Consider the following 55243-nt stretch of genomic DNA (forward strand, 5'->3'; position numbering starts at 1 on the left):
AGCACCTGAAGGAAGGCGACGAGATCATCATCAGCAAGAAGCCTACCGGCACCCTGGTGCTGGATGACCTGAACCCGGGCAAGCACCTGTACCTGCTGAGCACCGGCACTGGCCTAGCACCGTTCATGAGCGTCATCCAGGACCCGGAAACCTACGAGCGCTTCGAGAAAGTGATCCTGGTCCACGGTGTGCGCTACGTCAACGAAGTGGCCTATCGCGAGTTCATCACCGAGCACCTGCCGCAGAACGAGTTCTTCGGTGAGGCGCTGCGTGAAAAACTGATCTACTACCCCACCGTCACCCGCGAGCCGTTCGAGAATCAGGGTCGCCTGACTGACCTGATGCGCAGCGGCAAACTGTTCAGCGACATCGGCCTGCCGCCGATCAACCCGCAGGACGATCGTGCGATGATCTGCGGTAGCCCGAGCATGCTGGATGAAACCAGCGAAGTCCTGAACAGCTTCGGCCTGAAAGTCTCCGCGCGCATGCGCGAGCCAGGTGACTATCTGATCGAGCGTGCGTTCGTCGAGAAGTAAGCAGGCAGTACCAATAAAAAACGCAGACCGTGGTCTGCGTTTTTTTTTGCCCTGGATTTGTGGTGCGGCATTCGCCGGCGCGGCGTTCCTGCGACCTTGCGGGCGCCGGCCCTACGCCTCGCGCACCACCTCCAGCACCCGGATCGTATCCAGCTGAGGGTAGTGCCAGCGTACCTGCACATCCCAGAACCCGACCCCGTACACGCGCTCGACCGGGGGCACCTGATAAGCCGGGCGTGGATCCTGTGCCAGGCATTGTTCTATCAGCTCCACCAACGGCTCTGCGAGACGCAGCGCATGCGCATGGGCCTGCTGCAGTGCCGAGTCGCTCCATTGCACCGTGATCGGCGCAGGCGGGGCGCTGGCCATGTGATTGACCGCCCCGGCTACGCTGTCGGCATAGGGTACATAGGGCTTGATATCGATGACCGGCGTGCCGTCCAGCAGGTCGATGCCCGACAGCAGCAGTCGCCCGGCCTCGACGCCCTCCAGCTTCACCACCGACTGCCCGATGCCGTTTGGCCGGTGGGTGGCGCGGGTGGCGAACACGCCCATCGACGTGTTGCCGCCCAGGCGCGGCGGGCGCACCTTCAGGCGCGGCTTCTCTTCCAGGGCCTGATGAAACAGGAACAGCAGCCACACGTGGCTGACCTGCTCTAGCCCGGCAACCGCTTCCCCCTGATCGAAAGGCGATACCAGCTCCAGCACCCCGCGCGCAGCCGGAGCCAGCTGCGGTTGGCGCGGGATGGCGAACTTCTCCTTGAAGCAGGAGCGCACGTAGCCGACCGGCTCGACACTGTAGGCCATGATCGAATCAGCCACGCACTCGCAGGGTCAGGCCCTTGAGGAAGTTGCGCAGCAACTGGTCGCCACAGGGGCGGTAGTTGCTGTTGCCGACCTTGCGGAACAGGGCGCTGAGTTCAGGCTTGGACACCGAAAAATCCGCCGCCTTGAGAATGGCATGCAGGTCGTCTTCCTTGAGCTCGAAGGCCACCCGCAGTTTTTTCAGGATGATGTTGTTGGTGACCGGCAGTTCGACCGGCAGAGGCGGGCGGCTCTCGTCACGACCACGCTTGAACACCACCAGGCCATCGAGAAAATGCGCGATGACCTCGTCCGGGCAGCGCACGAAGCCTTCTTCCTCGTCTTTTTTCAGGTAGCTGGCAATGTCGGCATCGCTGACGTCAAAACCGTTGATGCGGGTGATCTCTGCCAGTTTGGCATCGCTGATATCCAGCATGTAGCGCAGGCTGCGCAGCACATCGTTGTGAATCATTGGACAATCCTGATCAAGTGGCAACGCCCGAGTGGCGAGGCCTAGAATTTTTCTTTGCTGGACAGGTAGCGCCACTGGCCCAGCGGCAGCTTGCTCATGGCCACGCCGCCCAGGCGAATACGGCGCATGCTGACCACGCTGACACCGACACTGCGGCACAGCAGTTCGATCAGCCCCGGCGTCGGGTTTTTCAGCACCATGCGCAGGCGCGTCTCGTTCTGCCAGCTGGCCTTGATGCGGGGCAGTTCCTGGCCCTTCCAGGTGAAACCGCGGTTAAGGCGTTCGAGACCATGGGCAACCATCTCGCCGCTGACCTCGACCACATACTCCTGCTCCAGCTTGGCCAGGTCCGAGGTGACCTTGCGCACGGCACGCCAGTCCTGGCTGTACACCTGCAGGCCGCTGGCGCCCTGTTGCAGCTCGGCGACGCAGGTCAGCCGGGCAAAGTGGCCCTTGAGCGGGCGATGCCCTTCGGCGTGGGCCTCGGACAAGGTGGCCGGGGTCATGCTCAGGCGAGCGCTTTCGCTGTCCTGGTCGGCGGCCTGGTGCAGCAGCAGGGTTACCGGTTCCAGGGCTTCGGCCTTGGCGCCCGGCAGCAGGGCGACGACCTGGCCGTCGACCTTGAGCTGTGGCTCGTCGACGACGTTGCCGTCAACGGTCACCCAACCGCCTTCGATATAGAGTTCGGCCTCCCGTCGGGAGCAGCCGACCAGTTCGATAAGGCGTTTGGAAAGACGAATGGGTTCAGACATGACGGCGGCCGTGGCACAGGGAAAGGCGCCCATTGTAACCGCCCGGGCGGGCGAAGGCCCGGCTACATTCGTGCCGGGCGGCTATTAATGCCGTGAGGGGATGATTTTCGGATCGGCCTTACAGCGTCCTTCAGCCCGTGCTCGCAGACTGTGTACGACCTAGCCTGAGGTGAAGCAGGGGGTAGGGTTTGCCCATGCCGTCCTTTTCCGAGCGCCCGATGACTTCGAAGCCTTGGCTGGCATAGAAGCCGATGGCCTGGGGATTCTGCTCGTTGACGTCGAGCTCATCGGCGTTCAGCTCATTGATGGCATGCCGCAGCAACTGCTTGCCGATGCCCTGACCGCGATACTGCGGGTCGACGAACAGCATTTCGACACGCCCGGCCGCTACACCGGCAAAGCCGGTGATGCGTTGCTGGCTGTCCTTGCAGCAGATCAGCATCACTGCATCCAGGTACTTGGGCACCAGTTCACGCAGCAGCACGATGTAGCTGTCGGGGAGAAAATCGTGGGTGGCACGTACCGAGGCTTCCCATACCTGCAGCAGGCGAGGGTAGTCGTGGGGGCTAGGGGTTTGCACGGTGGAATGCGCGCGCATCTCAGGGTCTCCTGGGGTGTCCGTACTGGACACGATAGTCCAATAAAAAGCCCCGCCATGATGGCAGGGCTTTTCCAGGCCGCAAAGCGTCAGACAGGCTCGGCCCACAGGTCGTATTCGTCGGCATCGGTGACGACGCACCAGACCTTGTCCCCCGGCTTGAAGCCGTGGTCGCCGTCGATGAACACATTGCCGTCGATCTCCGGGGCGTCGAAGAAGCTGCGGCCCACCGAGCCCTGCTCCTCCACTTCGTCGATCAGCACTTCGATGCGCTTGCCGATGCGCAGTTGCAGGCGTGCGCTGCTGATGGCCTGCTGGTGGGCCATGAAGCGATCCCAGCGGTCCTGCTTGACGTCATCAGGAACCACGGGCAGGTCCAGGTCGTTGGCCGGTGCGCCTTCGACGGGCGAGTACTGGAAGCAGCCGACGCGGTCGAGCTGAGCTTCGGTGAGCCAGTCGAGCAGGTACTGGAAGTCTTCCTCGGTCTCGCCGGGGAAGCCGACGATGAAGGTGGAGCGGATGATCAGCTCCGGGCACTGTTCGCGCCATTTCTTGATGCGTGCCAGGGTCTTGTCTTCGAAGGCAGGACGCTTCATCGACTTGAGCACCTTGGGGCTGGCGTGCTGGAACGGGATGTCCAGGTACGGCAGCAGCTTGCCGGCGGCCATCAGCGGGATCACGTCATCGACGTTCGGGTACGGGTACACATAGTGCAGGCGCACCCACACGCCCAGGCTGCCGAGCGCTTCGCACAGCTCGAGCATGCGCGTCTTGACCGGCCGGCCGTTCCAGAAGTCGGTCTTGTACTTGACGTCGACGCCGTAGGCGCTGGTGTCCTGGGAGATCACCAGCAGCTCCTTGACGCCGGCCTTGACCAGGCGCTCGGCCTCGCTCAGCACCTCGCCCACCGGGCGGCTGACCAGCTTGCCACGCATCGACGGAATGATGCAGAAGCTGCAGGTGTGGTTGCAGCCTTCGGAAATCTTCAGGTAGGCGTAGTGACGCGGGGTCAGCTTGACACCCTGGGGCGGCACCAGATCGATCAGCGGATTGTGGTCCTGACGTGGTGGCACCACTTCGTGCACGGCGTTGACCACCTGCTCGTACTGCTGCGGCCCGGACACCGACAACACGCTGGGGTGCACGTCGCGAATGTTGTTGGCGTCGACACCCATGCAGCCGGTAACGATGACCTTGCCGTTTTCCTTGATGGCCTCGCCGATCACTTCCAGCGATTCGGCCTTGGCCGAGTCGATGAAGCCACAGGTGTTGACCACCACCACGTCGGCATCCTCGTAGGTGGGCACGACTTCATAGCCTTCCATGCGCAGCTGGGTCAGGATGCGCTCGGAATCGACCAGGGCTTTGGGGCAACCCAGGGAAACGAAGCCGACCTTTGGCGTGGTGGGCGTGGCGGTGGTGGACATGGTTAACCTCGGTGTAGAGGGGCTGCTTGGCACGCGAAGGTGGCAGCCCTGACGGGCGCTTTGGGGCGCCTCTGATCAAAAAGTGCGCAATTCTAGCGAGGCACAACGCGCTTGACTAGCAGAAATGCGACGAACGCTGCGCTATGCTTCGCGCCATCGCTCCCGCGTCGTTCAGCGCTGCGTTCGGCACGCTGCGACGGGTTGCAAAAATGATAGCGCCTGGCGCGAATTTCGCCGGCCTCTGGGTCTTGGTTGCGGGAGTGGTTGATGGTTCAGGCAAGCAGTCAGGCCAATGCCGGGCATACGGCGGCAAAGCCGCTGAGCCTGCTGGTGGCGGCAGTCGGGGTGGTATACGGCGATATCGGTACCAGCCCCTTGTATACCCTCAAGGAAGTCTTCTCCGGCGGCTATGGGGTGCCGGTCAACCATGATGGTGTGCTGGGCATCCTGGCGTTGATCCTGTGGTCGCTGATCTGGGTGGTGTCGATCAAGTACGTGCTGTTCATCCTGCGCGCGGACAACCAGGGGGAGGGTGGCATCATGGCCCTGACCGCGCTGGCCCGACGAGCGGCTGCACCTTATCCCAGGTTGCGTGCGCTGCTGGTGGTGTTCGGCTTGTTCGGTGCGGCGCTGTTCTATGGCGACAGCATGATCACCCCGGCGATTTCGGTGCTGTCGGCGGTCGAAGGCATGCAACTGGCGTTCGATGGCATCGATCACTGGGTGATACCGGTGGCGCTGGTCGTGCTGGTGGCGCTGTTTCTGATCCAGAAGCACGGTACCGCGCGCATCGGCATTCTGTTCGGGCCGGTGATGGTGGCCTGGTTCGTGGTGCTGGCGGCCCTGGGCGTGCACGGCATCATCCAGCGCCCCGAAGTGCTGCAGGCGCTCAACCCGATCTGGGCCGTGCGCTTCTTCATCGTCCACCCCGGCATGGGCGTGGCGATTCTGGGCGCCGTGGTGCTGGCGCTGACCGGGGCCGAGGCCTTGTACGCCGACATGGGGCATTTTGGCCGCAAGCCGATCGCGCGGGCCTGGTTCGCGCTGGTGCTGCCGGCGCTGGTGCTCAACTATTTCGGTCAGGGCGCATTGCTGCTGGAGAACCCCGAAGCGGCACGCAACCCGTTCTACCTGCTGGCCCCCGGCTGGGCGCTGGTGCCGCTGGTCGGGCTGGCCACCCTGGCCACCGTGATCGCTTCCCAGGCGGTGATTTCCGGGGCCTTCTCCCTCACCCGCCAGGCCATCCAGCTTGGTTATGTGCCGCGCATGCAGATCCAGCACACCTCCAGCGACGAGCAGGGGCAGATCTACATCGGGGCGGTCAACTGGTCGCTGATGGTCGGGGTGATCCTGCTGGTGCTGGGCTTCGAGTCCTCCGGCGCGCTGGCGTCGGCCTATGGCGTTGCGGTAACCGGGACCATGCTGATCACCACCATCCTGGTGTCGGCGGTGATGTTGCTGCTGTGGAAGTGGCCACCGCTGCTGGCGGTACCGGTACTGCTGGGCTTTCTGTTCGTCGACGGGCTGTTCTTTGCCGCCAACGTGCCCAAGGTGCTGCAGGGTGGGGCATTTCCGGTGCTGGCAGGGATTGCGCTGTTCATCCTGATGACCACCTGGAAGCGCGGCAAGCAGATCCTGGTGGAGCGCCTGGATGAGGGCGCGTTGCCATTGCCGGTGTTCATCGCCAGCATCCGCGTGCAGCCGCCGCACCGTGTGGAAGGTACGGCGGTGTTCCTGACCGCGCGTTCGGACGCGGTGCCCCATGCGCTGCTGCACAACATGCTGCACAACCAGGTGCTGCACCGCCAGGTGGTGTTGCTCACCGTGGTCAACGAGGATTCACCGCGGGTACCGCCACAGCGGCGTTTCGAGGTGGAGGGGTATGGCGAGGGGTTCTACCGGGTGATCCTGCATTTCGGCTTCATGGACGAGCCGGACGTGCCGGCGGCGTTGAAGCTGTGTCACCTGGACGAGCTGGATTTCAGCCCCATGCGCACCACCTACTTCCTCAGCCGCGAGACGGTGATCGCATCCAAGCTGGTGGGCATGTCGCGCTGGCGTGGGGTGCTGTTTGCCTTCCTGCTGAAGAATGCCAACGGCAACCTGAGGTTCTTCAACCTGCCATTGAACCGGGTGATCGAGCTGGGTACGCAGGTGGAGATCTAGCGGGGCCTTTCGCCGCCAAGGCGGCTCCTGCAGGATGCGATCCGTTGCAGGAGCCGGCCTTGCCGGCGAGGCTTCTACTGTTCAGCGACGCTGGACTTTCCCTGGCGCGTTTCGATCTCGCTGATCAGGCGCTTGGCCAGGGCCGGGTAGTTTTCGTCGAAGTGGTGCCCGCCGGGCAGCTTCACGCGCTCACCCACGGCGGTATGGTCGGTGCAGCCGCTTTCATCGGCCTCTTCTTCACCATAGATGCACAGCACCTTGCTCGGCGGCATCCTGGCCATCTCAGGCCCGGTTGGCGCCTCTTTGCCGGCATTGCCCAGCCAGCCCTCGACCTCGATCTCGAAACTGCCACTGCGCGCGAACGCCAGCAGAATCACCGCATCGATGCGCTTCTGGTCTTCGGGTGGCAAGCGGTTGTAGATCGCCGGCAGCACGTCGGCACCGAATGAATAGCCGGTCAGTACGAAGCGTTTGGTGCCCCACTTCTGGCGGTAGTGCTGCATCAGCTCGGACAGGTCGACTGCGCTCTGCTCCGGTGTCTTGTGCTGCCAGTAGTAGCGCAGGGTATCGATGCCCACCACCGGGTAGCCCAGCTTGGCCATCTCGCCCGCCACGTCGCGGTCAAGGTCGCGCCAGCCGCCATCGCCGGACAGGAACAGCGTCACGGTGTCGGTGGTCTGGCCGGCCGGCACTTCCACCACCGGAATGCTCAGTGCATTGCCATCCACGCCCAGCAGGGCCTGGGTCAGCTGGGCCTTGAGCACCTGGGGCAGGTGGATGTCGTAATCGCTGATGCTGGTCTGTGCATTGGCCTGGTCGCGCACGAAGGCGGCGCTGGCGTCATCCGGGTTGTCGTTCCAGGCCACGTTCCAGTGACCATGGGCGGCCGACTTGGGCAGCGCGGCGCTGCAGCCGGGCTGCTCGATGCTGAACCCCACGGAGATGGCCTGGGCCTTGTCGTTGGTCTGCCCGGCCAGCCAGCTCCAGGCCAGCCCGGCTCCCGGGCCGATGCCGGCAACCAGCGTCGGCGTGCCCTGCAACTGTTGCAAGGCCTGCTGCAGCGCCTGCTGCTGCAGGTTGCAGTCGCTCGGCGGCAGGATCACCTGTACCAGCTGGGCGCGGGCACTCTGGCTCAGGTCGATCAGTTGCTTGTCGCTCAGGGCCTGGTCCTGCGGCACGGCCACGGCCACCAGGTCCTTGCCTCGCGTGCTTGGGGTAACCCGCACCAGGCTGCTGCCATCGGCCAGGGTCAAATGTTCAAGGTGCGGTTGCGGGGCAGGGCGGGCCCACAGCCAGAAGCCCAGGGCCGCCGCGAGCAGGGCCAGCACCAGGGCGGCCAGTACATGAAGCCAGTAGCGTCGAATCATCAGCGTTTCACCAATCCGGTCAGGCCGCCTGCAATCAGGGCGGCGGTATCGGCCAGGGCCACCAGGGGATCGAGCCCGGCGGGTACGGCCATGTAACGGGGTTCCCAGTCAGGCTGGAACTTGTCTTTGAAGCGGCGCAGGCCCTGGAAGTTGTACAGTTGCTCGCCGCGCTGGAACACCATCGAGCCCAGGCGCTGAGTCAGAGGTGCGCCGCGACGCGGCTGCAGCCCGGACAACGGCACCATACCGAGGCTGAAGCGCGCATATCCATGCGTCTTGTAGTGTTGGATCAGGCCGATCATCAGAAACTCCATGGTCAGCTTCGGTGCTTGCGGGTGCGCGCGCATCAGGTCCAGGCTGGCCAGCTCGCGGCTGTGGGTTTCGAGCAGGTTGGCAAAGGCCACCGGCTGGCCCTGGAAGCGAATCAGCGCGATGCGGAAGTGCTGCAGGTACTCTGCGCTGAAGCGGCCCAGCGAAAAGCCTTTTTCGCGCACGTTCTTGCCTTCGAGCCAGGCATCGGAAATCACCTTCAATTCCTCGAGCGGGGCTTGCCCGGGCTCGTGGATCTCCAGGCTCAGGCCGTCGCGCCCGCCGCGGTTCCAGGTATAGCGCAGGTCTTTCATCTCCTTGCCCTTGGCGTCGAGGTCGAAGCGCAGCAGGTCCACGCGGGCCTCTTCGCCCAGCTTGATTGCGGTCAGGCCGATGTCCATGTAGAAGGGCAGGTTCTCGGCACGCACCTGGTAGAACACCGGTCGAGCGTGATGGATATCGCACAGGTCGCGAAACTGCCAGATCATCTCGGCGCGGCGCTGGGCCGGGCCGATCGGGTCGTACAGCGCCACCAGGCTGCGCCCGCGGCGGGCGTACATCAGGAAGGCGTCATCCTGAGGGTGGAACAGCAAAGCCTTGTCGCCGGTCAGCGCCAGGCCGCCATCGGGCTGGTCGGAGCTCTGCAGGATGCGGTTGGCCCGTTGCAGCTCGTCACCTGTAGGCAGGTGGATGGTCGGGCGTGCGGTACGCAGCAGCCAGGTCAGTGCAACGATCACCAGCAGTACCGCGCTACCGAGCAATGAGCGCAGCCCACGCGGGGCATCGGCGTCCAGGGTGAACTGCCACCACAGCTGGTGGCTGTAGGGCACGTCCTGGTAGGCGAACAGCAGCAGCCACACCGACGCGCCGATCACGCAAGCACTGGCCACCACGTAGACCGGCGAGAAGGGCAGCTCGAGCAGTCGGCTGGGCCGGTAGAACGAACCGCGGAACACTGCCAGCAGGCAGGCGGTAAACGTCAGCAGGCTGGCCTCTTCCCAGTCGAAGCCCTTTAGCAGCGACAGCAGGGCGCCGACCAGCAGCAGCACGGTGGTGAGTATCCAGGCTGCCGACAGGCGCCGCCGCAGGCCCTGGGCCAGCAGCAGGCACAGCACGCCGATCAGGCTGGCGCCGAAGTGCGAGGCATCGATCAAGCGGTGCGGCACCAGGAAACCCAGGTGCTCCAGGCGCGTGTCGATTTCAGGCGTGGCCCCGGAGAACAACAGCACCACGCCCGACAGGAACACCAGAATCGCCAGTACCGGTGCGGCAAGCCCGGAGGCCACCTTCATGGCCTGGCGCGCGAACAGAAAGCGCTTGGCTTCGCTGGCCAGCAGGACCACGCAGGCCACCAGCAGCGGCAGCACGACATAGATCAGGCGGTACAGCAGCAGCGCAGCGGCAAGTGGCGCTGCCCCCAGCTGGTCGGCGAAGGCGGCCAGCAGGATGGCCTCAAAGACCCCGACCCCGCCGGGCACGTGGCTGAGCACACCGGCAGCCAGGGCCAGCAGGTACACCAGCAGGAACGCACCGAAGGGCGGAGCCTCGGGCAGCAGCAGGTACAGCACCGTGGCGGCGGCAGCCACGTCCAGTGCGGTGATCAGCAACTGCAGCAAGGTCAGGCGCGCGCCCGGCAGGCGCAGTGTGCGTCGGCGTATGCGTACCAGCAGGTTGTCGGCCAGCGGCTGTTCCGGCAGTCGACGCCGGTACAGCCCGTAGGCCAGGGCCATGCTCAGGCCCAGTACCGCGACGGCGATGGCTGCCAGTACCGGGGCCGGCGTGCGCAGCGCCATGGCCGCGGCGGGCAGGTTGCTCAGGGTGGCCAGCGCTGCCAGCGGCGGCAGCGCGCAGCCCAGCGACAGGCTGGCAAACAGCGTCATGCGGGCCACTTCGGCACCGCCTATGCCGTGGCGGGCGTACAACCGGTAACGCACCGAGCCGCCGGACAGCAGCGACAACCCGATCGCGTTGCCGATGGCGAATGCACAGAAGCCGCCCATGGCCAGGGTGGCTGAAGGCAGCCGGACCCCGGCATAACGGCTGGCTGACCATTCATAGCCCAGCAGGATGACAAAGCCTGCGACCGTGGCCAGCAGTGCACCGGCCAGGGCGGGCTTGGGCACACTCAGCAGCGAGTCGTGCAGGGCATAGATATCCAGCTCGCTGAGCAGATGGCGACAGGCAATCAGGGCGATGCCGAACAGTAGCAGGGTGACCGCCAGGCCGATCGGCTGACGATACCGGCTGAGCAGTTCCAGCCAGCGCAGGCGATGCGGGGCGATGGGCTGGGCGGCGCTAACGGGGGTTTCTGCTTCGGGCGTTTGTGGGCGCATCAATCACCTTTTTGGATTGCGCGCGACTGGACGATGTATCCGACCAAGTTACCAATCCCTATGGAAAAATAATGTCTGAATCTTACTCGCGATCATGCCGATCCGCGCCCATCAGGATAGTTAAAGAAGTTTCATGCTGCCGCAAGGGCATGGAGAGGAGGGGAAGGTACTTTTCGCCAGACGCAAAAAAGGCCACTTTTTTCAAAGTGGCCTTTTCTGTTGTTTGGTTGCGGGAGCCGGATTTGAACCGACGACCTTCGGGTTATGAGCCCGACGAGCTACCAGACTGCTCCATCCCGCGTCTGTGGGGCGGATTCTACAGCGTATGGAGATGCTGTCAATGCTTAATTGTTGATTTACAACAAAAACCTGCTATGGGCCAAACAGCGCCCAACAAAAAAGGCCACTTTTTCAAGTGGCCTTCTCTGATGTTTGGTTGCGGGAGCCGGATTTGAACCGACGACCTTCGGGTTATGAGCCCGACGAGCTACCAGACTGCTCCATCCCGCGTCTGTGGAGTGGATTCTACAGATATCTCAGAACGTGTCAACCGCTAAAATCCAGAAATCCTTTTTTGTTCAATTGCTTAGCGTTTGTGATCTGGCTGCGGGCGCGCTAAGGCGGGGGCTGCAGGGCATTTGCCCGGGGTGACGGGTGCAGGGTGCAGCCGGTGGTGACGAGTGAGATACTGCGCGTACGAATCAACGGTGTTAACGGTCATCCATGTCCCAACGCAAGATCATCCACATCGATTGCGACTGTTTCTACGCAGCCATCGAGATGCGCGACGACCCGCGGCTGGCCGGCAAGCCTCTGGCCGTGGGGGGCTCGGCCGACCGGCGCGGGGTGATCGCTACCTGCAACTACGAAGCGCGGGCCTTTGGCGTGCGCTCTGCGATGTCGTCGCACCACGCGTTGAAGCTGTGCCCCGACCTGACCATCGTCAAGCCGCGCATGGATGCCTATAAGGAAGCCTCGCGGGAGATTCACAACATCTTTCGCGAGTACACCGAGCTGATCGAGCCATTGTCGCTGGATGAAGCCTATCTGGACGTATCCGACAGCCCGAAGTTTTCCGGCAGTGCCACGCGCATTGCCGACGACATTCGCCGGCGGGTGTCCCAGCGCCTGCACATCACGGTATCGGCGGGGGTGGCGCCCAACAAGTTCCTGGCCAAGATTGCCAGTGACTGGCGCAAACCCAACGGCTTGTTCGTGATTACCCCGGCACAGGTGCAAGACTTCGTCGCCTGCTTGCCAGTGACCAAGCTGCATGGGGTTGGCAAGGTCACGGCTGACAAGCTGGGGCGCCTGGGCATTGTCGATTGCAAGGATCTGCGCGAGTGGGACCGCCTGGCCCTGGTCCGCGAGTTCGGCAGTTTCGGCGAGCGTCTTTACGGGCTGGCGCGTGGCATTGACGAGCGGGTGGTGCACAACGACAGCCGGCGCCAGTCGGTGAGCGTTGAGAACACCTACGACAGCGACCTGCCGGACCTGGCCAGCTGCCTTGAAAAACTGCCTGAACTGCTGGAATCGCTGGGCGGTCGCATGGCCCGGATCGACGACAGTTACCGGCCGGGCAAGCCGTTCGTCAAGGTCAAGTTCCATGACTTCACCCAGACCACCCTGGAGCAGGCGGGGGCGGGGCGTGATCTTGAAAGCTACCGGCAACTGCTCAGCCAGGCTTTCGCGCGCGGCGCCAAGCCGGTCAGGTTGCTGGGAATTGGCGTGCGGTTGCACGACTTGCGCGGGGCGCATGTTCAGCTGGAGCTGTTCACGCCCGAGTGAAACGCCAGGCATCGTGGTCGATGCCTGGCGTTCATGGTGCTGGAGCTACTTCGCGCCGGGGTCTGCCACCAGGCGGCCGGCATCCCTGGTCAGCGCCTTGAGAAACTCCTGTTGCAGCTCCGGATCATTGCGGGTCAGCTCGATCAGGCTCTGTTCCAGCTCGCTGGCTTCCTCTTCCAGGCCCAGTTCGGACAAGCGCTTGACCCGGTGCACCCACTCGCTCACCTCGTCGTCTTCAAGGTCGTCGTAGATCAGCTCATGGGCTTCGACCAGTTTGCCGCGCAGCGTTGGGCTGAGCAGCAGGCTGGCGTCGGCACGCACGTTGTTTTCTTCATCGGCCACGGCCAGGTGCAAGGTGCCCACCTGGGTCAGGTTCTGTTCGGTGAACGGGCTGTCGAGCAGGTTCAGGCGCAACACACCATTGCGGTCGGTGGTCAGCTCGTGGGTGAGCTTGCCAGCCTTGACCTCGACCGGGCGTTCGCCCCACGGCAGGCTGGTGTACTCCTGGCGTTTGTCCTTCTGCACTTCGCTGATACTGGCCAGGTTCTGTTGTGCGCGGCCGTTGGACTGCACGTTCATGAACGGGTTGAGCCCGGCCACGCCATAGCTGAGCCAGTCATGGGTCACGCTGTCGGGCAGGTTGCCCAGTGCGAACACATTGACCACATTGGCGCCGATACCGGCAACCACGGCCACTGCGCCCAGCGGGATCTCGTAGATTTCGCGCCAGGGTTGGTAGGGCGTGTAGCGATCATAACGACGGGTCACTTCGAATTCGGTGACTTCGAAGTTCTTCTGTTCGTGAACGCGCACGCGCCGTTGCGGCAGCTCGAGTACCTTGGGCTCTCCGACATCGATCTGCAGGCTGTGCTCGAGCAGCTTGCGCTCGATCCGCTCCTCATGCTCGCTGCGCTGGGACATCTGGTTGGCGCAGCCGCTGAGCAGCACGGCGCCGCACAGGGCGGCGCCTCCGAAGGTGATTCGCTTGAACATGGCTACTCTTGTGTTGGCTATCAGCGACGAATACGGGCTTGCAGGAACGACAGCACCTCGGCCACGGGCAAGGCCTGGGCCTCGCTGTCCTTGCGGTACTTGTATTCCAGGTTGCCTTCGGCCAGGCCCCGGTCGCTGACCACGATGCGGTGCGGGATGCCGATCAGTTCCATGTCGGCGAACTTGATCCCCGGGCTGGTTTTCTTGTCACGGTCGTCCAGCAGCACTTCGAAACCGGCGGCGGTCAGCTCGGCGTAGAGCTTGTCGGTGGCTTCGCGCACTTCGGCGGTTTCGTAGCGCAGCGGTACCAGAGCGATCTGGAATGGCGCGAGGCTATCGCTCCAGATGATGCCCTTGTCGTCGTAGTTCTGCTCGATGGCAGCGGCGACCACGCGCGAAACACCAATGCCGTAGCAGCCCATGGCCAGGGTCACCGGCTTGCCGTTCTCGCCCAGCACCTGGCACTTGAGTGCTTCGCTGTACTTGGTGCCCAGCTGGAAGATGTGCCCGACTTCGATACCGCGCTTGATCATCAGCGTACCCTTGCCGTCCGGGCTCGGGTCGCCGGCTACCACGTTGCGCAGGTCGGCGATTTCCGGTACAGGCAGGTCGCGCTCCCAGTTCACGCCGAAGTAGTGCTTGTCGTCGATGTTGGCACCGATGCCGAAGTCGCTCATGAAGGCCACGGAACGGTCGATGATGCACGGCAGCGGCAGGTTCAGCGGGCCCAGGGAACCGGCGCCGGCGCCGATGGCGTCGCGCAGTTCGGCGTCGCTGGCCATCACCAGCGGGCTGGCCACCTGTGGCAGGTTGGCAGCCTTGATTTCGTTGAGCTCGTGGTCGCCACGGACGATCAGGGCAATCAGCTTGCCTTCTTCGGCGGCATGCACGATCAGGGTCTTGACGGTGCGCTCGATCGGCACGCCGTAGTTTTCGACCAGGGCGGCGATGGTTTTCGCGTCCGGGGTATCGACCAGGCGCAGCTCCTCGGTGGGGGCAGGGCGCACGGTTTCCCGCGGGATCGCTTCGGCCTTCTCGATGTTGGCGGCGTAGTCGGAGCTGTCGCTGAAGATCACGTCGTCTTCACCGGACTCGGCCAGCACGTGGAATTCGTGGGACCAGCTGCCACCGATCGAGCCGGTGTCGGCCTGCACGGGGCGGAAATCCAGGCCCAGGCGGGTGAACACATTGCAGTACGCCTGGTGCATGCGGTCGTAGGTTTGCTGCAGGGACGCCTGGTCGGCATGGAAGGAGTAGGCATCCTTCATGATGAACTCGCGACCGCGCATCAGGCCGAAGCGCGGACGGATCTCGTCGCGGAACTTGGTCTGGATCTGGTACATGTTCAGTGGCAGCTGTTTATAGCTGCTCAGCTCGTTGCGCGCGAGGTCGGTGATGACCTCTTCGTGGGTAGGCCCCACGCAGAACTCGCGACCATGACGGTCCTTCAGGCGCAGCAGCTCGGGGCCGTACTGCTCCCAGCGGCCGGACTCCTGCCACAGTTCAGCGGGCTGAATGGCCGGCATCAGCACTTCCAGGGCGCCTGCGGCGTTCATTTCCTCGCGTACCACGGCTTCGACCTTGCGCATCACGCGAAGGCCCATCGGCAGCCAGGTATAAAGGCCGGATGCGAGCTTGCGGATCATGCCGGCACGCAGCATGAGCTGGTGGCTGATGACGACCGCGTCGGAAGGGGTTTCTTTCTGTGTGGCGAGCAAATATTGACTGGTGCGCATGGTAGGCCGTTGTCGGTTGCTTAACTGAAATGACCCCGCATTGTACGGGGGCGATTCGGTGACGTATAGGATGGTGGCGCGGGAAACTGCGCCAAGTGCATCAACACAAAAGAAAAAGCCCGGCAGGGCCGGGCTTTTTCGAGCTGGGGTCCGTGAGCCGGAAGGCTTACAGGATGCTCAGCGGGTACTCGACGATCAGGCGCAGTTCGTCGATCGAAGGCGACGAGTTGTTGTACACCGCATCGCTGGAGCGGTAGGTGGCCTGGCGAACGCGGAAGCTCAGGTCTTTGGCCGGGCCTTCCTGCAGTACGTACTTGGCTTCGATGTCGCGTTCCCACTCTTTGCCGTTGTTGCCGGAGGAAACGTTGGCATCGGTACCACGGATGTAGCGGGTCATGAAGCTCAGGCCCGGTACGCCGAAGGTGGCCATGTTGATGTCGTAGCGAGCCTGCCAGGATTTCTCGTCTTCGGAGTTGAAGTCCGAACGTGCCACCGAGTTGGCCAGGAACACGGTACCGCCGCCGTCGACGCCGTAGGCGTAGCCGCCGTCGCCGCTGATGCGCTGGTGCGCCAGGGTGAAGGTGTGCGCGCCGATGGTGTAGGCGGCGGACAGGCTGAATGCACGGCTGTCGATCTTGTCGCCGTCGTAGGCTTTTTCCAGCGCGGCGCCGGTGCTCTTGGTGTTGTAGAAGTTGAAGTCGAACACCAGGCCCTGCTCGTCGTTGATCGGCAGGCTCCAGTTCACGTTGGCGTAGTATTTGCGCCAGTAGTCTTCGACCTTGGAGTAGTAGAGGCTGGTGCTGAGCTCGTCGCTGAACGCGTAGGTGCCGCCCAGTACGTCGGCCTTGGTCAGGTGGATGCCGCCGTCACGGTTGGTCTGGTCTTGTGCGGTGATGCTGGTGAAGCGACCGGCGTTGAGCGTCAGCCCCTTGATTTCGTTGCTGGTGATCAACGCGCCCTGGGCCATTTCAGGCAGCAGGCGGCTGTCGTCGGTGGCCAGCACTGGCAGCGAGGTGAACTGGTCACCCACTTTCAGGACGGTGTCGGAAATCCGGAACTTGATGGCTGCGCCGCCTTTGGAGTAGTCGTCCTGCGAGCGTTCGTCGGAGCCGGTCGGGAACAGGCCGGTGCCGGCAGTGCCCTTGCCGCCGTCCAGTTTCAGACCCAGCATGCCGATTGCGTCGACGCCGACGCCGATGGTGCCTTGGGTGAAGCCCGACTCGAAGGTGCCGATGAAGCCTTGGCCCCACTCTGCAGCGCGGCTCTGCTCGGTGTTGGGGACGTTGCGGTAGTCACGGCTGAAGTACAGGTTGCGAAGTTTGACGTTCAAGCTGCTGTCTTCTACAAACCCCTTGGATTCATCCTGAGAAGACGCCATGGCCAGCTGCGAGGTGCCTGCCGCTACGGCCAGGGCGATTATGCTCCACTTCATCACGCGCATCGTGATTTGCTCCTTTGGTTTTGGAAGATTACGGCCTTGCCCCCTGGTTTTTTTATGGGGCGGCTCTTTCTTTTTTGAGTCGGCGAAATGTATATCACGCTGACTGTCGTTGGCGATACTTGCGAAAGGAACCTTTCATTAACTTTATGGTCCCGTCGCAAACGGTTAAATCCCTGTCGCAAATTACGCCCCGGCATGACCGGTGCGTTCAACTACAGCGCTGTTTCGCAGAGCAGCAAAGGCAGCGCAATCACGCCAAGCCTTTGATGCCAAAACTCCCTGGTTGCCCTTGCAGCTGTTGTTATTTGTCGCACTTGGCTTGCTTATGCAGGCGCCATGCCGACGTTGGGCAGAGATGAATGCAACAAGCGTGCTCAATTGCGCGGTGCGTTGATGAAATTTTCACATTTCGTTGGTCAAAGGGCGCGTGGTGCCCGAAAACCGGGGGTGTACAGATCTTTTGGTTTGAGGGTCGATGCCGTCGCGGAATAAGCAAAAAATCGACTTTGAAGTCAAAACGTTACCGGCTTGTAGGACAAGTGAGTAGTTTTCGGTAGGAGGCGGTGCTGATTGTGTTCGCGAGGCGCTATTTTGGTGCGAAAAGTAGCGTTTTGTTACCGGCGTGAGCGGACCTCCTGCGTGCAGTGTGGTCTGCCTGCCCCGGGATGGAGCGCCATGTACTCATGCCTGTGACTCCAATCGGGAGTATCCTTGCTTCAATCACCTGCCGGGTGCAGGTATCGGGATTGAAAGGTGCGAGGAGATTGTTCTGTGTTTGCTCTTGATTCACGTTTGCAACAAGACACGATTGCGTTGGGGGACTTACCTCTTTGTCGCTTGTTACTTAGTAAGGATGCTAACTATCCGTGGTTCATTCTGGTGCCGCGGCGTCCTGCTGTCAGCGAAGTATTCGAACTTGATGAAGAGGCGCAGCAGCAACTCTGGCAAGAGACCACGTTGCTGGCCAAGTTGCTCGACGGGCTGTTCGATGCCGACAAGATGAATGTCGCGACCCTGGGCAACGTCGTGAGCCAGTTGCACATGCATGTGATCGTGCGACGCCAGAGCGATGTGGCATGGCCTGGCCCGGTGTGGGGGCGCGTGCCGGCGCTGGTTTATACAGCCGAGGCGCTGGCTCATGTGCGCCGCATCGTCGAGCGTGAGCTTGGTGATTATCTTCAACCGATCGAGGCTTGAATCATGACCCTGGAAGCACGGGTAACCGAGTTGGAGAGTCGTCTGGCATTTCAGGACGATACGCTGCTGGCGCTGAACGATGTGCTGGTGGAGCAGCAGCGGGTGGTTGAACGGCTGCAGCTGCAGATGGGCGCGCTGCTCAAGCGTTATGAGGAGATGGTGGGGCAGTACGAGTCCAACGAGGAAGAAGCGCCGCCCCCGCACTATTGATGCATGCGCCTCGCGCAGCGGGCCTAAAGGCTCAGTGCAGATCGACAGCAGAACAGGGCGGGTGAGTAGGCGTAAAAAAACCGCGATCGGCCGAGTGGCCGTCGCGGTTCTTCACGCGAGGATCAGCGACGCGGTGCCGCAATCACATCCTCGGCCTGCAGGCCCTTGTCCCGGTTCATCACCGAAAACTCCACACGCTGACCCTCCACCAGCACCCGGTGACCCTCGCCACGAATGGCCCGGAAGTGCACGAAGATGTCATCGCCGGAATCCCGCGAAATGAATCCAAAGCCCTTGGACGTGTTGAACCACTTCACGGTGCCCGTGTCGCGGTTGCTCATGTCGTAGGTAGGTGCCTGGCTGCGCGCACGGCCAACCTTGGCCAGGCCCGCCACCAGATGCAGCAGCACGGCCAGCAGGGCGCAGACCATGGCCGCGACATTGCCCAGCTCCGGGCGCAGCAGCACAGTGACCGCTTGCAATACCACTGCAAGCACCAGCAGCGCGCTGGCAGTGTGTTGCAGGTACTGGCGCGCGCCGCGGTAGTGCATTGGCAGCACAGGCACCAGGATCAGGTTGAGCAGCCCGAACAGCGCCAGGTAGATGGCATCGGGTTGTTGCAGGAAAGGGACAGCTTCGCCCCTCAGGCTAGGAATCAGGGACAGCAGCAAGGCAGCTGCGCCCGTCAACAGGTGAACGATCTTGAACATGGTGGTTTGGCTCACATTTTATTCAGGCATATCACAGGAAGAGCTGAACCCACGGTGCGCGGTTACCGATGAGGCGCCAAAGCGTGGCTGCAGCCTATGCGCCATTGCACAAAAAATGCGCAATGACGGCACAGTGCCTATTTAACAGCAAAGCCGGGTGCTTCTCAAATCAGCGGGCCAAACGGGCCGCGCGGCTGCAGCCCTGTGTCGCACGCCAGACCGGCAATCGGAGCTGCAGGCACGCGCAACTCTTGGTACAGTGCTTCCAGCATGTTGAACTGACATCACAGGAAGGAAATGTACATGGCAATTGATATTGGTATCAGTGAAGAAGATCGCAAGTCCATTGTTGACGGCTTGTCGCATCTGTTATCGGATACATATGTACTGTACTTGAAGACCCATAACTTCCACTGGAACGTGACCGGGCCGATGTTCAATACACTGCACTTGATGTTCGAAGGCCAGTACAACGAACTGGCCCTGGCAGTCGATGCCATCGCCGAGCGAATTCGTGCACTGGGCTTCCCGGCGCCGGGTACTTATTCCACCTACGCCAAGTTGTCCTCGATCAAGGAGGAGCCAGGTGTGCCGGCGGCTGAAGAGATGATCAAGCAACTGGTCGATGGCCAGGAAGCCGTGGTGCGGACCGCGCGCAGCCTGTTCCCGTTGCTGGACAAGGTCAGCGACGAGCCGACCGCCGACCTGTTGACCCAGCGCATGCAGGCCCATGAAAAGACTGCCTGGATGCTGCGCTCGCTGTTGGCCAAGTGAGTGTTCGGCGCCTGTAAAGGCGCCTGTTGAAAGGCGCAAGCCCGATTCTTCTTTAGAGGAATCGGGCTTTTTTAATGGGTACTTCCTGCGTGCTGCGGCCGGCGTGGAACAGTTTCAGCAGGTGTGGTACATGAACTCAACTAAAAGGTTGTTCCTACGCTGCGCAGGCTCGCGGTCTGCTGGTTGCAATACGATGAACAGCGCTTCATAGGCAGGTACCTGGATAGCAAGTATCCCGGTGATGAACTTCCTGTCAGTCAATGCGTGGGATGAATATGTCGCGAGTCGTGAATGAACGTGCATGCACCGCCGAGCAACTTCGTATGGCCCCTGGTGATCCTTTTCAGGCAGATTTCAATATGGGCCTGGCGCGCCCGCTGTCGCGTTCGGTGCGACTCAACGGCTTCGCCACCTGCTTGCGCCTGGAAGAGGTCTACTGGAAAATCCTCGAGCGCATTGCCGCCGCCAACCGGTGTACGGTCAATGCGGTGCTGTCCCATGTGGACCGCGAAGTCCACCTTCGCCACGGCGGCGTCAAGAATTTCAGCGGCCTGGTGCGGGTGATCTGCGTGGTCTACGTGCTGGGGGGCGGCGCCAAGCCCTGAACCATTCGTGCGCTGGCACGGCGGGCGGGCTGCACAGCCCCGGTTAACCATATATAATCCCGCTTTTTGCTGCGTGGCGCGGCCCGCGCAGTGGTCAACGAGATACGCCAATGCCCCTGTACGACTATCAATGCGGTTCCTGCAGCCACCAGATGGAAGTTCTGCAGAAGATCAGCGCAGCGCCGCTGACCGATTGCCCGGCCTGCCAGGCACCTGCCCTGAAGAAGCTGATTTCTGCCCCGGGCTTCCGCCTGGGCGGCACCGGCTGGTATGAAACCGACTTCAAGACCGGCACCAAAAAGAACCTGGCGGGCGCCGACAAGGCCGACTGAGTTGAACTGTACTGCCAGGGTCTTGCACTATGGGCCCCCTGGGGCCGGCAAGGTCCACACCCGAATTCACGAATCACGAGAAGCGAAACCACCATCATGATGCGCAGCCACTATTGCGGCCAACTGAACGAGAGCCTGGAAGGTCAGGAAATTACCCTTTGCGGCTGGGTCCATCGTCGTCGCGACCACGGCGGGGTGATCTTCCTCGACATCCGTGATCGCGAAGGCATGGCTCAGGTCGTGTTCGACCCGGACCGCGCAGAAAGCTTTGCCGCCGCCGACCGCGTGCGCAGCGAGTACGTGGTGAAAATCACCGGCAAGGTGCGTCCGCGCCCTGCAGGCGCAGTCAACGCCAACATGGCCTCGGGCGCCATCGAAGTGCTGGGCTACGAGCTCGAAGTGCTGAACGAAGCGGAAACCCCGCCGTTCCCGCTCAACGAGTACTCCGACGTGGGTGAAGAGACCCGCCTGCGCTATCGCTTCATCGACCTGCGTCGTCCGGAGATGGCCGAGAAGCTGCGTCTGCGCTCGCGCATCACCACCAGCATCCGTCGCTTCCTCGACGAAAACGGCTTCCTCGACGTCGAGACGCCGATCCTGACCCGCGCTACCCCGGAAGGCGCGCGTGACTACCTGGTGCCAAGCCGTACCCACGCCGGCAGCTTCTTTGCCCTGCCGCAATCGCCTCAGCTGTTCAAGCAACTGCTGATGGTGGCCGGTTTCGATCGCTACTACCAGATCGCCAAGTGCTTCCGCGACGAAGACCTGCGCGCCGACCGCCAGCCGGAATTCACCCAGATCGACATCGAGACCAGCTTCCTGGACGAGACCGAGATCATGGGCCTGACCGAAAGCATGATCCGCAAACTGTTCAAGGAAGTCCTGGACCTGGAGTTCGGCGAATTCCCGCACATGACCTTCGAAGAGGCCATGCGCCGCTACGGTTCGGACAAGCCTGACCTGCGCAACCCGCTGGAACTGGTGGATGTGGCCGACCAGCTGCAAGCGGTCGACTTCAAGGTGTTCAGCGGCCCGGCCAACGACCCGAAATGCCGCGTTGCCGCACTGCGTGTACCTGGCGGGGCGAGCATGCCGCGCAGCCGTATCGACGAGTACACTAAGTTCGTCGGCATCTACGGTGCCAAGGGCTTGGCGTACATCAAGGTCAACGAGCGCGCCAAGGGCGTCGAGGGCCTGCAGTCGCCAATCGTCAAGAACATCCCCGAGGCCAACCTGAACGTGATCCTCGATCGCGTGGGCGCGGTCGATGGCGACATCGTGTTCTTCGGTGCCGACAAGTCCAAGATCGTCAGCGAAGCCCTGGGCGCGCTGCGCATCAAGGTCGGCAACGACTTCAACCTGCTGACCTGCGAATGGGCACCGATGTGGGTTGTCGACTTCCCGATGTTCGAAGAGAACGACGACGGCAGCTTCACGGCGCTGCACCACCCGTTCACCGCGCCAAAATGCTCCCCTGAAGAGCTGGAGGCCAACCCGGCCACCGCGCTGTCGCGCGCCTATGACATGGTGCTCAACGGCACCGAACTGGGTGGCGGTTCGATCCGTATCCACCGCAAAGAGATGCAGCAGGCCGTGTTCCGCCTGTTGGGCATCGAGGCGGCGGAACAGGAAGAGAAGTTCGGCTTCCTGCTCGACGCGCTGAAGTTCGGTGCACCGCCGCACGGTGGCCTGGCCTTCGGTCTGGACCGCCTGGTGATGCTGATGACCGGCGCCCAGTCGATTCGTGAAGTGATCGCCTTCCCGAAAACCCAGAGTGCTGCGTGCGTCATGACCCAGGCCCCAGGCCTGGTCGATGCCAAGGCACTGCGTGAGCTGCACATCCGTCTGCGCGAACAGCCCAAGGCTGAGTAAGCGGGCCCGGGGCGCATCCACTTGGATGCGCCTTTGCGTTACGGCATACCGAATTGATTGCCCACGCCAGGTTTTCTTCTGGCGGGGGCGTGGTTTTGTTTCAAGGATTTCTGGAGTCAGTTATGGCGGGTCATTCCAAGTGGGCGAACATCAAGCACCGCAAAGAGCGCCAGGATGCCAAGAGAGGCAAGATCTTCACCAAGTGGATTCGTGAGCTGACCGTCGCTGCCAAGCAGGGCGGTGGTGACCCGAATTCCAACCCGCGCCTGCGCCTGGCGCTGGACAAGGCCTTGGGCGCGAACATGAGCCGCGACATCATCGATCGCGCCGTGGCCCGTGGTGCAGGCGCAACCGAAGCCGACAATGTCGAAGAGCTCAGCTACGAAGGCTACGGCCCGGGCGGCGTGGCGATCATGGTCGAGGCCATGACCGACAACCGCAACCGCACCGCCGCGGCCGTGCGCCATGCCTTCAGCAAGTGCGGTGGCAACCTGGGCACCGATGGCTCGGTGGCCTATCTGTTCGAGCGCAAGGGGCAGATCAGCTTTGCCGCCGGTGTCGATGAAGACGCGCTGATGGAAGCGGCGATGGAGGCCGATGCCGACGACGTGGTCAGCAACGAAGATGGCTCGTTCGACGTGTTCACCTCGTTTGCCAGCTTCTATGCTGTGCGTACTGCCCTGGAGGCTGCCGGCTTCAAGGCTGCGGACGCGGAAATCGTCATGCAGCCGACCACCAGCGCCGAACTCGACCTGGAGGGTGCACAGAAGGTGCTCAAGCTGATCGACATGCTTGAAGACCTGGACGATGTGCAGAATGTGTATTCCAACGCCGAAATTCCTGACGAAGTCATGGAACAACTCGGCTAAGGTTCAGTTCTGGCGTACTCGAGGCCGGATTCGTCCGCAGGCACCTTGTGCCTGTGACGGGTCCGGCTTCTGTCTTTTTAATGGCGCCGCGGTGCGCCACTGGTTGCGCAGGCGATATGACTCTGATTCTTGGTATTGACCCCGGCTCGCGGATTACCGGCTATGGTGTGGTGCGCCACACGGCGCGCGGGTGCGAGTACGTGGCCTCCGGTTGCATCCGTACTGGCAGCGGCGAGCTGCCCGAGCGCCTGCAGGTGGTATATCGCAGCGTGCGCGAAATCATCCAGTTGCACGGGCCGGTGACCATGGGTATCGAGCGGGTGTTCATGGCGCGCAACGCCGACTCGGCGCTCAAGCTCGGCCAGGCGCGCGGCGCCGCCATCGTCGCCGGGGTCGAAGAGGGCCTGGAGATCGCCGAGTACAGTGCCACCCAGGTCAAGCAGGCGGTCGCCGGTACGGGCGGGGCCAACAAGGAACAGGTGCAGATGATGGTCATGCACCTGCTCAAGCTCACCCAGAAGCCGCAGATAGACGCCTCCGATGCCCTGGCCATCGCCCTGTGCCATGCCCATACCCGTTCCAGCCTGATGCCGCACGGGCTGGGCGCTGCACGCAGCCGCAGTGGCCGCCTGCGGCTCTGATAGCATCATCGGTTAACACAATTTCGCTTGCCGGCCACCGCCGGCTTGCAATCATGGCGGCTGATGGCGGGCTTGATCGCCCCGGCGCCCTGGATAAAGGACCTGAACGTGATTGGACGTTTGCGCGGTACCCTGGCTGAAAAGCAGCCGCCGCACCTGATTGTCGATGTCAACGGCCTGGGCTACGAGCTCGAGGTGCCGATGACCACCCTGTATCGCCTACCCAAGGTTGGCGAGGCAGTGACGCTGCACACCCACCTGGTGGTACGTGAAGACGCGCACCTGCTGTATGGCTTTCACGAAAAGCGCGAGCGCGAGTTGTTCCGCGAGCTGATCCGCCTCAACGGCGTAGGGCCCAAGCTGGCCCTGGCATTGATGTCGGGCCTGGAGGTCGACGACCTGATACGCTGCGTGCAGGCCCAGGACACCTCGGCGCTGGTCAAGGTGCCGGGGGTGGGCAAGAAGACCGCCGAGCGCCTGCTGGTCGAACTCAAGGACCGCTTCAAGGCCTGGGAAACCGCGCCAAGCCTGTTTACCCTGGTGTCCGACGGCCCGCAGCCGGTGGCAAGTGCCTCCACTGCCGAAACCGATGCGGTCAGCGCGCTGATCTCGCTGGGCTACAAGCCGCAGGAAGCCAGCCGCGCCGTGGCGGCCATCGATGCCAAGGGCCTGAGCAGCGAAGAGCTGATCCGGCGCAGCCTCAAGGGGATGATTTAAGTGATCGAAGCCGACCGACTCATAGCCGCTACCGGGCGCGACCGCGAAGAGGTCCAGGACCGGGCGATTCGGCCATTGCGCCTGGACGAGTACATCGGGCAGCCAGTGGTGCGCGAGCAGATGGCGCTTTTCATCCAGGCGGCACGTGGGCGCAGCGAGTCGCTGGACCATACGCTGATCTTCGGCCCGCCGGGCCTGGGCAAGACCACCCTGGCCAACATCATCGCGCAGGAGATGGGCGTTTCGATCAAGAGCACCTCCGGGCCGATCCTCGAGCGTCCGGGCGATCTGGCGGCGCTGCTGACCAACCTGGAACCCCACGATGTACTGTTCATCGACGAGATTCACCGGCTTTCGCCGATCGTCGAGGAAGTGCTGTACCCGGCCATGGAAGACTTCCAGCTGGATATCATGATCGGCGAGGGGCCGGCCGCACGTTCGATCAAGCTCGATTTGCCGCCGTTCACTCTGGTCGGGGCAACCACCCGCGCCGGCATGCTGACCAATCCGCTGCGCGACCGTTTCGGTATCGTGCAGCGCCTGGAGTTCTACAACACCGCAGACCTGGCCACCATCGTCAGCCGCTCGGGCGGGATTCTGGGCCTGCCGATCGAGGACGAGGGCGCCTTCGAGATCGCCCGGCGCGCCCGCGGCACCCCGCGTATCGCCAATCGTCTGCTGCGTCGTGTACGCGACTACGCCGAGGTGCGTGGCAAAGGTGACATCACCAAGGCCATCGCCGACCTGGCGCTGAACCTGCTGGACGTGGACGAGCGTGGTTTCGATCACCAGGACCGGCGCCTGCTGCTGACCATGATCGAGAAGTTCGACGGTGGCCCGGTGGGTGTTGACAGCCTGGCGGCGGCGATCAGCGAAGAACGTCACACCATCGAGGACGTGCTGGAGCCCTACCTGATCCAGCAGGGCTACATCATGCGCACACCCCGTGGGCGCGTGGTGACCCGGCACGCCTACCTGCACTTTGGCCTGAACATTCCGGGCCGCATGGGCGAGTCGGTCAACGGCGAGGGTTTTTCCGACCTGGCCGATGAATGACAGACTTATCCGGCGTTTTCGTGGTCCTATCGGCGGACACGCATGAGTCGCGCTGGCAATACGACATAATCCGTTAAAAACAGTTGGTGGGGCGGATTGGCAAGCTGAGGAGTTAGCACTAGAGTATGCGCGCGCAAAATGGGGTTGAGTCGTTCGCACATCGCTGTCGCGTCTATTACGAGGACACCGATGCGGGCGGCGTGGTGTATTACGTCAATTATCTGAAATTCATGGAGCGTGCCCGCACCGAGCGGTTGCGCGAGCTGGGCTTTGCCCAGTCTGCGATGGCAGAACAGAACACCTTGTTCGTCGTTCATTCCAGCGAGGCGCGCTACCACGCGCCGGCCCGCCTGGACGATGAATTGCGGGTCACCGCACAAGTGCTTGAATTGAATCGTGCCAGCCTGCGCTTTGTGCAGCAGGTCTGGCGCGAGCGTGATGCAACGCTGCTCTGCGAGGGGCAGTTCCTGGTGGCCTGTGTGCGCGCCGATACGTTCAAACCCCGGGCCATTCCTTCCGAGCTGCGTGCAGCCTTTGTGGCGGCGGATGGTGCGGGTAACCAAACAATTGCAGGAGATTAAGCGTGGAAGCTAACGTCGTCGACCATACCTCCATGTGGAGCCTGGTCAGTAATGCCAGCATCGTGGTGCAGCTGGTCATGCTGATTCTGGTGGCCGCATCGGTGACCTCGTGGATCATGATTTTTCAGCGCAGCACCATGCTGCGTGCCGGTCGTCGTGCGCTGGAAAGCTTCGAGGAGCGCTTCTGGTCGGGCATCGACCTGTCCAAGCTGTACCGCCAGGCCGGTAGCAACCCGGACCCGGACTCGGGTGTGGAGCAGGTCTTCCGTGCCGGCTTCAAGGAGTTCTCGCGCCTGCGCCAGCAACCGGGTGTCGACCCTGACGCCGTGATGGAAGGCGTTGGCCGGGCCATGCGCGTGGCCATCTCGCGTGAAGAAGAGAAGCTCGAACAGAGCCTGCCGTTCCTCGCCACCGTCGGTTCCACCAGCCCGTACATCGGTCTGTTCGGTACCGTATGGGGCATCATGAACTCCTTCCGCGGCCTGGCTTCGGCCCAGCAGGCGACCCTGGCCACTGTGGCTCCGGGTATCGCCGAGGCACTGATCGCCACCGCGATCGGCCTGTTCGCCGCAATCCCGGCAGTTATTGCCTACAACCGTTTCGCTGCACGCAGTGAAGTCTTGATCGGCCGCTACTACACGTTCGCCGACGAGTTCCAGGCCATCCTGCACCGTAAAGTGCACACCAGCGAAGAGTGATCAGGTAAAAGCCCATGGCTCGAGTTCGACACAAACGCAAGCCGGTCGCGGAGATGAACGTGGTGCCCTACATCGATGTGATGTTGGTACTGCTGGTCATCTTCATGGTGACCGCACCGATGCTCAACCAGGGCGTGAAGGTCGACCTGCCCAAGGTTTCCAGCGAAGCCTTGCCGCAGGACAACAACGTCCAGATCCTTACCATTTCGATCAAGGCCGACAAGACCTATTTCTGGAACCTTGGCAGCGAAGTCGACACCGAAAAGCAGATGGACAAGGCCATGACCTTGCCGCAAATGACCGACGCGGTGACCAAGATCATCGCGGCCGGACGTGACCAGGGCAAACAGACCCAGGTGTTCATCCGTGGCGACAAGGCCGTCGACTATGGCGCGGTGATGGGCGCCATGGGCGGGTTGCAGAAGGCCGGTGTCGGTAACGTTGGCCTGATTACCGAGGCGCCCTGATGCAACAGCGAGAGCCATCCGCCTCGGAAAGCTATTTCTGGCCCAGCGTCTGGGCCATCGCGCTGCACGTTCTGGTGTTCGGCATGCTGTTCGTCAGCTTTGCCATGACCCCGGAACTGCCGCCGGCCAAGCCTATTGTCCAGGCGACCCTGTACCAGCTGAAGTCCAAAAGTCAGGCCACCACCCAGACCAATCAGAAGATTGCGGGTGAAGCGAAGAAAACCGCTGCGCGCCAGACCGAAGTCGAGCAGATGGAACAGAAGAAGGTCGAGCAGCAGAAGCAGGAAGCGGTGAAGGCTGCGGAACAAAAGAAAGAAGAGGCGGCTCAAAAGGCCGAAGAAGCCCGCGAGGCGGCCGAAGCCAAGAAGGCCGACGAGGCCAAGAAAGCCGACGAGGCCAAAAAGGCCGACGCGGCCAAGAAAGCCGAGGAAGCCAAGAAGGTCGAAGAGAAACAGCAGGCCGACCTCGCCAAGAAGAAAGCCGAGGAAGAGGCCAAGAAACAGGCAGCAGAAGAGGCCAAGAAGCAGGCCGCTGAAGACGCCAAGAAGAAAGCCGCCGAGGATGCCAAGAAAAAGGCAGCCGAGGATGCGAAGAAAAAAGCGGCAGCCGAAGAGGCCAAGAAAAAGGCCGCCGAGGATGCCAAGAAGAAAGCCGCAGCCGATGCGGCCAAGAAGAAGTCAGCAGAAGCGGCGCGCAAGGCGGCGGAAGACAAGAAAGCCCAGGCCCTGGCCGAGCTGTTGTCCGACTCCACCGAACGGCAGCAGGCGCTGGCCGACGAGCAGGGTGACCAGGTGGCCGGCGACTTCGACGACCTGATTCGTGCCCGCGCAGCCGAAGGCTGGGCGCGCCCACCTTCTGCACGCAAGAACATGACGGTGGTCCTGCAGATTGGCATGTTGCCCGATGGCACCGTGACCACGGTGAGCGTTGCACGCTCCAGTGGTGATGGTCCGTTCGATGCCTCTGCGGTAGCAGCGGTCAAGAACATTGGCCGCCTGACCGAAATGCAGGGCTTGAAACCGAGCGAATTCAATCCCTATCGTTCATTCAAGATGACATTCACACCTGAGGATCTAGCCTTGTGATTAACCTTCTTAGAGGACTGCTGGTCGTTCTCTGCTGCGCAGCAGGGATGGCCGTTGCAGAAGAAAAGAACATCCTGGTCACCAGCGGCAGTGACCGTGCCACGCCGATCGCGGTCGTGCCGTTCGCCCTGCAGGGTGGCAGTGTGCTGCCCGAGGACATGGCCGATATCATTGGCAATGACCTGCGCAACTCCGGCTACTACGCGCCGATTCCGCGCCAGAACATGATCAGCCAGCCTAGCCAGGCCAGCGAAGTCATCTTCCGCGACTGGAAGGCCCTGGGCGCCCAGTACGTGATGGTAGGCAGCATCGTGCCAGCGGGCGGTCGCCTGCAGGTGCAATATGCGCTGTTCAACGTCGCCACCGAGCAGCAAGTGCTGACCGGCAGCGTCTCGGGCACTACCGACCAGCTGCGTGACATGTCGCACTACATTGCCGACCAGTCGTTCGAGAAGCTCACCGGCATCAAGGGTGCGTTCTCCACGCGCATGCTGTACGTCACCGCCGAACGCTTCTCCAAGGACAACACTCGTTACACGTTGCAGCGTTCGGACTACGACGGCGCCCGCGCCGTGACCCTGCTGCAGTCGCGCGAGCCGATCCTGTCGCCGCGCTTCGCGCCAGACGGCAAGCGCATTGCCTATGTGTCGTTCGAACAGCGTCGTCCGCGTATCTTCGTACAGCACATCGACACTGGCCGTCGTGAGCAGATCACCAACTTCGAAGGCCTCAACGGTGCACCAGCCTGGTCGCCCGATGGTTCGCGCCTGGCGTTCGTGCTGTCCAAGGACGGCAACCCTGACATCTATGTGATGAACATGGCTTCGCGCCAGATGTCGCGTGTCACGGCCGGCCCGGGTATCAACACCGAGCCGTTCTGGGGCAAGGATGGTTCGACCATCTATTTCACGTCGGATCGTGGCGGCAAGCCGCAGATCTACAAAACCAACGTTTCGGGTGGTGGTGCCGAGCGTGTAACTTTCGTGGGTAACTACAACGCCAACCCTAAACTGTCGGCGGATGAAAAGACCCTGGTAATGATTCATCGCCAGCAAGGTTTCACCAACTTCAAGGTGGCCGCGCAGGATTTGCAGCGAGGAAGTGTAAAAATCCTCTCTGAAACAAGTCTTGATGAGTCACCCACTGTTGCGCCCAACGGCACCATGCTAATCTACGCCACCCGCCAGCAGGGCCGGGGAGTCTTGATGCTCGTCTCTCTCAACGGACGCGTGAGGCTCCCGCTTCCTACCGCTCAAGGCGAAGTCAGAGAACCGTCCTGGTCCCCTTACCTGAACTGACGCGGCGCTTTACGTAACACTTAACACATTGGGGTTCATTAGGAGTTTCACGATGGAAATGCTGAAGTTTGGTAAGTTTGCTGCGCTGGCTCTGGCCATGGCTGTAGCTGTAGGTTGCTCCTCCAAGGGCGGCGACAACGCTGGTGAAGGCGCTGTTGATCCAAACGCTGGTTACGGCGCTAACACCGGTGCTGTTGACGGTTCCCTGAGCGAAGAAGCCGCTCTGCGCGCAATCACCACCTTCTACTTCGAATACGACAGCTCGGACCTGAAGCCAGAAGCCATGCGCGCTCTGGACGTTCACGCCAAAGACCTGAAAGGCAATGGCGCTCGCGTCGTCCTGGAAGGCAACACCGACGAGCGTGGTACTCGCGAATACAACATGGCCCTGGGCGAGCGTCGTGCTAAAGCCGTACAGCGCTACCTGGTACTGCAAGGCGTTTCCCCAGCCCAACTGGAACTGGTTTCCTACGGCGAAGAGCGTCCAGTTGCTACCGGTAACGACGAGCAATCCTGGGCTCAGAACCGTCGCGTCGAACTGCGTAAGTAATTCGATATGCGAACGTGCCGCCGTGCTGTAACCGTCCTGGCTCTCGCCCTGCCACTCGTGGCCTGGGCCGAGGTTCCTGTTGTTGATGACAACGCTGGCTATAACGGCGCAAGCAGTTATCCGCCAGCGGGTTATGGTACGAGCGGCGCCTACGCCGGGGGAGGGGTTTCGGCCCCTGCCTCGGCGCAGGGTCAGCTGTTCATGCAATTGCAGCAGATGCAGGATCAGATTTCGCGTCAGCAAGGCGTGATCGAAGAACTGCAAAACGATGTAGCCCGCCTGAAACAGGAAGGCCTGGAGCGTTACCAGGACCTGGATCGGCGTATCGGAGCCGGCGGTGCACCCGCTGCAACTCCCGAGAATTCTTCCACCGGTGGTGATGTAGCCGCCGGTGCCGCTGCAGGCGCGGCCACCGCCCCTGCAGCCAGTAGCGAACCTGGCGACCCGGCGAAAGAAAAGCTCTATTACGACGCTGCTTTCGACCTGATCAAGGCCAAGGATTTCGACAAGGCCAGCCAGGCATTCAATGCCTTCCTGCGCAAGTACCCCAACAGTCAGTACGCCGGCAATGCCCAGTACTGGCTGGGTGAAGTGAACCTTGCCAAGGGCGACCTGCAGGGCGCCGGCCAGGCGTTTGCCAAGGTCAGCCAGCTGTATCCGAAGCACAGCAAGGTGCCGGACTCGCTGTACAAGCTGGCCGATGTCGAGCGCCGCCTGGGTCACACCGACCGGGTCAAGGGTATTCTGCAGCAGGTGGTCACCCAGTACCCGGGTACCTCCGCCGCACAGTTGGCCCAGCGCGACCTGCAGAAGCTCTGAACTGCCCGCCTGGAAGAAACCCGCGCTAGCCGCGGGTTTTTTCGTTAGAATCGATGCCCTTTTATTGACACACGCTGCTGCGAACTACGCGATGCCGGGTTCGCTGCAGTGCCTGACGGAGGCGGACAGCCTGTTTAGCTGTTACGCCCGTGGCGACTATGCAAGACACATTACGAATTACCGAAGTTTTTTACTCGTTGCAGGGTGAAACGCGTACCGCTGGGCTGCCCACGGTATTTGTACGTCTCACCGGCTGCCCTTTGCGTTGCCAGTATTGCGACAGTGCCTATGCCTTCAGTGGTGGTACCGTGCGCAGCCTCGACTCGATTCTCGAGCAGGTGGCTGGTTTTCGCCCGCGTTACGTGTGCGTCACTGGCGGTGAGCCATTGGCCCAACCCAACGCCATCCCCTTGCTCAAGCAATTGTGCGACGCCGGCTATGAGGTGTCGCTGGAAACCAGCGGAGCACTGGACATCTCGAAGGTCGACCAGCGCGTCAGCCGGGTGGTGGACCTCAAGACGCCGGGCTCCGAAGAGATGCACCGCAACCTCTACGAGAATATCGAGCTGCTGACCCCGAACGATCAGGTCAAGTTCGTCATCTGTTCCCGTGAAGACTATGACTGGGCGGTGTCCAAGCTGATCCAGTATGGTCTGGAGAAGCGTGCCGGGGAGGTGCTGTTTTCGCCGAGCCACCATCAGGTCAAGGCCAGCGACCTGGCCGACTGGATCGTGGCCGATAATTTGCCGGTTCGTTTTCAACTGCAGTTGCACAAGCAATTGTGGAACGACGAGCCGGGACGCTGATTGGGGAGTGATGTCATGACTGAGAAACGTGCGGTAATCCTGCTGTCTGGTGGCCTGGACTCGGCCACGGTGGTCGCGATGGCCAAGGCCGAAGGCTACAGCTGCTATACCATGAGTTTCGATTACGGCCAGCGTCATCGCGCCGAGCTGGACGCCGCTGCGCGAGTTGCCCGTGACCTGGGTGCAGTCGAGCACAAGGTGATCGGCCTGAGCCTGGATGGTATTGGTGGTTCGGCGCTGACCGACAGCAGCATCGATGTACCCGAGACACCGGGTGAAGGCATTCCAGTGACCTACGTACCGGCGCGCAATACCGTGTTCCTGTCGTTGGCGCTGGGCTGGGCCGAGGTGTTGCAGGCGCGGGACATCTTCATCGGCGTGAACGCGGTGGATTACTCGGGCTACCCGGATTGCCGTCCCGAGTTCGTCGAGGCATTCGAGCGCATGGCCAACCTGGCCACCAAGGCCGGTGTCGAGGGGCAGGGCTTTCGCATCCAGGCACCGTTGCAGAACCTGAGCAAGGCGCAGATCGTTCAGGCGGGCATGGCGCGTGGTGTCGACTACAGCCTCACTGTGTCGTGCTATCAGGCTGACGACCAAGGCCGTGCCTGTGGCAAGTGCGACAGCTGCCGCCTGCGTGCAGATGGCTTCCGGGCAGCCGGCGTGACCGACCCAACCCGATATTTTTGATTTTTTTACGGTGGGGTGTTGATTTCCTTAAGGAAATCAGTATTATACGCCCCACGCAACGGGTCGTTAGCTCAGTTGGTAGAGCAGTTGGCTTTTAACCAATTGGTCGTAGGTTCGAATCCTACACGACCCACCATTATTCACAGCGGTTCGTGAGTGCTAGAGAGGGGGGCTTGCCAGCCAGTTTCTAGTCTTGCAGCCGTCTGGAGCGAACCTTAGGCTCGCTTCAACGTGATGTCAATATGGAATAGCCCGTCGCTTATGGCGGGCTTTTTCGTTTCTGGGCCAAAAAACTCAATGACTTAGCGACTTTGCAGGCTGCTCAGCTCTGCGAAACTCCGCTTTGCGAGGCCTCCAGAACACGCGCAGCCAAAGGCATGGCGCCATTTTCATAGCACCAGTGACCTGGGACAGTTATGCGCTATCTGCCCTGCTTCAGTTAACCATGTAGTGGCTCATTGCCATTCGTCGGTTCAGAACTTCGGGGAGGCACGGGCGTTGTACACAGTGCCTGGGTCAGCAGAATGAGATCGAGCAAAAGGTGTAGACCCTGTCGTCGATGCCATCAGGCTGAACAGAAGGCTTGGTTGAAAGAGATCTTCGGGCGGTAGCAAAGCACTGGCACAGCTCTGCCTGAACTCAATCAGCAGATGTTCTGGTGCCGAGCAGCCACCTCCTTGATGATCTTGTTCGATCGTTATTCGTCGACCAGGCTCTGTGCGGGTACCGCTTTCACCTGTTCGCGAATTTGGTGCACTACTTTCATCAACCCGACGTACAAGCCTTAACGCTCCCTGCTGCATGCTGCGCTCGTGCAATACGTCTCGCATGTGGTCATAGTCGGCTTCGATGTAGCTCATCGTTGTTGCGATGTTCGAATGGTTCAGCAGGTTCTTGGTCAGGTGGATGTTTCTTTCCGGCTGCTTCATCAGATCGGTTGCAAGCGTGTGCCTGAACCGGTGCGGAGTCATCCGTACCCCGAGCCTGATGATCAGCTTCTTGTACATCGCCTCGACCTGGTCCGAGTTCATTTCGTGCCGCTTGTAATGGCGGGAGAAACGATTGACGTTGAACAGCTGGTCATCGGCGGCAAAGCCCGCTCGGCCAGCTTCATCGACGAGGCGCTGAATGTGCGGCGCTAGCCCATCCATGATGGGAATGCGAAACTCGCGGTGTGTTTTCTCGGTTTCGCCGCGGACGAGAACCAGCCGTCGATCCCAGTCCACATCCTTGAGCCGGATGCACAGCAGTGCATTCAGCCGTATGCCGGTGTAGTAGAACATCTCGAAAGTTGCCAGCCAGAACCACGCTGGTGTGATTCTGGCCCGGTCCCCAGTCGACTCCTCTTGGTCAGCAAGACTTCTGAGCCATCGCCTTGCACGGACAATCGCTTCGCCGGCAATGATTTTGCTCTGTCGCTTCGGTGCAATTACCGTCGTCTTTTTGAATGGGTTCACATCGGTGTTGGGAAGAATCCCATACTCGATGCCGTAACCCCACATTGTTCGGAGGTGATTGGAGTAAGTGTTCCAGCTGCGCTTCGACAGACCCCCTTCAATCAGCTTGTTCCTTAAGGCAAGGACGTCCCGTCGGTCGATGGTCTCCACATCAACAGCGTTGCCGAAGTTCTTTTCCAGCTTCTTCATTGCCGCGCCGTAGATTTTCGCGCTGGCAGGCCGGAGGTCGTGATCGACGAGGTATTCCCGGAGCAATTTCTCGGGCGTCATTCAGCGGCCCCTTCCGTCACTCGTCGCAAGCTTGGGTTGTTCAGGGGCTGCTCAGCAAATATCAGCTTCGGATCAAGAAGCAAGTAGCCCCTCAGCTGCGTGGTCTTCCGTGGGCCTACTACATCGTAGGTCCAGATGTTCAGCTGCTTGCTGGTTTTCTGGTGGCTCTTCTCTTTCTCAAATGCGCGTTGTACATGCTGCCAGGCCGCTGTCCCCGGTTTACCGACGATCCTCTCAAGCTCCGGGTGCTCAAGCACATATCGCTTGAAGATCCCAGGGGTAACGAGCATTGCTGTGTCGTCGACGGTGTGAATCAGGGCCTTGGTATCGTTGATGATCAATTTGTGGGAGGCGACCCCGGCTTTGAGCCAGGCGATGAAAGCTCCTCCCAGCGAACTACTCGTAGGCATGGTGGTGACATCTTTTATTGCAGCATTCCTTGCTGTGGCTGCTAGAGAATCGTCAGCCGGCTCTACCTCTTCGAGTCCTTGCCGGGGAGGGGATGCGGCTGCTGAGCCTGGGCTAGCACTTAGCTCTTCTGATGGCGCAGTGATATTACTATACAGTGACAGTAATTCTTCGCGCTCAGACGATCGGATCCCTTCGGTTGGAGTTGGCTGGACTAGGGCTCGAGGTCGTGCCGGCGGTTGAGTTGCGTCGCCCGAGGGGGCGACTGGCTCATCCGGTACCGCACAGACGGTTTCCGCACTGGTGCCCGCCTGCGCGACTGTCTCCGGTTCCTGGTCCAGGGTGAGGCTGCCACCGTATAGAGGGGGGCGTTCGTCCGGATTCGGCCATACGAGTGCCGGCGAGACCTTTAAGAAGGTGAAGCTGTTCTTCCAGCCGCGGCCGTTATGGATGGTGGCTTTCCAGATCGCCTTATCCTGGGCATTGGTCTGGATGATTGCCTGGTCCTGCAGCATGTTGAAGAACGGAGCATTGGAGGTTGGCACTCCCTCAATACCCTGGGTCAGCAAGTATGCCCGGAGCTGGTCTGCTGCTGGTTTACTCACCAGCCAAAGCGCATCTTGCGTCAGCCAACCATCTGCCGGTCCATCTGGCTGATTGAGCTTGAGTTTTTCTCGCACCAGGAATCGCAGACCGTCGGCCAGTTGTCGCTGCAGCGATTGCTTTGGGGCCGCAAGCGCGCGTTCAGGATTTCCTCCCAATTGCTGGGCAACAGAAGCTTTATCCGCCTGGATCACCATTTCGCCGAGGATGCTGGCGTGCTCGTACTGGCCGGCGAGAAGGTAGATCAATTGCTTCCATAACTCAGGGAAGCCGCTGAGCCAGTCGAGGATTCCGGTGTCCAGGACTTGCATGTACACAAGAGCTGAAGCAGCCCCGTGCAGTTGGTACTCCCTACCTTTCACGTACTTGAACCGGTAGGGACGGTTGATCGGTCCGTGCCATGGGTGCCATGCGCGGCCATCTTCGAGCTCGACCCGGAGGTCAACAGCGATCTTCCCCAAGTCGTGTAGCAACGCGCCGTAGGCAGCCGCTGCAGTCCAGGCTTCTGCTTGAGCGGATTGGGACTCCGGTGGAGCGCCTATTGGCAGAAGGTGCGTCTGCCGGATCTTTAGGGCATAGGCCATGATCTCCAGGCCGTGGTCCAGGAGTCCGCCAAGGTGGGCATGGTGATGGTTTTCAGAGGCAGGGAGCAGCTGCACCAGCTCAGCGTAGCGCTCGAGCGGTTTAAGGTAGAGGGTATTGAACTGAGCTCGTGAGAGCGAAGCCCGGCGCCAGATGTTCTCCAGGAGCTGCTGACGGAGTGGGCTCTGCAGGAGAGCAGTAGCCTTCGCCGGCAGATGGAAGCCCTGTGGTGAGGCTTCTGGTGTTGGTTTAGCCGGTTTGCGGCTCAACCAGGAGAGGAGTTGCATAGGGTGCTCCATGGGGTGTGCATGGAGCGGGCTTTTCCTCGAAATGGCGTGTGGCCATCAAGGGGAAAGGGAACTCAGCAGGGCATTGCATTCAAATCAAGATGCCATCACTGTGAGCCCTAGCTGTGTTGAGGCTCTGGGCTGCTGGTTAGATTTTCGATTCTTTCGTCTATTTTCGTGATTATGTCAATGACTAGTTTTTCTGCAAGTATTAAGCTTTCTTCCAGATACTCTTCCGCAATTTCTAGTGCTCCGAAATTTCCCCGGGTGACATGGGTGGTACTATCAAATATGGTGTTTAGGTCCTTTGGTTTTTGATGAATCCACTCCCCCCTCGCATGAACCAAAATATTACGAACTAATCTTAATATGTTGGTTTGGGTTGCGAGTTTTTGGTCTATCTGTATGTTGATTTCACCAAGTGCTGACAGTGAGTCTTTTACGTATATTTCCTTTGGCGGATTCTTTTTTAGATTTCTGTATATGATTCGCGTAATGTTCGCGAGAGTGTGCTCTAATGTGCTGTATGTGGTGATTAATAAAGCATTGAGCAAAAATCTGTGGTGTTGGCCGTAGTGCTCCTCAAATTGTTGTCTGTTGATTTCTGTCAAGCAGTATATGTCATTCTTGCTCAGCTCCTTGCTATCAAAAATAAGTTGACGATCATGAGCCGTTTTTAGGGCGGGTGTAAGCGCCTGTCTCATTAGGTTTCGAGTTTTATTCGTGTTTTCAAAGTAGGTTCTTGAACAGTGGATTGCCATCCATTTGATTTCTTGTAGCATTGTTTCCATTTTACATTTCCTCCCTTTCTGATAAGGCTTTTACCCTTGTGATCCATTCCATTATCCATTCAAGCCCATTTTCTGTTGAGCCATTTACCCTTTACTGCTGATGCAGGTGTTTCAAATTCTGTGCGACCTCCATAGCATCGTGGAGGACTCGTAGTATCTCAACGATTTGATCTGTCCCAGTTCGGTAGAACACGATATGTCGAGGTCTAATCACGCGGCCGTCAGTCATCTGCAGCACGTTGAGTGACAGATGCAGGCTACGAAGGCCCGGGGAAAGCTCGTCACGCATTTTGCTGTCTACCGGCGTAGGCTCTTCAGCTAGGGCGAGGAACGTCTCCTGTAGCAGGTCTTGATACCGGCTCCTGACGGACTGACCGAGCCTCACCTCAGTGAAGCGAAGCGTATCGGCGATGTCGATGCATGCCTGGGGTGACATGCGAACCATGGCCCTACTCATGCTTTATCGCTCGTTAGTCTTCCAAGGTTGTCGAGGTAGGCTGCGAAATTGACTGGGTCGACTTCTTCGTACTGACCGGCCTCTATTTGCATGATGCCAACTGAAGTGGCGTTGCGTAGCGCCTCTAGTCTCGCTGACTCTGCAGCTTCATGTTCGAGCAGCATGCGGAGGCCTGCCCGTACGACCTCGCTGAAATTCTGGTACCGGCCAGTGTTGACGAGATCATCAATGGACTGCTCCATTGGCTTCGGAACGACGATGTTGTGGGTGGCCATGGATGTGAACCTGATGAGTGGTGATGGCGTTTTATGCCATACCCTTGCGAAAATGCCAAAGGTGTCGTATATCTGATGGCAAGATGCTTCCACAGAGCAAGGAGATTGATCATGCCTGCAGCTGCCAAACCCTCGTTTGCCTTCCGCTTAGGTCGGTCGCTGGGCCATGTGGCGAAATTCTGCTTGCATGATCGCAACCCCAAGACTCGCTGGGTCAAGCGAGTCGTTTTTGTTGGTCCACTATTATTTTTAGTCATCAGCAATATAACTGGGATCCTCTCGACGATTTTGACCGCAGTCTGTTTAGTGGCCGGGATTTATGCATTGTCCAAAATTGATTCTGACAAAATAGATTTTTTTGCAGAGGATGCTAGTGACGAGGACGATCACGATGAGTCGCATAGGGCGCCTTTCTATGGCGAATACGGGCATCCAAACTACCATATGTATTACGATGATTGAGTCAGGTTTTAAAGGGCCAGCTTTAGCCTGGCCTCCTCTTACGTGATCGATCTCTTGATGGTGTTAGCTGCTGTTTTTCCCGCATCTTCTCCTGCGCCTTGAAGTCTTCTTGTACCATCAGATAGTCCGTTCAAAACTGCACCAGTCTTAATCCCTGCCCACGCCAATGCAGCTATCCAAAATGTTGGCAAAATAATAAACATCGCTCCCATCACGAAGTTCAAGATTGCATCTTGAACTGTTGCGTTTAGCCCCATAACAGGATCAAATGATAAGTGGGGGGAGCCCGAACCATACAGAACGTCGATGATGGTACTGTCGATCCATCTGGCGAGTTGGAACCAAAAGTCTACGAAGATCAGCGCAAACATGGTAACTGACATTGTCATTGCTACTTCAAGCCGATAGGCGCCGATGATCAGAACAATTGGAATGCAAATCACCAAGGCCATTTTCAGGAACGCCATTACCATCGGTAGAGCTTGTCGCACAACGTCCATACCCGGGAAGTAGGCGAGGGAGCCTAATGCAACACCGAGCGTTCCTGCGCCGCGCGCCATACCGTTCCATACAGTACCATCGATCTGTCCACCGTAATCCGTGTAGACGTCGCCATTGACCTGGCTCGATGGCGACACGAGCTGGCGAATCATCGAGTCGGTGACTTCCTCCTGAGACAGCCACTTTGCCCACCCGAGGAACTGGTCAAGTAGGCTTGGATCGACTTGGCCTTTCAGCCGGTCCCTCAACCCGATGCTTCCATCCGACCACCACTGCTTGCAGGTTGGATACCCACCGCCTCCGGTCACCTGGGGCATGCCATCATCTCGTTTCGTGTCATAGGGCCAGGATGTACGGGGTGTCCTGGAGTAATCCGTGTCGTAGTAACCAGACGTATTCAGCAGGTAGTGGGACCCGATCCAGTTTAGGTCCTGAAGGGCCTTCTGGTCCTTGGCGATCGACCCGATATCGGGCTGACGCATGAACAAGCGCGCGCGGGAGGGACCGAAGCAGTCATGAGTGAAGTCTGCCACCTCCTGCGCGAGCAGGGGATTGCCGATCCTCATCGCGTCGACTTCCATGCGCATTTGCCTGAGATCCGTCCCGCATGGGATTGCTGCGACAGCACCGCTATTTAATCCCTTGGACATTGCGTGAACCAGGGCCCACCACACTGGTACCTTCGCGCTCTTACCAGCTAGCGAGCTGAAGGTGGTTTTCCAGCCTGTCTCCGAAGGCGCAGGCGTCAGTACTTGGCACTGCTTCCCTCGCGACTGGTCGAACTGCAGAGTGTCAAAGCCCACGGAGATGGCTGGAACAGCACAGAGTGAAACAACCACGTAGCCAACGTACAGCTGGGTCTCAATGCGAGCCAGGGATAGCACCCCCTTGTTTCCCTCATCAGCGCCTTCTCCTCGGACCTTGATCCACTCACGGGCCACGATGATGATGAAGGGCAGGGCAAACAGGCCCGTGTCTGAAATCATGTCCCAGATCCCGTTGTTGATAATCCACCCCACCAGGGTGAGGTAATACTCCAGATAGTCGTTCGTGTAGAGCGTCATAGCACCTCCGACCAGGTGATTGGTGCCTTCGAGATCTCGATGATTACGAACAGCAGGAGAACCAGGAACTCGATCCTCTGAGTACCCTTGGATGGTTGACCTCCCCCCGCCCAGGGCAGGCGCGCCTTGAGCTTCACCCAGGCCAAGACGATGCTCCCGTAGAGTGCGAGTCGCCATAGCAACAGTGGTAAGTAATTGCCCTCACGCCACTTCACCCAGGTTTCGAACACGCCCAGATGATTGACCGCAATGATGCCGAGCAACACGCTCAGCATCAGCATCACCACGCTCAATAACACGCCTCTCAGGAGGATTTTGAGGGGGTGGGCTTTTTTCTCGACATCTTCCGACATGGTCATTCCTTGCCAGCAGGCTTCTGCAGCTGAAGCAGGCGATCCTGTTCAGGCGCCGCTTCGTAGATCGAGCGGGAATTTTCGGCGCGCGACTTGCTGCGCTCGATGATCTTCATCGGGGAGTTGTTGGCGAGCTGCTGCCGCATGTCGAGCTCGGTCTTGAGGTTGGTGATGAGTTGCTGAAGCGTGTCGACCTGGCCGAGTGTGGCCTCAACGGCGAGCTTGTTCGCATTCACGTTGGGTTCCTTGCTGCCTGTAATCAGCATGCGCTGCAGCAGCAGACCTTTCTCCAGGACATCAGCCAGGGCGACCTCGGATGCTAGGCGGGAGGCCAACACCGCCTGATCCCGCTCGTCACGAAGGGCGGTAACTACGCCGCGGGTAATGGGGAGGGAGTCGCTGCTTGCTTCACGCAGCTTTTCGGAGGTGATCTGTGTCCCGGGCTTCAAGAGCTCCTGCAGGGCCGCGAGCTTCTTGTCGTATGTTTCCTGGATCAGCGGGGTCAAGCCCACACCCGGAGTCGAGGTGGTCGTGCATCCTTCACAGGTCTGCAGCTGCTGTTCACCCAGGACCCGGTTTGCGAACTGGGCGGCTTCGGCCGGAGACTCCCAACTGCCGCATACCAGTCCATTGGAGCAGCTGGACTGCGGGATGCTCGATGTGTCCTGAGCTGCGCGGTTGTTGAGGAGGTTGTACCCTGCTTTGGCAACATCCCCAACCACTTTGATGGGCTGCTGCCCATTGCCACCGGCCTGCTTACCGCCGACCCAGGTCACGCCGTTCGATCCTGGTGCTTGCTCGACTTTGTCGACCACTGCCACGGCATCGTTGCTCGATGCCAGGGCTTGCCCCATCTTCTGACCTTCGGCAACCTTGCCCCACCCCATCTGGCCGCCGGCAATGTCGGCCATCCGTTCGGCCATCGCCCTGCAGGTTCCCTTCGATCGGTCGTAGTCGAGGCGCGCCTGCAGGATCCCGTTGGTCAGCAGGTTGTAGAGGGCGGGATTTGCCCGCTGCAGGATCAGTGCCGGCAACGACGTGACAGCGCCGGTCGCGTTCTGGATGACGCTGCCCATGATCTGTTGGAAGCCCTGTGTTGTGCCGTTCAGCTGGTTCTGCAGGGTGTTGCTGAGGTCCATGTTTCCGCAGACCAGGTTGTTCTGCCAGCCGGCGCCGACGGTGATGCTTTCCATCTGGCCAGCGCTGCCCATCTGAACAGCGCTACCGCCGCCGATACTGTAGAGCACGTCGTCCCCGATCACGCTGCCCTGGGACTCCACCTTGATTGGGTCGGCGGCCTCAGCCATACACCAGGTACTGCCCATGCCTGTAGCGAGAATGATGGCGATGGTAATTTTGTTCATATAGCTCTCCAGGTCTTTTCTCATTGGAAGTCAGTGCTTCCCAGGAAGGTCTGGCCCTTGCGCTGGCAGCATGAGTAGGGCCGCCACAGGGCCCAGGCATAGGCTTCGTCGACTGCGTCGGCATTCGGGCCAGGGGAGGGGAACACGGCGCAGGTAGGGCTGATGGTTGGCGTCAGCTCCTGCCACTTGCCTGTGCCGGCATCACCTTCTTTCAGTTCCCCGGCAGGCCAGTAGCCAGGCTCCGGCAGGGAGCGCATAGGCAGGTACACGTGGGGTTGTCCTACGCGGGTGGTGATGTCACCGGCGCGCTGGGCGATGACTGCACCGGCCTTGAAGTCGTCGACCTGGTGGATGAACCCGCTCCGTGGATAGACGCTCCCCCACATTTCGGCCGAGAGAAGTCCACCGACCTCTCGCATGCCGGGGATCAGGGCCTCTGGATAGACGGATTCGGGAACCCCGTACCGCCATGCGAGGGTGTCCAGGGTGCTGAGCATGTAGGGCACGTATGGGGTGGTCGCGCCGTGGCAGGAGTAGCCAAAAGAGCTTACAAATCGGCTGAATACCCCAGCTCCAGGGTGACCGATGACGTCGGCCTCCTTGAACTTGGTGATGTTGTTCTCGGCGTTGTGGTTGGTAGTCCCATCATTGCCGGCTTGCGCCGTCGCATTCGGCGCCCCCATGGGGCTTACCTCTGTCCACGGATTCTCCCCCGTGTTGGCATAGGCGGATACCACTGCGTCCGGAATGTAGTGCCGGACTTTGGTTGAGGTTTTGACCGTGCAGCCAACGGGTGTGCAGAGCAGCCAGTAGCAGATGCCGACTACTTTGTATTCCAGGCAGGTAGGCGAGGTGGTGGAGGCGAGAATCGCCGCCGAGCTGATGGCCGCGGAGGCTGAGAAAGGTAGCGTCGAGGTTAGAAGCCCAGCCAAGGTGAGTCGCGAGATTCGTCTCATCATCGCCCCCTTGCCTGGTTGATTGCCTGAATGGCAGCAGCCACGTCGGGTTGGCCGTAGACCACAAACCGGCGATCGACAACGACTGCTGGCACCTTCGAGACCCCGACACTCCAGGCATCGGCATTGCCCTGCTGAGCGGCAGCCAGCTGTTGCATAAGGGCAGCTCCGGCCGGCGTGCCCATTAGTTGCCTAGCGGCGAGCGTGGCTTGGTGCGGGTTGGGTGGTAACTTCCTGGACAACTGCTCCTCGATGCGCTGTTGATCATCGAGCTTGATGACACGCACATCTGCCGGTACGGAGGTGAGTGGGTGCGCCGCGTCTGTGATGGCCCAGGTCTCGCCATGCGCGGTACCGGTGGCCAGCGCGGCGACGAACAACGGGATCACTCGCGATGAAGGCGGGGGGATATTGAACATGAGGCTGCACCTGAAGTGGGGACGGGTACAGGAAAACGGATCGGCCCGCCAGGCGCAGTAGGAAATAGATATCTGACGGTACTTGGATTTCTCGGTAAATCCCCACACGGGCGTAAGCGAGGCGTTTTCGGTCTGGCAGGCTCGTTGAGGTGACTCCATACTGCCCGGATTAGCACTTACACTGGAACGGACATGCGCAACAGAGGACAAGTATTCTGGGAGTGGGCGGATCCCGATCTGCTTCAGGAACTTCGATGAGCGGATGGCCGACGGCTCCCTCATTAATATTCAGGTGCGGGTCTCTCGCGAGCACCTGACTCAGCTATTTCTCGGTATCTATGCTCTGGATGGAAAGCTTTTGCTCGAAGAGGGCCATATGGACTGCAAAGGGCAGACTACGACAGCTGCGATGACCTGGGCCCTTAATCGCGCTCATTCTTGGATTGAGAGCGATAAACTCGCCAACCGATAAGCGGTTGATGGCGCTCAGCTGGCACTGGGGTATTTTCTATTCCGGTTTGACGCAAGGAGGCAGGCTGGTGAAGGACGCCATACCCACCAACCAAGAAGTGGCGGCCATTCTTGGGATTGATGAGGCATCGGTTGAGAAGTTTCGGCAGGAGACCCATCGCCTGCAGGATGGCGCGTGGCTGGTGCAGTTTGCCTATTGGATGCCTCTCACCGGTAGTTTCACCCTGACCATCACACTTCCTCCAGATCCTCATGATCGTCGAGAGCGTGAGTGAGTTGTGGGTACCCGGTCGCTGATGCCCAAGTCACTGCGGCGGGCGATCGGGATCGGCGTATTACTGCCTCCATGACATCCCGCTGCATTTCACAAATATCATTGTTGAGTTGCGTCACGGAGGCCGACAAACCTACGGCATCGTGTGAGTCGGATAGCTGCTGATAGAGCTTTTCAAGTTGAACACTCAAATAGCTGTGTCTGCTGGCGAAACCTTGTAGTTCCATCATCCCGTTCACCTCCACAATCACACCGACAGAGACTGGGCGAAGGGAAGTCCGTTCCCCTCGGATCTCAGGTCGCTACAGAAATGTGAACTAGTCGAACCATTCCTCGTCACCAGGATCAAGGTCTTCCAGGTTCATATCGAGCTGCAGCTGCAGCTCGATCACGGTCCCGGGCGTTGGGGCATACCAGTCGACTATTACGAACCGACCTTTGCCTATGGTCGCGTCATAGTCCATGAGCACGCAGTCGTCGTTCCACTCCTGGAGAGCCCAGCTCAGCTCATCGTGTGAGGGGAATTCTTCCCCGGTCGACTCAAGCTGAAACCATCCATGGCCAGAGCCTGCGCTTGGGAAGAACCTGCTTGGTAGATTGCTTTCTTCGTCATTGTTGTCGATGCGGGAGACCGTGAGCTTGATCATTACCCTCGCTACTCCTTGCTCGCAGTGGCCTGGGCTGCGAGGGCATCAATGACCGATAGCAGTGTGGCGCTATCCACGGGACCCTCCAGGCGCATGCTGTGCCCCGTCAAACTGTCGGTGACCTCGATCGTAGGGGTAGCGGCAATGCCGTGGCTCTTGGCCACAGCAATCTGCCCCTCAACAACTCCACGGATGTCCATGTTTACCCTAGCGCAACTGGAAAGAGCCTCGGTGGACACACCGGGTACCTCCAGCTTCTCAGCGAGTCCTTGTCCATCACCCCGTGTGCGCAGCAGAACCAGTTCGATCGCCTGCCAGAATACCGCTGCCCCCCCTAAGTACCCTGCGCATTGAACGAGTTGCGCCTCCGATCGTGCAGCAACGCCGTGGATATCGAGAGGGAAATGGTGCCACGCGAGCTTCACGTTCTCTTGGCCGCTTATCCATTGCTTCAGTTGCGGGGTGTATGCCCTGCAATAAGGGCATTCGAGGTCTGCGTACTCAGTGATTAACCACCTGGCATTCGAGGGACCGAAGTACCAGGTCTCATCGGGACTTCTAGCACTCGAACTCGTTGCGAGCTGCCAGCAGGCACCTACGCCTGCGACCACCATGACGATAAACAAGATGAGGTTGAGCCTAATCTTAGGCATGCTCTCCCCCCAAATCACCAGGATGAGGTCTAGGCCGACCGAGTTTCTGCAAGGCGACTTGGAGATCCTGAATGGCTCCGTCAGGTTGGGGGTGCTGCTTCAGCCATTCGTCCAACACGCACTGAACCAGTGGAATGATGTCGCGACGATCAAGGGCGTTATTTTTGATCTGTTGCAGCTCGTCTATGAGCACTGGGGCGCAAACCGACAATGACTGGAGTGTGTCGTGCCCGGGCTCTTTGAGCAGCTGGGTCAGGCTATCAATAATGTTCTGGGTCAGGGTGTTCATGACTCTCATGCCACGCGCTCCACGGCCTTCTTTGGTTCGGGTAAGGTGATGGGATAGGGAGTGATACCGCGTTTGCGGTCCAGGTCCGCGGCTACCTGCAGTGCTGCGTGTAGCTCATCGCAGCCGAGCGCCTGCATGGTTTCGTAACGCTGCCGCTTTTCTTCTGGCTCGGTCATGGCCAGAGCCAGGCACAGGCTGGGTGGCACCACACGGAACAGCATCTCGATCCGCTTGGCCAGGACGATGCCCTCGGTGAACTTGCCGTTTTCCTTCCGTGCCGAGAGCATCATCGTCTTCTGCGCCGGCGTGAGCTCACGAAAACGCGCGATTTTCTCCACCTCGTCAGGCGGCATGTTCAAGCAGATCCACCACTCGATCATGTTCAGCAGGGCGGATGCTTCTGGAGGGATGTCGTCGACGTTCTGGGTTGCCATCCAGTACCAGGCACCTAATTTTCGCCACATCTTGGTGATCTTCACCGAATACGGGGAGAGCAGTGGCACCTTCAATGGGATGTGGCCTTCGTCGGTGAAGGCAATGAGTGGTCGACCTTTGAACTGGTCCCGCTCTGCGATGTTGTTGATGGTGTTCAGCAGGGAGATGTAGGCGATGGCCATCTGGGCTTGATAGCCCTCACGAGCGTAGGTGGCCAAGTCGACGATTGTGATGTCAGCTTCCGGCCAGGCGGTACCAGGACGGTTGAACATCTCAGCCTCGGTGCCCATGGTGAACATCCCCATGGCCTCGGCCATCTCCATGAACCGGTTGCGCCGGCTCTCAGGGAGCTTGTCGTCGCTGGCCATCGCCTGCAGCGCTGCGCTGATGTCTTCAGTCAACACCGGACGGTTTTTACTTACGCACAGCTCGGCGGCGTTGATGATGCACTGCCGGATGGCACTGCGATCGGCCCGAGTGAGTCGCGCATCCTCCTTCGATTCGCCGCCAGTGATCATCAGGCGGGCTGTGATCTCCAGCTCGCCCAGGATGTCCCTCTGCTCGTCCTCCATCCCCGCCAGTGCGTCGGTCAGGTGCTGGTCCGATGCATCCACGTCCGAGGCATCCAAGACCTTGACCTGGTCCTTGTTTTTTACGAGCTGCACGGCGTCGACGAACGGGGCGAGGCTCACGCCGCTACCCGGAGCGAGCCGTACCCGGTTGACGGTCAGGCCAAGCCGCTTGGCGAAATCGCCCAGCAGGCCGAAGCTGTTGCCGGCCTCGATGATGAAGAGTCGAGGGCGGTAGAGCGCAATGGCCTGCATGATCAGGTAGTTGGCTGTGGCAGACTTACCCGCGCCGGTGGGGCCGAACAAGAACAAATGCGCGTTCATTTGTCGGTCGAGCTTGTTCAGCGGATCGAAGGTCAGCGCTGCCCCCCCTCGATTGGATAGGGTGAAGCCCGGGTTACCTGTGCCAGTGGAGCGCCCCCAGACTGGTGCCAGGTTGGCGATGTGCTGGGTGAACATAAGCTGGGTGTACCAATCCAAGGCGCGGTTTTCATTCGGGTCGAAGTTACATGGCAACCAGCGCAGGTAGCTGTTTAGAGGAGCTACCTCGTCCTGTGACTGGACTGGTTGCATGCCGGCGCCGAGGAGCACGTTGCACAAGTTAGTCGTGCGCTCCTCGAGCACGGCTTTATTCTGACCACGGAGGAAGAACGCGACACTTCCCCGGTAGAGCTTGTGCTTTCGTCCGAGAAGGGACCGCGCCGTTTCAACGTCATCCCGGGTGTGACTGGACGCCTGTGTATCCCCGATAGCCTTCCTGGATAGCTGTTCGAGATGCCCTTCCAGCAGATCCTGCGGGGACGGCACCATGGTGATGCACAACACGGTATCCTCCGGCAGCCGGTCGAACAGCGAGTTCAGTGAGTCGGCCTGCTTGGTCTCACCGGTCAGATGCCCAGTGAGGGGGGCATTTTTCAGGCGATCCAGCATCACAACCCGGTGCGGCATGCCGTCGAACGACCAGAGACCGCTGTCGATATCCGAGCGCGGTTCTCTGTAGAACAAGTTCTCCGAGAAGTCGGTGCCGCTCGCCACCGGCAGCTCACCCTCTTGCAGCTCGCGGGCTGGCTGGCACACCGCTTCGTAGAAACGTCGGATATCGCGCTCAGTCGAGCCCAGGTGATCTGGGTGTGGATTGAACCAGCCTACGAGCCAACGCTTGATCGCATGGCCATCCATGCGTTTGGTTGTCACGCCGGCGTTGGCAAGGGATCCTTTAAGACGGTCGCAGATCGCTTTGAGGTAGGCGGCAGGCTCCTGGCCGCGCACCACGACGTCCTGTTTCTTTACTCGGCGATACACCACCAGGCGGACTTTCCGTGTTTGACCACGCCACGGGAGGTTGCTGACTGCCGTGTCGACGAACAATCCACCTGGCTTGGAGATGGACTCGAGGTGGTGGCGGAACAGCGCGAGGTAGAGCTTGGTGAAATCCGTGTTCTCAGCCCGGGGCTGGACGTAGGCCTGGAGTTTTTGCAGGTAGTCGGTCCAGTCCGTTTCGTCCTGGGCATAAAGCTGCACTACCCAGTGAGAGCTCTCGAGCTCGTCGAAACTGTCCTGCAGGACACCTTGCAACGCATCGCGAGCTTGTTGAAGCCAGTCGTCGGAGCGTCCCTCGGTCCCGATCGGGATCAACTCGAAAAACGCCGCCCTGGAAATGCCATCCTCGAGGAGCATGGCTTCTTCCTCGGGCAGGTATTCTGCCCATGGCAGCATGTCCACGAACGACGGGTTGACCTCGTACATCCTCGCCACGTCAGCTTTTGTCGCCGGCCGACGTTTAGGGTTTTGCCAGTCGATGGGTGAAGGGATGCCCATGGACTCCAGGCGAGCTATGTACCGGTCATTCGCAGCCTGGCGGTCTTCTTCGTTGATGACAGTACTGGCTGTTGCGGGATAGTCGTCGACAAGGTCGGTATCGGTTGTCGGCTGGCCGAGCACGGGCTCGATAGGCGTTGCAGGGCCTTTGCCCAGCAATTTGCTTATGAACTGCATCAGTACTCCTCCGTCCGCTCGCCTGGCATGGCGTATTGCACGCGTTGATACATCGGGAACACCGTGGTGTACCCCGGGACTGGGACCGGATCCGTACCAGCCAGGTGTGGGAACACGTACATCACCAGATCAGGGTTCGGGAGGCGCTTGAACTGGCTGTAAATTTCGTTCTGGGGCGTGCGGTTGAAGGCGTCCGCACTTGCCTGTTGGCGAGCCACCTGAGCCTCATCGAGCGGTCGGCGCAGCTCTTGGCGCGCATCCAGCAACATTCTGCTGTTGGAACTGCCAGAGCTCCCGCCAGACGTGCCGTGTTGCCACACGTCCATCATGTTGGCTTCCCCGTGGGGGAGCAGCTCGTCTTTGTCAGTCGTGCATCCGCCTAGAATGAGGGCGAGCACGAGCCAGGCGCCGGCCTGCAGGCGGGGCTTAGTCAAGGTTTGCGGATACATGGTTGGCTCCGGCGTTGTAATCGACCTTGCGGCCTTTGATCTCGTAGTCGATGGCGAGCTGCTGGTCCAAGTGGACGGCGACCTTCGCCCCAGGCTGTACGTACACGGCGGCGAAAGCTTCGCCGTAGAGCTTGTTCATCCAGGAGCGGATGTCGCTGACCCCACCGGTCAGAATCGCGCCCATGGCGGAGTTCCCCGAGGAGCCCGTGGTCCCGAATGAAGTTCCTCCGCTGCTGAAGGTAGTGGAGCTATTTTGCTCATCAGCCTTCAACAGTTTGGCGATGCCGGCGCCCGCGGCCGTCACCAGGGACTGGTTGGTCAAGTACTCCTTGGCGTTGGATCGGCGCTCGCCGGAGATGCAAGGAATGCCGTAGGAGTCGCTGATCCAGCCGAGTCCGCCCTGGATCGCTGGCTGCCCGTTACCGTTGCTGCTGTTCTGGTTGTTGTTCTGGCTGCCGTTGGCCTCTTCTGCCGGGGCAGGGAACGATCGGACCGTGCCATCTGCGAACACGAAGGTCAGGCTCCGGACTTGCCCGCGCACGCAGGACAATGTCCAGTCGCCTGATGCGGTACCGCTGGCAACAGCACCGACGACGTCAGGGATCTCGATGCCGTTTGCGGTGAGGTTGTCCGGACCGATCAGGACCTTGAAAGGGAAGGGATCATTGACTGTTCCATCGATCGGTACGCGGCCAATGAGCGCCGACATGGCCACCGACCCCATCAAGGTCGAGTTCTGGGGCAAGGTATAGGCTTTGCGTACTTGCTTGCGGGTATCCTGGGGAGACAAATCAGCGCCGACGTTCTGGGCCGTCGAGCTGAGAACTGTTTGGCCTTTGTCCAGGGTGCTCCCAAAGCTGGTGGGAAAATTGAAGCTGCTGGCCGTCTGGGCGGAGCCGGGCTGAAGGGGTTTACCGCTAGCGTCCAAGGCAGTGGCATCGGTCGGTTCAACCCATACGAGTCCATTGGACCTCGTCCCTTTGTCGAAACCCGCGCCGTCACCTGGCAGCACTCCGAGCCCAATGGGGAGGTCCTGCCCAGCGGCATTGGGGTTCTGCGACAGGTTATCCAACTGACGCTGGAACTGGTCCAACAGGCCCACGCTCTGGTTCTTCACCTGCTCCTGCAGCTCGCCCTTCGCATCATTCAGCTTGTTGTCGACATTCTGATCTATGCGCGAGAGCCGGAGCTGGAGCTCTGCGTTCTGGTCCTTCAGTTCTTTGTTGTCGGTCAGCACCTTCGCGATCTGGTCTTTCACCTCGCGACTTTCAGCGACCACCGTGCGGAGGGTGTCGGCCGGAGTATCGCCGTCCACCCCTAGCTTGCGCGCGGTGTCGCCTCCGATGATGATCGGCTTATCTTCAGGAGCCTTCGGCTCCTCTGTTTTACTCCCCCCCTTGAACACGATGATGAGCGCGACGATCAGCACGGGGATGAGCAGGTACTTGAGGAGTGGATTACTTTTCAGACTGCCCACGGCGCCCTCCTGCTTTCGGATCAATTTGGCTGACCGAAGACGGCAGCAGGGCCTCTTTCAGCCCCTTTCCTTGGGTGACCAGGTAAAGCGTGGTGGTATCGCTGGCATTTCCACGAGCTCCGAGGTACGGGTGCTGGAATGTCGCCGTGGAGAAGTTGCCCATCAGCTCTGTTGCATTCATCGTCAACTGCTGGGCACTCAGGTTTCTGAGTTTGACTGCCGTGACATAGCTGTTGTCGAGGCGCCAAGCCCCCAGCACCGATGCTTCCACCGGTAACACCGGCAACAAGGTGCTGAGGTCCAGGGCTCGATCAACACGCACCTGGCTGATGCCGGCGACAGGCTCAACTGTCCGGAGTGGGGCGTACAGCATTTGCGCCGCATAGCGGGTCAAGGCCACCGGCGCAGGTGTCTCATGTCGGGGGGGCGGAGGAACATCCTCCTCCTCCGACGTCGCGGATCGCTTAGTCGGCGTTCGCGTCGAGGTGGTATCGCCGTAGTAGGTAGAAGGGGCAGCACCGGCGACGATCTTCGCGGGTTCGAGCGTGGCTTGGCCCTCTGTCGCTGGTGTCGCGGCAATATCCACCAGCATGATCTCGCCAGTGGCCACGTTCTGCAGTTGCAGCCTGGTCGGTGGAATTTCCTGGCTGGCCAGCAGGTAGACGGCGCCGCCGGTGCTCTGGACCCGCAACTGGCCAACAAGCTGTGGAGGCATGCCTACGCGCACGTTTTGGTCGACGAAAACAATGCGCTCTTGCCCGACAATCAGCGGGATTGCCATCGGGATACGGTCCCACTGCAGCAGCTCTACCGCTTTCACATTGGCAACCGCGAAAATGCCCAGAACAAGGAGGCACGCGCGCACATTCATGGCTTCACCCCGGCTGCTTGCAGATCTACCTCGATGCGTTGCGGGTTGGACGCATAGCAGTTCCACATCAGCCCGAACGGATTTTTCTCCGGGTTGACGTCGGCCCGGACGATGGACAGTGGATAACGGGTCATTGCACGCTTGACCCGCTCGCCGTTCACCGACTCATCAGCGAGCAGATCCAGGTTGACTGTCCAGTCGTTGATTCCGATTTCTTCCACGCGCAGCACGCCAGGGTCGGTCAACCCGTGGCCAGGGATTTCTGAGACATTCCGTTCACGGCGGCGCAGTTCACCAGCGTTACGGCGCATCTCGTAGTCTTTTTGCAGGTACTCCTTGCAGCCAGGGGTCACGTAGGAGGCCAGACGCTCGATGTTGTCCTGGTAGTCGTCGTCCCCGTTCTTCTCCCAGCGCTGCATCTGCTGGAAGATATAGAACCCGAAGGCATACACGTTCTCTGGTGGTACCTCCCACCATTTGCGAGTACTACCGGAGCGTAGATCCGGCGGCACATGCACGGTCAGATCTTCGGGGGCTTTGTGCCAGCCATAGAACGCAAATAGACTGACTGCGCCCAACACAATGACCGCGATTCGCAAGCTGAGAATATGTGCTTGCTGAGCATCCACTCGTTTTCGAAAACTCATGAAGATCCCTACTTTCCTGTACGACGGCATGTCCACGCACCCTTCCGGATGACCAACTGGGGGCCACCGAGGAAGGGGAGGTGTTGAGCCTTGTAGAACTGGAGCTGGCGGTAAAACCATGTATCCGGCCGGCCGCGCTTCATCTTCCGCAGGATTCGGCTTGCCACGGTCAAGCCCAGTGCACCACCTACCAGAGCGCAAGCGATGAATAGAGATGGGTTGCCGAAGAGGAACGATACCGGGATACCCAGGATCACCCCGGCTCCCCCACACGCTCCAACCGTGCCCCACATCTCATCAGCTGTGAGGCCGCCCATGACGATGGGTTGCCTGTTGAGGTTGTGGGGGAGGAAGTCGAGCGTTCCATCCTTGAGGTAAGTGGTTTCAGCCATGTCGCATCACCAGTTAGAGGACGCCAGTGGCTTTGGTGACCATGAAGATGCCGACACCGATCAGGCAGATCCCGACCACGGCGGTGAGGCCCAGGTCTCGCCACTTCTTCTTGCCCTCATGGATATCGTGGTAAACACCGTAGGCATGGGAGGCGACCCCCACCATCATGCCGCCGAGCAGGAACAGCCCAATCAGCATGAAACCGTCGTAACCGTAGTTCTGGATGGTTTGTAGCCAGCTGGTTCCCTCGCCGCGTGTGGGGGCTTGTGCTCCCGGTAAGGCGGCAGCGGCAATGACTGGGTGCAGACCCATGAGCAATGCAGCGGCGCCGGTGAGTGACTTGGTGATGGTGCGGATGGACATCGGTTAGCTCCTTGGCTAGCTGAGAACGAGTGCGGAAAGAATCAGCAGCAGGACGATGACCCGGACGGTCGACGCGGCTGCGATGTTTTTGTCGATGTTCTGGGTCGCCCAGCCCCGATAGATGCTGTACAGCGCCCAGGCACCCCAAAGGGTCGACAGTGCGATGACGGTGCCTACGAACAGCACGGTGCTGGCCTGGGGGGTGATGCCGCTGGCAGCGTTGAAAGCTGCGACTTGAGTGCCGCTCATGCTCATGGCATCCGCCCGCCGGTGAGGGTGTATTTTCCAGCCAGCTCTGCCGGATCCCGCGGCTGTGCGCGACTTGGGGTCAGGTACTCTTGTAGGCCCTGGCGAACGCGCTGGATGTCGCCAGCCAGACGTTCATAGTCGAAGTAGTAGCGCTGGCCAGGTTCGCTGGCGATCGTGGCGCTGCGCCGCGCCGAGTCCTCCAGCGCGTTCAGCTGCCGGATCATCACCTCGATGTTGGCCTGTTCTGATGCACCGGCCGCCTGAGCGCTGGGTATTAGTGAAAAGCCGCCGCTGACGCTGATCAGCGCGCCAAGCAGGATTCGGCGAGGAGATACAAGGAGGAGGGATGGCTTGTTCACGGCTGGGCTCTGGGGCAACGGACTGTGGGCGTCAGAATGCCGAGACCAGGTGGAGGGGCGCCTCAAGAAATACTTATCTGAGGTCCGTAGTATTTTTTCTCTAAGCCGGTCACGCTTTGGTGAAGTGGATTGATCCACTTAGGTAGGGCGATTGAACGACCCAGACCGATTACAATGAGCCGAAGTTAAGCCAGGGAGTAGGCATACGGAAAAACTGATCTGTGGGGGAGTCTTATGCCGCGGAAAACCACCAACTCGCCGGCGTTTGAAGCTTGGGTATCGGACTTCCTGGGTGTCCGTTTCCGAGATGAAGGTTGCTACGACAAAGCGGTTTTGGCCGCCGAGCTGCTGCAGCACCGACGAGAGGTGAGCTCAGTGGAGCTGGTCGAGATGGTAAGGAGGGCCAACGCCATGTTGGCCCTCCTCCCAGGACATGATCATGAAGCTTAAAGCGCCTGATTGGTCAGACTACTGACTCGCGTTTGAAAAAGAGCAGATATCCGACCGGCATTGGGAACCCGTAGGACCAGGCCTGGGCATTTTGATTGCCCACTTTGATCTCGCCCCGGCACACTGGCTGGGTGCTGACGAGCTCCCAGCCTTCGGCTCCGAGCTCGAGCATCTTCTTCTGCAGTTGCTCCTCTTCTGCCAAAAGAGACGCAACATCGGGCTCAAGCGTCTGTTCTGTGCTCTTGAATATCCAAGCGCCGCTAGTCGCGTTTTTGAATGGGATAGCGACATACTCAGCGCGGTGTTCGAATTTCTTGCTCATAGTGACTCCTTTTTTTAATCAGCCGCGCGCTTGACGCGCTCCTGGGGCGAGAGCGTCCACGTAGCGTTCCATGATGGACAGCACCAGACTGTTGATGGCGAGGATCTTCATCGCCCGGGTGACGGCCACGTACAGAAGGTTCAATTCATCATCTCGTCGACCTGGATCGATATCAGGTGAGAGCGGGTCCGACGTGAAGTCGTCGAAGAGCCCGACGAAATCCCACTCCAGGCCTTTCGACTTGTGGGCAGAGGTGAGGGTGATAGTTGCATCTAGCTCTTGGTCCACGGTGCATGAGCGCAGGGCCAAGATTCGCTGAGGCAGATCCGGATACATGTTGATGATCTTGATCGATCGGATCATCTCGCTGTCCTGGCTAACCTCGGCGATTTCCACGTACTGGCCATAGTCTCGGTAGTCACGGAGCAGCTTTTTGTTCTGGACCAGATCGCGCTGTTGGCGACTGAAATAGAACAGGTCCTCGAGGTCGCGTACTGAATAGCTGTCGATGCCGCCAACCCAGTAGATTTTGGGCTTCTCGGTGACCAGGCACAGTGCGTTTTCAATCACCCCGATAACGGTCCGATGAATGTATGTCCTGTGCGGCAGCCCGACCGGCAGCGCCTTCTTCACCAATGTCTTCTCGCCCAGTCCCTGCAGCTTCCTGGTTTCTCCCTTGTAGGACAGGATGATGTTGGCGACATGGGCGACTGCAGGCCCAAATCTGAAACTCTGGGTCAGGTAGTGCTTCTCAGCCCCGGCCATCCAGCTGGCATTTAGAGCGTCTGCCGCCCCTCGAAAGCGATAGATCTGCTGGTGACGATCACCCACTGCCACCTTACGAATACGCTGAATGCGCACAATGTCAGCGATGACGGGGTTTACGTCCTGTCCCTCATCGAGCAGGACACAGTCGAAGCGCTGGCTCAGGTCGGGTTTGCTCAACTGGTACAGCTTCAGGTATCCGTCATGCGTGATCTGCACCGCTGTGTCCTGCAGGTCAGTCATGCGCTTCCAGATGCTCATAGCTGCTACCAGCGCCTGGTTCAGGTAGCGCTCCTGGGCGGAGGTAAGCATCGGGCGGTCACCGAACCGTGGAAAGTGGCAGCGCTCGATCAGGTCGTCGGCGCTGGCCATATAGTTGTTGAGGGTGGTTAGCACGTCCCTGACCAGCTCCCAGTCCTGCGTATCAAGCGCTCGGGCGATATCGGTCAGTCGCAAGTTGTTGGTCTGCTTATGGCTGAACTGTGTGCCATAGACGGCGTAGGCCAGGCCGTGCGCAGTTTTGTTCACCACGTTGCGCGGAAATCGGCCACGCGCGGCGATCTCGACCGACTTGTTGTAACAGAGATAGAGAATCCGCAGGCGGGAGTGGTGTTGCG

General features: G+C 60.3%; 59 protein-coding genes and 3 tRNA genes (2 of these 62 cut by a window edge). 25 read left to right on the forward strand and 37 right to left on the reverse strand.

Features of this window, described 5'->3' with window-relative positions; genetic code table 11:
- Positions 1–536, forward strand: the 3' portion of a protein-coding gene (gene fpr, locus KH389_RS06630; RefSeq protein WP_043864261.1) for a ferredoxin-NADP reductase. It extends 244 nt beyond the left edge of the window; only the last 536 of its 780 coding nucleotides appear in the window; its start codon lies off the left edge, out of view; it ends in the stop codon at positions 534–536.
- Positions 537–647: 111 nt separating this feature from the next.
- On the opposite strand, the gene tsaA is transcribed toward fpr, so the two are convergent.
- The 5 genes from tsaA to rimO form a co-directional block, all read right to left on the reverse strand.
- Complete coding sequence (gene tsaA / locus KH389_RS06635; protein ID WP_043864304.1) at positions 648–1343, reverse strand: tRNA (N6-threonylcarbamoyladenosine(37)-N6)-methyltransferase TrmO; 696 nt, start codon at positions 1341–1343, stop codon at positions 648–650.
- Between the two features lie 7 nt (positions 1344–1350).
- Positions 1351–1812 (reverse strand): YehS family protein, encoded by a 462-nt coding sequence (locus tag KH389_RS06640; protein ID WP_043864260.1) that lies wholly within the window; start codon positions 1810–1812, stop codon positions 1351–1353.
- A 41-nt stretch (positions 1813–1853) separates the two neighbouring features.
- Positions 1854–2564 carry an rRNA pseudouridine synthase gene (locus KH389_RS06645; protein ID WP_088514533.1) on the reverse strand — a complete coding sequence of 237 codons (711 nt, stop codon included), beginning with the start codon at positions 2562–2564 and terminating at the stop codon, positions 1854–1856.
- Positions 2565–2694: 130 nt separating this feature from the next.
- The gene (locus tag KH389_RS06650; RefSeq protein WP_043864259.1) at positions 2695–3162 is read right to left on the reverse strand and encodes an acetyltransferase; all 468 of its coding nucleotides are present in this window, start codon (positions 3160–3162) and stop codon (positions 2695–2697) included.
- 89 nt (positions 3163–3251) lie between these two features.
- Positions 3252–4589 (reverse strand): 30S ribosomal protein S12 methylthiotransferase RimO, encoded by a 1338-nt coding sequence (gene rimO, locus KH389_RS06655; RefSeq protein ID WP_043864258.1) that lies wholly within the window; start codon positions 4587–4589, stop codon positions 3252–3254.
- Positions 4590–4856: 267 nt separating this feature from the next.
- On the opposite strand from rimO, the gene KH389_RS06660 reads away from it, so the two are divergent.
- Positions 4857–6755, forward strand: coding sequence for a potassium transporter Kup (locus tag KH389_RS06660; protein ID WP_058541506.1), 1899 nt, complete (start codon positions 4857–4859; stop codon positions 6753–6755).
- A 74-nt stretch (positions 6756–6829) separates the two neighbouring features.
- Here KH389_RS06660 and KH389_RS06665 read toward each other — a convergent pair whose 3' ends face one another.
- The 4 genes from KH389_RS06665 to KH389_RS06680 form a co-directional block, all read right to left on the reverse strand.
- On the reverse strand, positions 6830–8122 hold the full coding sequence (locus KH389_RS06665) for a virulence factor family protein (RefSeq protein WP_043864256.1): 1293 nt from the start codon (positions 8120–8122) through the stop codon (positions 6830–6832).
- Positions 8122–10764 carry a bifunctional lysylphosphatidylglycerol flippase/synthetase MprF gene (gene mprF, locus KH389_RS06670; protein ID WP_043864255.1) on the reverse strand — a complete coding sequence of 881 codons (2643 nt, stop codon included), beginning with the start codon at positions 10762–10764 and terminating at the stop codon, positions 8122–8124. The genes KH389_RS06665 and mprF overlap by 1 nt, the downstream gene beginning before the upstream one ends.
- 224 nt (positions 10765–10988) lie before the next feature.
- Positions 10989–11065: transfer RNA gene (locus tag KH389_RS06675), tRNA-Met, on the reverse strand.
- Between the two features lie 132 nt (positions 11066–11197).
- A tRNA-Met gene (locus tag KH389_RS06680) sits at positions 11198–11274 on the reverse strand.
- 213 nt (positions 11275–11487) lie between these two features.
- On the opposite strand from KH389_RS06680, the gene dinB reads away from it, so the two are divergent.
- Positions 11488–12552: a DNA polymerase IV gene (dinB, locus tag KH389_RS06685; protein ID WP_043864254.1), complete on the forward strand. Its 1065-nt coding sequence runs from the start codon at positions 11488–11490 to the stop codon at positions 12550–12552.
- A 45-nt stretch (positions 12553–12597) separates the two neighbouring features.
- Here dinB and KH389_RS06690 read toward each other — a convergent pair whose 3' ends face one another.
- The 3 genes from KH389_RS06690 to KH389_RS06700 all read right to left on the reverse strand — a co-directional run bounded on the left by KH389_RS06690 (position 12598) and on the right by KH389_RS06700 (position 16722).
- Positions 12598–13545, reverse strand: coding sequence for a YceB family lipoprotein (locus KH389_RS06690; RefSeq protein WP_043864253.1), 948 nt, complete (start codon positions 13543–13545; stop codon positions 12598–12600).
- 20 nt (positions 13546–13565) lie between these two features.
- A complete protein-coding gene (locus KH389_RS06695) occupies positions 13566–15281 on the reverse strand; it encodes a proline--tRNA ligase (protein WP_043864252.1) in 1716 nt (571 codons plus the stop codon).
- Between the two features lie 166 nt (positions 15282–15447).
- Positions 15448–16722, reverse strand: a complete 1275-nt coding sequence (locus tag KH389_RS06700; RefSeq protein WP_043864251.1) for an OprD family porin — start codon at positions 16720–16722, stop codon at positions 15448–15450.
- A 771-nt stretch (positions 16723–17493) separates the two neighbouring features.
- On the opposite strand from KH389_RS06700, the gene KH389_RS06705 reads away from it, so the two are divergent.
- Entirely contained in the window at positions 17494–17919 is a 426-nt protein-coding gene (locus KH389_RS06705) for an HIT domain-containing protein (protein WP_043864250.1), read from the forward strand.
- 3 nt (positions 17920–17922) lie between these two features.
- The gene (locus KH389_RS06710) at positions 17923–18129 is read left to right on the forward strand and encodes a SlyX family protein (RefSeq protein ID WP_043864249.1); all 207 of its coding nucleotides are present in this window, start codon (positions 17923–17925) and stop codon (positions 18127–18129) included.
- Positions 18130–18251: 122 nt separating this feature from the next.
- Here the strand turns inward: KH389_RS06710 and KH389_RS27485 are convergent, their stop codons facing one another.
- Positions 18252–18839: a cold-shock protein gene (locus KH389_RS27485; RefSeq protein WP_196932119.1), complete on the reverse strand. Its 588-nt coding sequence runs from the start codon at positions 18837–18839 to the stop codon at positions 18252–18254.
- A 303-nt stretch (positions 18840–19142) separates the two neighbouring features.
- Here KH389_RS27485 and KH389_RS06720 point away from each other — a divergent pair, with 303 nt between their 5' ends.
- The 18 genes from KH389_RS06720 to KH389_RS06805 all read left to right on the forward strand — a co-directional run bounded on the left by KH389_RS06720 (position 19143) and on the right by KH389_RS06805 (position 32835).
- Positions 19143–19613 carry a Dps family protein gene (locus KH389_RS06720; protein ID WP_043864248.1) on the forward strand — a complete coding sequence of 157 codons (471 nt, stop codon included), beginning with the start codon at positions 19143–19145 and terminating at the stop codon, positions 19611–19613.
- Between the two features lie 275 nt (positions 19614–19888).
- Positions 19889–20218, forward strand: coding sequence for a ribbon-helix-helix domain-containing protein (locus tag KH389_RS06725; RefSeq protein ID WP_054914974.1), 330 nt, complete (start codon positions 19889–19891; stop codon positions 20216–20218).
- 110 nt (positions 20219–20328) lie between these two features.
- Entirely contained in the window at positions 20329–20550 is a 222-nt protein-coding gene (locus tag KH389_RS06730) for an FmdB family zinc ribbon protein (RefSeq protein ID WP_043864246.1), read from the forward strand.
- 96 nt (positions 20551–20646) lie between these two features.
- Entirely contained in the window at positions 20647–22422 is a 1776-nt protein-coding gene (gene aspS, locus KH389_RS06735; RefSeq protein ID WP_043864301.1) for an aspartate--tRNA ligase, read from the forward strand.
- Between the two features lie 122 nt (positions 22423–22544).
- Positions 22545–23291, forward strand: coding sequence for a YebC/PmpR family DNA-binding transcriptional regulator (locus KH389_RS06740; RefSeq protein ID WP_043864245.1), 747 nt, complete (start codon positions 22545–22547; stop codon positions 23289–23291).
- 116 nt (positions 23292–23407) lie between these two features.
- Positions 23408–23932 carry a crossover junction endodeoxyribonuclease RuvC gene (ruvC, locus tag KH389_RS06745; RefSeq protein WP_213607087.1) on the forward strand — a complete coding sequence of 175 codons (525 nt, stop codon included), beginning with the start codon at positions 23408–23410 and terminating at the stop codon, positions 23930–23932.
- A 108-nt stretch (positions 23933–24040) separates the two neighbouring features.
- Positions 24041–24649, forward strand: a complete 609-nt coding sequence (ruvA, locus tag KH389_RS06750) for a Holliday junction branch migration protein RuvA (RefSeq protein ID WP_043864300.1) — start codon at positions 24041–24043, stop codon at positions 24647–24649.
- Positions 24650–25705, forward strand: coding sequence for a Holliday junction branch migration DNA helicase RuvB (gene ruvB, locus KH389_RS06755; protein WP_043864243.1), 1056 nt, complete (start codon positions 24650–24652; stop codon positions 25703–25705).
- Between the two features lie 125 nt (positions 25706–25830).
- The gene (gene ybgC / locus KH389_RS06760) at positions 25831–26286 is read left to right on the forward strand and encodes a tol-pal system-associated acyl-CoA thioesterase (RefSeq protein WP_043864242.1); all 456 of its coding nucleotides are present in this window, start codon (positions 25831–25833) and stop codon (positions 26284–26286) included.
- Between the two features lie 2 nt (positions 26287–26288).
- Entirely contained in the window at positions 26289–26984 is a 696-nt protein-coding gene (gene tolQ, locus KH389_RS06765) for a protein TolQ (protein ID WP_043864241.1), read from the forward strand.
- Between the two features lie 14 nt (positions 26985–26998).
- The gene (gene tolR / locus KH389_RS06770) at positions 26999–27451 is read left to right on the forward strand and encodes a protein TolR (RefSeq protein WP_043864240.1); all 453 of its coding nucleotides are present in this window, start codon (positions 26999–27001) and stop codon (positions 27449–27451) included.
- Positions 27451–28536: a cell envelope integrity protein TolA gene (tolA, locus tag KH389_RS06775; protein WP_043864239.1), complete on the forward strand. Its 1086-nt coding sequence runs from the start codon at positions 27451–27453 to the stop codon at positions 28534–28536. Before tolR ends, tolA begins: the two co-directional genes overlap by 1 nt.
- 47 nt (positions 28537–28583) lie before the next feature.
- Positions 28584–29834 (forward strand): Tol-Pal system beta propeller repeat protein TolB, encoded by a 1251-nt coding sequence (tolB, locus tag KH389_RS06780; RefSeq protein ID WP_213085823.1) that lies wholly within the window; start codon positions 28584–28586, stop codon positions 29832–29834.
- A 52-nt stretch (positions 29835–29886) separates the two neighbouring features.
- Entirely contained in the window at positions 29887–30384 is a 498-nt protein-coding gene (gene pal, locus KH389_RS06785; protein ID WP_042121796.1) for a peptidoglycan-associated lipoprotein Pal, read from the forward strand.
- Positions 30385–30390: 6 nt separating this feature from the next.
- A complete protein-coding gene (gene ybgF / locus KH389_RS06790; protein WP_054914972.1) occupies positions 30391–31203 on the forward strand; it encodes a tol-pal system protein YbgF in 813 nt (270 codons plus the stop codon).
- Between the two features lie 158 nt (positions 31204–31361).
- The gene (queE, locus tag KH389_RS06795; protein ID WP_043864236.1) at positions 31362–32009 is read left to right on the forward strand and encodes a 7-carboxy-7-deazaguanine synthase QueE; all 648 of its coding nucleotides are present in this window, start codon (positions 31362–31364) and stop codon (positions 32007–32009) included.
- A 15-nt stretch (positions 32010–32024) separates the two neighbouring features.
- Positions 32025–32699: a 7-cyano-7-deazaguanine synthase QueC gene (queC, locus tag KH389_RS06800; protein ID WP_058541509.1), complete on the forward strand. Its 675-nt coding sequence runs from the start codon at positions 32025–32027 to the stop codon at positions 32697–32699.
- Between the two features lie 60 nt (positions 32700–32759).
- A tRNA-Lys gene (locus KH389_RS06805) sits at positions 32760–32835 on the forward strand.
- A gap of 337 nt (positions 32836–33172) precedes the next feature.
- Here the strand turns inward: KH389_RS06805 and KH389_RS06810 are convergent.
- From KH389_RS06810 to KH389_RS06830, 5 genes are all read right to left on the reverse strand, one after another.
- Positions 33173–34426, reverse strand: a complete 1254-nt coding sequence (locus KH389_RS06810; RefSeq protein ID WP_213607088.1) for a site-specific integrase — start codon at positions 34424–34426, stop codon at positions 33173–33175.
- Entirely contained in the window at positions 34423–36318 is a 1896-nt protein-coding gene (mobH, locus tag KH389_RS06815) for a MobH family relaxase (protein WP_213607089.1), read from the reverse strand. The genes KH389_RS06810 and mobH overlap by 4 nt, the downstream gene beginning before the upstream one ends.
- Positions 36319–36425: 107 nt before the next feature.
- Complete coding sequence (locus tag KH389_RS06820; protein ID WP_213607090.1) at positions 36426–37097, reverse strand: hypothetical protein; 672 nt, start codon at positions 37095–37097, stop codon at positions 36426–36428.
- A gap of 91 nt (positions 37098–37188) precedes the next feature.
- Positions 37189–37554, reverse strand: coding sequence for a type II toxin-antitoxin system RelE/ParE family toxin (locus KH389_RS06825; RefSeq protein WP_338053206.1), 366 nt, complete (start codon positions 37552–37554; stop codon positions 37189–37191).
- Positions 37551–37829, reverse strand: a complete 279-nt coding sequence (locus KH389_RS06830; RefSeq protein ID WP_213607092.1) for a type II toxin-antitoxin system ParD family antitoxin — start codon at positions 37827–37829, stop codon at positions 37551–37553. The genes KH389_RS06825 and KH389_RS06830 overlap by 4 nt, the downstream gene beginning before the upstream one ends.
- A gap of 111 nt (positions 37830–37940) precedes the next feature.
- On the opposite strand from KH389_RS06830, the gene KH389_RS06835 reads away from it, so the two are divergent.
- Positions 37941–38291: a hypothetical protein gene (locus tag KH389_RS06835; RefSeq protein WP_213607093.1), complete on the forward strand. Its 351-nt coding sequence runs from the start codon at positions 37941–37943 to the stop codon at positions 38289–38291.
- A gap of 38 nt (positions 38292–38329) precedes the next feature.
- Here the strand turns inward: KH389_RS06835 and KH389_RS06840 are convergent, their stop codons facing one another.
- The 5 genes from KH389_RS06840 to KH389_RS06860 are packed head-to-tail and all read right to left on the reverse strand — an operon-like array spanning position 38330 to position 42948.
- Positions 38330–39856, reverse strand: coding sequence for a conjugal transfer protein TraG N-terminal domain-containing protein (locus tag KH389_RS06840; RefSeq protein WP_213607094.1), 1527 nt, complete (start codon positions 39854–39856; stop codon positions 38330–38332).
- Complete coding sequence (locus tag KH389_RS06845) at positions 39853–40209, reverse strand: hypothetical protein (RefSeq protein WP_213607095.1); 357 nt, start codon at positions 40207–40209, stop codon at positions 39853–39855. Before KH389_RS06845 ends, KH389_RS06840 begins: the two co-directional genes overlap by 4 nt.
- A 2-nt stretch (positions 40210–40211) precedes the next feature.
- The gene (locus KH389_RS06850) at positions 40212–41573 is read right to left on the reverse strand and encodes an integrating conjugative element protein (RefSeq protein ID WP_213607096.1); all 1362 of its coding nucleotides are present in this window, start codon (positions 41571–41573) and stop codon (positions 40212–40214) included.
- A gap of 20 nt (positions 41574–41593) precedes the next feature.
- Entirely contained in the window at positions 41594–42529 is a 936-nt protein-coding gene (locus tag KH389_RS06855) for a TIGR03756 family integrating conjugative element protein (protein WP_213607097.1), read from the reverse strand.
- Positions 42529–42948 (reverse strand): TIGR03757 family integrating conjugative element protein, encoded by a 420-nt coding sequence (locus tag KH389_RS06860; protein ID WP_213607098.1) that lies wholly within the window; start codon positions 42946–42948, stop codon positions 42529–42531. Before KH389_RS06860 ends, KH389_RS06855 begins: the two co-directional genes overlap by 1 nt.
- 479 nt (positions 42949–43427) lie before the next feature.
- On the opposite strand from KH389_RS06860, the gene KH389_RS06865 reads away from it, so the two are divergent.
- Positions 43428–43694: a hypothetical protein gene (locus KH389_RS06865; protein ID WP_244988691.1), complete on the forward strand. Its 267-nt coding sequence runs from the start codon at positions 43428–43430 to the stop codon at positions 43692–43694.
- Between the two features lie 316 nt (positions 43695–44010).
- Here KH389_RS06865 and KH389_RS06870 read toward each other — a convergent pair whose 3' ends face one another.
- The 14 genes from KH389_RS06870 to KH389_RS06935 form a co-directional block, all read right to left on the reverse strand.
- Positions 44011–44340, reverse strand: a complete 330-nt coding sequence (locus KH389_RS06870; protein ID WP_103470041.1) for a hypothetical protein — start codon at positions 44338–44340, stop codon at positions 44011–44013.
- 8 nt (positions 44341–44348) lie between these two features.
- Positions 44349–44993: a DsbA family protein gene (locus tag KH389_RS06875; protein WP_213607099.1), complete on the reverse strand. Its 645-nt coding sequence runs from the start codon at positions 44991–44993 to the stop codon at positions 44349–44351.
- Positions 44986–45291, reverse strand: coding sequence for a death domain-containing protein (locus KH389_RS06880; protein ID WP_213607100.1), 306 nt, complete (start codon positions 45289–45291; stop codon positions 44986–44988). The genes KH389_RS06875 and KH389_RS06880 overlap by 8 nt, the downstream gene beginning before the upstream one ends.
- Positions 45288–48281, reverse strand: a complete 2994-nt coding sequence (locus KH389_RS06885; protein WP_420831959.1) for a conjugative transfer ATPase — start codon at positions 48279–48281, stop codon at positions 45288–45290. The genes KH389_RS06880 and KH389_RS06885 overlap by 4 nt, the downstream gene beginning before the upstream one ends.
- The gene (locus KH389_RS06890; protein ID WP_023628672.1) at positions 48281–48730 is read right to left on the reverse strand and encodes a TIGR03751 family conjugal transfer lipoprotein; all 450 of its coding nucleotides are present in this window, start codon (positions 48728–48730) and stop codon (positions 48281–48283) included. The genes KH389_RS06885 and KH389_RS06890 overlap by 1 nt, the downstream gene beginning before the upstream one ends.
- Positions 48708–50207 carry a TIGR03752 family integrating conjugative element protein gene (locus tag KH389_RS06895; RefSeq protein WP_213607101.1) on the reverse strand — a complete coding sequence of 500 codons (1500 nt, stop codon included), beginning with the start codon at positions 50205–50207 and terminating at the stop codon, positions 48708–48710. Before KH389_RS06895 ends, KH389_RS06890 begins: the two co-directional genes overlap by 23 nt.
- Complete coding sequence (locus KH389_RS06900; protein ID WP_213607102.1) at positions 50188–51078, reverse strand: TIGR03749 family integrating conjugative element protein; 891 nt, start codon at positions 51076–51078, stop codon at positions 50188–50190. The genes KH389_RS06895 and KH389_RS06900 overlap by 20 nt, the downstream gene beginning before the upstream one ends.
- The gene (locus KH389_RS06905; protein ID WP_023628669.1) at positions 51075–51725 is read right to left on the reverse strand and encodes a PFL_4703 family integrating conjugative element protein; all 651 of its coding nucleotides are present in this window, start codon (positions 51723–51725) and stop codon (positions 51075–51077) included. The genes KH389_RS06900 and KH389_RS06905 overlap by 4 nt, the downstream gene beginning before the upstream one ends.
- Positions 51726–51733: 8 nt before the next feature.
- Entirely contained in the window at positions 51734–52117 is a 384-nt protein-coding gene (locus tag KH389_RS06910) for a TIGR03750 family conjugal transfer protein (protein WP_152955727.1), read from the reverse strand.
- A 13-nt stretch (positions 52118–52130) separates the two neighbouring features.
- Positions 52131–52481 (reverse strand): TIGR03745 family integrating conjugative element membrane protein, encoded by a 351-nt coding sequence (locus KH389_RS06915; protein WP_213607103.1) that lies wholly within the window; start codon positions 52479–52481, stop codon positions 52131–52133.
- 15 nt (positions 52482–52496) lie between these two features.
- Positions 52497–52730: a TIGR03758 family integrating conjugative element protein gene (locus KH389_RS06920; protein ID WP_420831960.1), complete on the reverse strand. Its 234-nt coding sequence runs from the start codon at positions 52728–52730 to the stop codon at positions 52497–52499.
- A 2-nt stretch (positions 52731–52732) separates the two neighbouring features.
- Positions 52733–53050, reverse strand: a complete 318-nt coding sequence (locus tag KH389_RS06925; RefSeq protein WP_028690570.1) for an integrative conjugative element protein, RAQPRD family — start codon at positions 53048–53050, stop codon at positions 52733–52735.
- A gap of 502 nt (positions 53051–53552) precedes the next feature.
- Positions 53553–53861 carry a DUF4177 domain-containing protein gene (locus KH389_RS06930; RefSeq protein WP_213607105.1) on the reverse strand — a complete coding sequence of 103 codons (309 nt, stop codon included), beginning with the start codon at positions 53859–53861 and terminating at the stop codon, positions 53553–53555.
- Between the two features lie 18 nt (positions 53862–53879).
- Positions 53880–55243: the 3' portion of a UvrD-helicase domain-containing protein gene (locus KH389_RS06935; RefSeq protein WP_213607106.1), read on the reverse strand. 106 nt of this gene lie beyond the right edge of the window; 1364 of the gene's 1470 nt are visible here — the last part of the coding sequence; its start codon lies off the right edge, out of view; the stop codon is at positions 53880–53882.

The sequence above is a fragment of the Pseudomonas qingdaonensis genome (assembly GCF_018398475.1).
GTDB lineage: Bacteria > Pseudomonadota > Gammaproteobacteria > Pseudomonadales > Pseudomonadaceae > Aquipseudomonas > Aquipseudomonas palmensis.

Coding starts and splice junctions, on each gene's coding strand:
- ybgC (WP_043864242.1), top strand. CDS start 25,831: ATGCGCGCGCAAAATGGGGTTGAGTCGTTCGCACATCGCTGTCGCGTC.
- mobH (WP_213607089.1), bottom strand. CDS start 36,318: ATGGAGCACCCTATGCAACTCCTCTCCTGGTTGAGCCGCAAACCGGCT.
- KH389_RS06860 (WP_213607098.1), bottom strand. CDS start 42,948: ATGTTCAATATCCCCCCGCCTTCATCGCGAGTGATCCCGTTGTTCGTC.
- KH389_RS06930 (WP_213607105.1), bottom strand. CDS start 53,861: ATGAGCAAGAAATTCGAACACCGCGCTGAGTATGTCGCTATCCCATTC.
- KH389_RS06865 (WP_244988691.1), top strand. CDS start 43,428: ATGGCGCTCAGCTGGCACTGGGGTATTTTCTATTCCGGTTTGACGCAA.
- KH389_RS06690 (WP_043864253.1), bottom strand. CDS start 13,545: ATGTTCAAGCGAATCACCTTCGGAGGCGCCGCCCTGTGCGGCGCCGTG.
- KH389_RS06730 (WP_043864246.1), top strand. CDS start 20,329: ATGCCCCTGTACGACTATCAATGCGGTTCCTGCAGCCACCAGATGGAA.
- KH389_RS06665 (WP_043864256.1), bottom strand. CDS start 8,122: ATGATTCGACGCTACTGGCTTCATGTACTGGCCGCCCTGGTGCTGGCC.
- KH389_RS06720 (WP_043864248.1), top strand. CDS start 19,143: ATGGCAATTGATATTGGTATCAGTGAAGAAGATCGCAAGTCCATTGTT.
- KH389_RS06695 (WP_043864252.1), bottom strand. CDS start 15,281: ATGCGCACCAGTCAATATTTGCTCGCCACACAGAAAGAAACCCCTTCC.
- tolB (WP_213085823.1), top strand. CDS start 28,584: ATGGCCGTTGCAGAAGAAAAGAACATCCTGGTCACCAGCGGCAGTGAC.
- KH389_RS06840 (WP_213607094.1), bottom strand. CDS start 39,856: ATGACGCTCTACACGAACGACTATCTGGAGTATTACCTCACCCTGGTG.
- KH389_RS06820 (WP_213607090.1), bottom strand. CDS start 37,097: ATGGAAACAATGCTACAAGAAATCAAATGGATGGCAATCCACTGTTCA.
- KH389_RS06850 (WP_213607096.1), bottom strand. CDS start 41,573: ATGAACAAAATTACCATCGCCATCATTCTCGCTACAGGCATGGGCAGT.
- KH389_RS06640 (WP_043864260.1), bottom strand. CDS start 1,812: ATGATTCACAACGATGTGCTGCGCAGCCTGCGCTACATGCTGGATATC.
- KH389_RS06650 (WP_043864259.1), bottom strand. CDS start 3,162: ATGCGCGCGCATTCCACCGTGCAAACCCCTAGCCCCCACGACTACCCT.
- KH389_RS27485 (WP_196932119.1), bottom strand. CDS start 18,839: ATGTTCAAGATCGTTCACCTGTTGACGGGCGCAGCTGCCTTGCTGCTG.
- mprF (WP_043864255.1), bottom strand. CDS start 10,764: ATGCGCCCACAAACGCCCGAAGCAGAAACCCCCGTTAGCGCCGCCCAG.
- KH389_RS06900 (WP_213607102.1), bottom strand. CDS start 51,078: ATGAATGTGCGCGCGTGCCTCCTTGTTCTGGGCATTTTCGCGGTTGCC.
- rimO (WP_043864258.1), bottom strand. CDS start 4,589: ATGTCCACCACCGCCACGCCCACCACGCCAAAGGTCGGCTTCGTTTCC.
- KH389_RS06890 (WP_023628672.1), bottom strand. CDS start 48,730: ATGTATCCGCAAACCTTGACTAAGCCCCGCCTGCAGGCCGGCGCCTGG.
- KH389_RS06660 (WP_058541506.1), top strand. CDS start 4,857: ATGGTTCAGGCAAGCAGTCAGGCCAATGCCGGGCATACGGCGGCAAAG.
- tsaA (WP_043864304.1), bottom strand. CDS start 1,343: ATGGCCTACAGTGTCGAGCCGGTCGGCTACGTGCGCTCCTGCTTCAAG.
- queC (WP_058541509.1), top strand. CDS start 32,025: ATGACTGAGAAACGTGCGGTAATCCTGCTGTCTGGTGGCCTGGACTCG.
- KH389_RS06870 (WP_103470041.1), bottom strand. CDS start 44,340: ATGATCAAGCTCACGGTCTCCCGCATCGACAACAATGACGAAGAAAGC.
- KH389_RS06885 (WP_420831959.1), bottom strand. CDS start 48,281: ATGCAGTTCATAAGCAAATTGCTGGGCAAAGGCCCTGCAACGCCTATC.
- dinB (WP_043864254.1), top strand. CDS start 11,488: ATGTCCCAACGCAAGATCATCCACATCGATTGCGACTGTTTCTACGCA.
- KH389_RS06855 (WP_213607097.1), bottom strand. CDS start 42,529: ATGAGACGAATCTCGCGACTCACCTTGGCTGGGCTTCTAACCTCGACG.
- KH389_RS06710 (WP_043864249.1), top strand. CDS start 17,923: ATGACCCTGGAAGCACGGGTAACCGAGTTGGAGAGTCGTCTGGCATTT.
- aspS (WP_043864301.1), top strand. CDS start 20,647: ATGATGCGCAGCCACTATTGCGGCCAACTGAACGAGAGCCTGGAAGGT.
- KH389_RS06830 (WP_213607092.1), bottom strand. CDS start 37,829: ATGGCCACCCACAACATCGTCGTTCCGAAGCCAATGGAGCAGTCCATT.
- tolR (WP_043864240.1), top strand. CDS start 26,999: ATGGCTCGAGTTCGACACAAACGCAAGCCGGTCGCGGAGATGAACGTG.
- KH389_RS06915 (WP_213607103.1), bottom strand. CDS start 52,481: ATGTCCATCCGCACCATCACCAAGTCACTCACCGGCGCCGCTGCATTG.
- ybgF (WP_054914972.1), top strand. CDS start 30,391: ATGCGAACGTGCCGCCGTGCTGTAACCGTCCTGGCTCTCGCCCTGCCA.
- ruvC (WP_213607087.1), top strand. CDS start 23,408: ATGACTCTGATTCTTGGTATTGACCCCGGCTCGCGGATTACCGGCTAT.
- tolA (WP_043864239.1), top strand. CDS start 27,451: ATGCAACAGCGAGAGCCATCCGCCTCGGAAAGCTATTTCTGGCCCAGC.
- KH389_RS06810 (WP_213607088.1), bottom strand. CDS start 34,426: ATGACGCCCGAGAAATTGCTCCGGGAATACCTCGTCGATCACGACCTC.
- KH389_RS06700 (WP_043864251.1), bottom strand. CDS start 16,722: ATGCGCGTGATGAAGTGGAGCATAATCGCCCTGGCCGTAGCGGCAGGC.
- pal (WP_042121796.1), top strand. CDS start 29,887: ATGGAAATGCTGAAGTTTGGTAAGTTTGCTGCGCTGGCTCTGGCCATG.
- KH389_RS06845 (WP_213607095.1), bottom strand. CDS start 40,209: ATGTCGGAAGATGTCGAGAAAAAAGCCCACCCCCTCAAAATCCTCCTG.
- KH389_RS06920 (WP_420831960.1), bottom strand. CDS start 52,730: ATGAGCGGCACTCAAGTCGCAGCTTTCAACGCTGCCAGCGGCATCACC.
- KH389_RS06645 (WP_088514533.1), bottom strand. CDS start 2,564: ATGTCTGAACCCATTCGTCTTTCCAAACGCCTTATCGAACTGGTCGGC.
- KH389_RS06825 (WP_338053206.1), bottom strand. CDS start 37,554: ATGAGTAGGGCCATGGTTCGCATGTCACCCCAGGCATGCATCGACATC.
- KH389_RS06910 (WP_152955727.1), bottom strand. CDS start 52,117: ATGGCTGAAACCACTTACCTCAAGGATGGAACGCTCGACTTCCTCCCC.
- queE (WP_043864236.1), top strand. CDS start 31,362: ATGCAAGACACATTACGAATTACCGAAGTTTTTTACTCGTTGCAGGGT.
- KH389_RS06875 (WP_213607099.1), bottom strand. CDS start 44,993: ATGCCTAAGATTAGGCTCAACCTCATCTTGTTTATCGTCATGGTGGTC.
- KH389_RS06725 (WP_054914974.1), top strand. CDS start 19,889: ATGTCGCGAGTCGTGAATGAACGTGCATGCACCGCCGAGCAACTTCGT.
- KH389_RS06835 (WP_213607093.1), top strand. CDS start 37,941: ATGCCTGCAGCTGCCAAACCCTCGTTTGCCTTCCGCTTAGGTCGGTCG.
- KH389_RS06905 (WP_023628669.1), bottom strand. CDS start 51,725: ATGAGTTTTCGAAAACGAGTGGATGCTCAGCAAGCACATATTCTCAGC.
- KH389_RS06880 (WP_213607100.1), bottom strand. CDS start 45,291: ATGAGAGTCATGAACACCCTGACCCAGAACATTATTGATAGCCTGACC.
- KH389_RS06740 (WP_043864245.1), top strand. CDS start 22,545: ATGGCGGGTCATTCCAAGTGGGCGAACATCAAGCACCGCAAAGAGCGC.